Below are 51,985 nucleotides of genomic sequence, written 5' to 3'. Positions count from 1 at the left end.
GCTAGCGATCCCGGGACTGGAATCACAGGCGGTAGTGACTTGACGCTTACGTCTAAAAACTAGTATTAAGACTATCACTTATTTAAGTGATATTGGTTGTCTGGAGATTCAGGGGGCCAGTCTATCCAGTATGCTATAAGCTCGAGTTAAGTTTTCTAAATCCTAACTTACTTGAATCATTGGCATTTTAGCGTTCAGAACCGAAGCTCAAGAAAACGGACGTGTTATCTGGCTTATGTCGTCTACTGGAGAAATGAGATTTTCATATAAACATAGAAAATATAACTCGTTATGGTGGGAAGGCTTCGGGCGGCGTTAGTTTGCGAGGAAAGCGGCAAGGGTAAATTTGCGCTAAGGCGATTGGTGTGTTCTAAAACATCTTAGTCCGGAGGCCCATCTTTCAGGGCCTCGTAGCGGAAAACTTAGTGCCTCGCTCTCAGGTTCTCCACTACATCCGTTAAATTCAGCCCCTGATCCTGCAGCAGCACCAGCAGGTGGTACATCAGGTCCGACGCCTCATTCTTCAGCTCGAAGCGGTCGTTCACGGTGGCGGCCAGCGCGGTCTCCACGCCTTCTTCCCCCACTTTCTGCGCAATACGCTTGGTGCCGCTGGCATACAGCTTCGCCGTGTAGGAGCTCTCCGGGTCGGCGTGTTTACGCTCGGCCAGCAGCTGCTCCAGCTGATAGAGGAACAGCCACTGGTGGCCGGTTTCGCCGAAGCAGCTTGTGGTGCCTTTGTGGCAGGTCGGTCCGATCGGGTTTACCAGCACCAGCAGCGTATCGTTGTCACAGTCCGGCGTGATGCTCACTACATTGAGGACATGGCCCGAGGTTTCACCCTTGGTCCACAGCCGCTGCTTGGTGCGCGAGTAAAAGGTGACCTTGCCGGTGGCTTCGGTTTTCTCCAGCGCCTCCTTGTTCATGTAGCCGTGCATCAGCACTTCGCCGGATACGGCGTGCTGCACGATGGCCGGCATCATGCCGTCCGTTTTTTCCCAGTCCAGCTGTTCAGTCAACATACCCTTATCTCCACGCCCTGTGCCGCCAGGTACGCTTTCAGTTCGCCAATATTAATAATCTGTTTGTGGAATACCGAAGCCGCCAGCGCGCCGTCAACGTCGGCGTCGCGGAAGGCTTCGAGGAAGTGTTCCATAGTGCCCGCGCCGCCGGAGGCGATCAGCGGGACGTGGCACACCGCGCGAACCTTCGCCAGCTGCTGCAGGTCGTAACCGTTGCGCACCCCGTCCTGGTTCATCATGTTAAGGACGATCTCGCCTGCGCCGCGCTTCTGCACTTCCTCCACCCAGTCGAGGGTTTCCCACTGCGTCACCCGGGTGCGGCTCTCGTCGCCGGTATACTGGTTGACGTGATACTTGCCGGTCTCTGCATCAAACCAGGTATCAATCCCCACCACGATACACTGCACGCCAAAGCGGTCGGCAAGGCGGGTGATCAGCGTCGGGTCGGCGAGAGCAGGGGAGTTAATCGAGATCTTATCGGCGCCGAAGGAGAGGATCTGCGCCGCGTCTTCCAGCGACTTGATCCCGCCCGCCACGCAGAAAGGAATATCAATCACTTCCGCTACCCGCGACACCCAGCTCTTGTCGACCACCCGACCGTCGCTGGAGGCGGTGATATCATAGAACACCAGTTCGTCGGCCCCTTCGTCGGCATAGCGCTTGGCCAGCGGGACGATGTCGCCAATGATCTCGTGATTACGGAACTGCACGCCTTTCACTACCTGGCCGTCGCGGACGTCGAGGCAGGGGATTATCCGTTTTGCCAGCATTGAATGGCCTCCGTTACGTTGAATTTACCTTCCAGCAGCGCGCGGCCGACAATCACGCCGCGCACCCCGGTGCCGCGCAGCGCGGCAATATCATTGAGATCGCCGATGCCGCCGGATGACTGAAACGCCACCTGGGGGTAGCGGGCGCAGACTTCCTCGTACAGCGAGACGTTAGAGCCTGCCAGCGTGCCGTCGCGGGAGATATCGGTGCACAGCACGTGCTGCAGGCCGACCGGCAGATAACTTTCCACCAGCTCCTCCAGCGTCACGCCGGAGTTTTCCTGCCAGCCGCTGACCGCCACCTGCTTATTGCCGTCGGCGTCGATACGCACGTCGAGGGCGAGCACCAGCCGTTCTGGGCCAAAGCGTTTGAACCAGCCTTTCACTTCCTCCGGGGATTTCACCGCGGTGGAGCCGACCACCACGCGGGCGACGCCGGCCTCAAGCAGGGCCGCGACATCCGCTTCGGTCCGCACGCCGCCGCCGACCTGCACCGGGACGTCAACCCCGGCGACCAGCGATTTCAGCAGCGGGATCTGGCGCTTCGCCGGATCCTTCGCCCCGGTCAGGTCGACCAGGTGCAGGACTTTTGCCCCCTGAGCGGCATAGGCCTGCAGGCGCGGCAGCGGATCGCTGCCATAGTCGCGCTGCTGGCCGTAATCGCCCTGATGGAGACGAACGACGGTGCCGTCGATTAAATCTAAAGCAGGAATAATCATCACATCTCCAGGAAGTTTTTCAGCAGCTGCGCCCCGGCGCTCCCGGAGCGCTCCGGGTGGAACTGCACGCCAAAGAAGTTATCTTTCTGCACCGCGGCGGTGAACGCCTCGCCGTAATTGCACTGGGCGATGGTGTACGGGTTGACCGGCATGGCGTAGCTGTGCACGAAGTAGAAATACGCGCCTTCTTCAATGCCGCGGAACAGCCGATCGCCAGCTTTGGCATACACCCGGTTCCAGCCCATATGCGGCAGCGGCAGACCGTGGTCGGTCATCTTCGGCACCTCTTCTTCGATAATGCCCAGCAGATCGACGCCGTTGTTCTCCTCGCTGCGCTTGCCGAGCAGCTGCATGCCCAGGCAAATCCCCAGCACCGGCTGGGTACAGGCTTTGATCAGGTCGATCAGATCCCGGTCGCGCAGCTGATCCATCGCCGCCTGGGCGGTGCCGACGCCGGGAAGAAACAGTTTATCGGCACGCAATACCACTTCCGGATCGCGGCTGACCACCGGCTCATAGCCGTGGCGGCCAATCGCCGATTTCACCGAATTGAGGTTTGCGCAGCCGGTATCAAGGATCACCACATTCATTACAGCACCCCTTTGGAAGACGGCAGGGCATCGCCCTGGACGCGGATCGCCTGGCGCAGCGTACGGCCAAAGGCTTTGAACAGGCTCTCCACGCGGTGGTGATCGTTCTTACCCTTGGTTTTCAGGTGCAGGGTCACCGCCATGGTGTAGGAGAGCGAGCGGAAGAAGTGTTCCACCATCTCGGTGCTCAGATCGCCGACGCGCTGATAGGTGAAGTCCGCCTTATACTCCAGGTGCGGACGGCCGGAGATATCCAGCGCGCAGCGGGCGAGACACTCGTCCATCGGCAGCACGAAGCCGAAGCGGTTGATGCCGCGCTTGTCGCCAAGGGCCAGCTTCAGGGCTTCGCCGAGGGCCAGGCCGGTATCTTCCACCGTGTGGTGATCGTCGATGTACAGATCGCCGCCGACGTTAACCTCCATGCGGAAGCCGCCGTGGGTGGCGATTTGGTCGAGCATATGGTCAAAAAAGCCGACGCCGGTATGGATCTTGCTGCCGCCTTCGCGGTCCAGCCACACTTTCACATCCACCTGGGTCTCTTTGGTGACGCGCTCGACGTGGGCATAGCGGTCGCGGCGGGTCAGCTGCTCGCAGATGGTCGGCCAGTCCAGGGTCTCGCGGTCATAGCGCAGACCGGTAATTCCCATGTTATCCGCCAGCTCAAGGTCGGTGGCCCGGTCGCCAATCACATAGCTGTGGGCTTTATCCAGCACGCCCTCTTCCAGCCACGGCAGCACCAGCTGCGTTTTTGGCTTGCGGCAGGCGCAGTTGTCGCCCGGGAAGTGCGGACAAATCAGCACCTCTTCAAAGTTAACGCCCTGCGAGGCGAAGATCTGCATCATCAGATTGTGCGGGCCATCAAACGCTTCCTGCGGCAGACTGTCGGTTCCCAGGCCATCCTGATTGGTGATCATCACCAGCTTATAGCCTTCCTGCTGCAGCTTCAGCAGCGCCGGGATCACCTGCGGCTCAAACGCCAGCTTGTCGAACCGGTCCACCTGGAAATCCTCCGGCGGTTCGGAAATCAGTGTGCCGTCACGGTCAATAAAGAGATACTTCTGGGTCATACATTCTCCGCAGTCAAGGCGTCAATCACGCGCTGGCTCTCGGCACGGGTACCGATAGTGATACGCAAACAGCCGCTTAATGAAGGTTGTTTATTCTGGTCACGTAAGATAATGCCCTGATCCCACAAAGATTTAAACACTGCGCTGGAGGCGGTTATCCGCGCCAGCACATAGTTGGTCTCGGAATCGAAGACCTGCTCCACGCAGGCGATGCCGCGCAGCTGTTCCACCAGGTAGCGGCGCTCGTCAAGGATCTGCGCCACGCGCTGGCGCATCGCGGCGATCCCCTCCGGGCTCAGGGCCTGGGCGGCGATATCGGCCACCGGCGTGGAGAGCGGGTACGGGGCGATCACTTTCAGCAGCACGTTGATCACCTCGGCGTTGGCGAGGGTGAAGCCGCAGCGCAGGCCGGCGAGGGCGAAGGCTTTGGACAGCGTGCGCAGCACCACCAGGTGTGGATAGTCGCTGAGCCAGCCGGCGAGCGTCGCCTGCGGGCAGAATTCAATATAGGCTTCGTCGGCCACCACGATGGCTTTGTTGCGGGTCATCTCCAGCAGGTCGCGCATCGACTGCGGGTCGATAATCTGCCCGGTCGGGTTGTTCGGGCTGCAGACGAAGACCACCTTCACGCCGTCCAGCCGCGCCTCGATGCCCGGCAGGTCGAGCTGCCAGTCGGCCAGCGTCGGCACGGTGCGGCACTCGACGCCGATGGTTTCGGCGCTGACGCTGTACATGCCATAGGTCGGCGGGCAGTAGAGCACCGCGTCTTCGCCGGGCTCACAGAAGGCGCGGATCAGCAGCTCGATGCCTTCGTCGGCGCCGCGGCTGACCAGCACCTGCTCCGGTTTGACCTCGGCGTAGCGGGCGTAGCTCTCAATCACGGCCTTCGGCTGCGGCTCCGGATAGCGGTTCAGCGTCTGTTCGGTAAGCTGGAAGGCTACGGCGGTAGGGAATTCGTTGGCGTTGAGCCAGACGTCGCCTTTGCCGCCCAGCCGGCGAGCGGATTGATACGGGGTCAGCGCGCGGACGTTGGCGCGGGCTAAATCTTCAATGCTCATGCTTGCTCCTTCAGGGCGGCAACGCGCAGCGTTACGGCGTTTTTGTGGGCGTCAAGGCGCTCGGCGGCGGCCAGGATCTCAATCGTTGAGGCGAGGGCGGCAAAGCCGTCGCGCGACAGCTCCTGCACGGTCATCCGCTTCTGGAAGTCGGCCAGGCCGAGGCTTGAGCAGGTGGCGGTGTAACCATAGGTCGGCAGGACGTGGTTGGTGCCCGAGGCGTAGTCGCCCGCGGATTCCGGTGACCAGTCGCCAAGGAAAACGGAACCGGCGCTGGTGATGCTATCCACCAGCTCGCGGGCCTGACGGGTCTGAATGATCAGGTGCTCCGGGCCGTACAGGTTGGAAATAGCCACGCACTGCGCCAGATCGCGGGCCACGATGATCCGGCTGGCTGAGAGCGCCACGCGGGCGGTTTCCGCGCGCGGCAGGGCGGCCAGCTGGCGCTCCACGGCTTCGGCGACGCGGCTGCCCATGTCGGCGTCCGGGGTCAGGAGGATCACCTGCGAGTCCGGGCCGTGTTCCGCCTGCGACAGCAGGTCGGAAGCGACAAAGTCCGGGTTGGCGCCGCTGTCGGCGATCACCAGCACTTCCGACGGGCCGGCCGGCATGTCGATCGCCGCGCCGTCCAGACGCTGGCTGACCTGGCGTTTGGCTTCCGTGACGTAAGCGTTGCCCGGGCCAAAGATTTTATCTACCTTCGGCACCGACTCGGTACCGAGGGCGAGGGCGGCGATGGCCTGGGCGCCGCCGACGTTAAAGATGGTTTTTACGCCGCACAGCTGCGCGGCATAGAGGATCTCATCGGCAATCGGCGGCGGCGAGCAGAGCACCACCTGCTGACAGCCGGCGATGCGCGCCGGCGTCGCCAGCATCAGCACCGTGGAGAACAGCGGCGCCGAGCCACCCGGGATGTACAGCCCGACGGAGGCGATAGGGCGGGTGACCTGCTGGCAGCGCACCCCCGGCAGCGTTTCGACATCCACCGCCTGCAGCTGCTGCGCGTTGTGGAAGGTCTCGATGTTTTTCACCGCCACCGCCATCGCCTGCTTCAGCTCGTCGCTGAGGCGTTCACCGGCGGCGGCGATCTCGGCCTCGCTCACCTGCAGCGCGGCGACGGTGGTTTTATCAAACTTCGCGCTGTATTCGCGCAGCGCCGCGTCGCCGTTGGCTTTGACGTTATCGAGGATCTCCGTCACCGTTTTACTGATGCTGTCGGAGGCGGAAATTGCCGGGCGCGTTAAGAGTTGCTGTTGTTGGTCTGCGCTACAGCCGTTCCAGTCGATGATTGTGTTGAAGCTCATGATTGTATTCCCCTGTGTGTCCTGTGACCGGCTGGCCGATTACTCCATCATTTTCTCAATCGGCAGCACCAGAATGGAGCTGGCGCCCAGCGCCTTCAGTTTTTCCATGGTCTCCCAGAACAGGGTTTCGCTGCTGACCATGTGCATAGCCACGCGCTGCTTGTCGCCTGCCAGCGGCAGAATAGTCGGCCGCTCGGCGCCCGGCAGCAGGGCAACCACTTCTTCCAGGCGTTCGGTCGGGGCGTGCATCATGATGTATTTCGACTCGCGGGCCTGAATCACGCCCTGAATACGGGTCAGCAGGCGGTCAATCAACTGCTGTTTGGCGTCGGCCATTTCGCCGTCGCGCTGGATCAGACAGGCTTTGGAGCGGTAGATCACTTCCACTTCGCGCAGGCCGTTGGCTTCCAGGGTGGCGCCGGTGGAGACGAGGTCGCAGATAGCGTCGGCGAGGCCGGCGCGCGGCGCCACTTCCACGGAGCCGTTCAGCAGACAGGATTTAAAGGAGATACCTTTTTGATCGAGGTAGCGCTTCAGCAGGTGCGGGTAAGAGGTGGCGATACGTTTGCCGTCCAGCGCCGCCGGGCCGTTCCAGGCTTCATCCACCGGAGTCGCCAGCGACAGGCGGCAGCCGCCGAAGTCGAGACGGCGCAGGGTGAAGTAGCGCGGGTCTTCGCCCTGGGCGCGGCGGCTGAGCAGCTCTTCTTCCAGCACGTTTTCGCCGATAATGCCGAGGTCGACAACACCGTCCATCACCAGGCCCGGGATATCGTCATCACGCACGCGCAGAATATCGATTGGCATATTTTCCGCCAGCGCAATCAGACGCTGGGTGTGCAAATTGACTTTAATGCCGCAGCGGCTGAGTAATTCGCGTGAATCTTCGCTTAAACGGCCTGATTTCTGAATAGCTATGCGTAAACGGGTGTTGTCTAACATTGTTCTTTTCCTCTGAATACCTGTCTGAATCTGTCCGAATTTGGTCCAAAAAAAAGCCCCCGGAAGTGAATCTTCCGGGGGCTCTCTGCGCGTTCATGCACCACTGGAAGATCCAAACGTCTTCCAGCACACATCGCCTGAAAGACTAGTCAGGATGATGGTGATGATGGTGGTGTTTAAATTGAACGCGGTTCATAAAAATTCTCTGTGAATGACTATGCATTTGATGTCCTTTAACCTAAACCACTTCCGCCGCAGAAAGCAAGGGCTTTTTTCTATCATTAATTCATTTCATATTGAGCGAAGAAATTGTCAGTTGCCGCTGGCTGGCGTAGCCTGTAATCAGCACAGCGAAAGAGTCAGGAGCCTGGGATGAAAAAGGTCGCGATAGTCGGTTTGGGATGGCTGGGGATGCCGCTGGCGCTGTCGTTGACGGCGCGAGGCTGGCAGGTCACCGGCAGTAAAACTACGCAGGATGGCGTGGAGGCGGCGCGGATGTGCGGGATCGACAGCTATCCGCTGCGCCTGGAGCCGCAGCTGGTCTGTGATACCGAGGACCTCGACGCGCTGATGAACGTCGATGCGCTGGTGATCACCCTGCCGGCCCGGCGTACCGGGGCAGGGGAAGGGTTTTATCTACAGGCGGTGCAGGAGATCGTCGATACCGCGCTGGCGTACCATATTCCGCGGATCGTCTTCACCAGCTCCACCTCGGTGTATGGCAACGTCAACGGTACGGTGAAGGAGAATTCCCCGCGTCTGCCGCAAACCGCCAGCGGACAGGTGCTCAAGGAGCTGGAGGACTGGCTGCACAACCTGCCGGGGACATCGGTGGATATTCTGCGCCTGGCCGGGCTGGTAGGGCCTTCCCGCCATCCGGGACGTTTTTTTGCCGGCAAGTCGGCGCCGGATGGCCAGCACGTGGTCAATCTGGTGCATTTGCAGGATGTGGTGGCCGCTATCGAACTGCTGCTGCAGGCCCCGAAGGACGGGCACATCTATAATCTATGTGCGCCCCGCCACCCTGCGCGCGGCCTCTTTTATCCGCAGATGGCCCGCGAGCTCGGTCTGCCGCCGCCGGTGTTCAGCGACAGCCCGGACGGCGGCCAGGGCAAGATTGTGGATGGCAATCGTATCTGCAATGAGCTGGGGTTTGAGTACCAGTACCCCGATCCGCTGGTGATGCCGATGGAGTGATCCGCCAGCGGTGATTCGCATACCGTAAGGGGGTAGCGATGAAACCACTGCTGGATGTCCTCGTGATCCTGGATGCCCTGGAAAAAGAGGGGAGCTTTGCCGCGGCGTCGGCAAAGCTCTTTAAAACACCCTCGGCGCTGAGCTACACCATTCACCGCCTGGAAAGCGATCTCAATATTCAGCTGCTCGACCGCAGCGGCCATCGCGCGCGCTTTACCCCCAGCGGACAGATGCTGCTGGAGAAAGGGCGGGAGGTGCTGCATATCGCCCGCGAACTGGAGATCCGGGCGGTTAAGCTGCAGCAGGGGTGGGAGAATAGCCTTCGTCTGGCGGTGGACAGCACCTTTCCCGTGGCGCTGCTCTCGCCGCCAATCGCGGCATTTTATCAACAACAGCCGCTGACCCGGCTGCACTTTACGCTGAACCCCTCCCTGCTGGACTGGCGGCCGCTGACTGACGGGCAGGCCGATCTGCTGCTGGGGGCGCTCGGCGAACCGCCGCCGCTGAGCGGTTATGACTATCTCCCCCTCGGCGAGCTGGAGCTGCTGCTGGTCGTTGCCCCACAGCATCCGCTGGCGCGACACCGCGCACCGCTAAGCTGGCGAACCCTGCGCCGTTACCGGGCGGTGGCCACCGGCGAGGGCGGGGCGCTACTCAGCGATCAGGAGACCCTGACGGTGTGTGACGCCGCGGGGCAGCTGGCGCTGCTGCGCCTGGGGCTGGGCTGGGGGTGCCTGCCGCGCTATCAGGTGCAGGGTCTGCTGGACAGCGGCGAGCTGGTCTGCATGACCGTGCGCGGGCTATCTCCTCGTCAACGCGCATGGATTGCCTGGAATGACGCCACCTGCGGTTTGGCTGGCAAATGGTGGCGGGAAACGCTATTAGCAAATAGTGCTATTTTTACAATTTATCATACGGAAACCGTATAGATATTAGCACGTTAAAAATTATGCTTACGCAATGAACTTCATAACATCTTGTCAACGCCATTGAATTTGTTGCAAAATATGCGGCCTGAAAACCAGAGACTAGCCGACGCTTTTTTTTAAAGTGTCGGTTATTTTTTTGGTCGAAAGACACATCATTCAATACCAAGAGGCCGGGCTTCGTACCGGATAGATATTTACTAAAAACCGACAGTCGTTGTCGCTGAGGAATAGAAAGAAATGGGGCAATTTTTTGCTTACGCGCTGGCGTTCACCGTAAAAGGGGATAACTATGTCGCATAACGCTACTCCAAATACCTCTCGCGTGGAATTACGTAAAACGCTTACGTTAGTTCCGGTTGTAATGATGGGCCTGGCCTATATGCAGCCGATGACGCTGTTCGATACGTTTGGTATCGTCTCTGGTATGACCGACGGTCACGTGCCGACGGCCTACGCCTTTGCGTTAATCGCTATCCTGTTTACTGCCCTGAGCTATGGCAAGCTGGTACGTCGTTACCCTTCTGCCGGCTCGGCGTATACCTATGCGCAGAAATCCATCAGCCCGACCGTTGGCTTTATGGTGGGTTGGTCCTCGCTGCTCGACTACCTGTTCGCGCCGATGATCAACATTCTGCTGGCGAAAATCTATTTTGAAGCGCTGGTGCCTTCGATTCCGTCGTGGGTGTTTGTTATCGCGCTGGTCGCCTTTATGACCGCCTTTAACCTGCGCAGCATTAAATCCGTGGCCAACTTCAACACCGTGATCGTGGTGCTGCAGGTGGTGCTGATCGCCGTTATCCTCGGCATGGTGATTTATGGCGTGTTTGAAGGCGAGGGCGCCGGTACGCTGGCCAGCAGCCGTCCGTTCTGGTCCGGTGACGCGCACGTGATCCCGATGATTACCGGGGCGACGATCCTGTGCTTCTCGTTTACCGGTTTCGACGGCATCAGCAACCTGTCTGAAGAGACCAAAGATGCAGAGCGCGTCATTCCGCGCGCGATCTTCCTGACCGCGCTGATCGGCGGCCTGATCTTCATCTTTGCCACCTACTTCCTGCAGCTGTACTTCCCGGATATCTCGCGCTTTAAAGATCCGGATGCGTCACAGCCGGAAATTATGCTCTACGTGGCAGGTAAAGCCTTCCAGGTTGGCGCGCTGATCTTCTCCACCATCACCGTACTGGCGTCCGGTATGGCGGCGCACGCTGGCGTGGCGCGTCTGATGTACGTGATGGGCCGCGACGGCGTGTTCCCGAAAAGCTTCTTCGGCTACGTGCACCCGACCTGGCGCACTCCGGCGATGAACATCATCCTGGTCGGCGCGATTGCGCTGCTGGCGATTAACTTCGACCTGGTGATGGCGACGGCGCTGATTAACTTTGGTGCGCTGGTGGCGTTTACCTTCGTTAACCTGTCGGTGATTTCCCAGTTCTGGATCCGTGAGAAACGCAACAAGACGCTGAAAGATCACTTCCAGTATCTGTTCCTGCCGATGTGTGGCGCCCTGACCGTTGGCGCGCTGTGGGTCAACCTGGAAGAGAGCTCAATGATTCTGGGCCTGATCTGGGCCGGTATCGGTCTGGTCTACCTGGCCTGCGTGACCAAAAGCTTCCGCAACCCGGTGCCGCAGTACGAAGATGTGGCCTAAGGCATAGCGTAGTGTGAATGAGAAAAGCCGGAGGGAAACCTCCGGCTTTTTTTTCGCTTGGCTCGGTGCGATATCTTTTGCCCGGCGGCGCTGCGCTTGCGCGGGCCTACGGTGATGGTTAACCTTCTGAAATTTAATGGTTATGTAGGCCGGGTAAGCGAAGCGCCACCCGGCAGAAGAGCTTATCCTGCCTGCACCATAACTTTCAGCAGCGTATCCAGCAGGCCGGGAAAACGGGCGTCCAGATCTTCCCGGCGCAGCGAAATCATGTTCTCCCGTCCCTGAGGCCGTTGCCAGATCACACCGCTGTCGCGCAGGACGCGCCAGTGGTGGGTCATGGTGGACTTGGCCACCTCCTCCTGGCGCAGGGCGTTGCAGCTCAGCTCGCTGCCGTCGGCCAGCGTACGAATGATCTCCAGTCGCAGTGGGTTACCGAGCGCGGAAAGGACATTTTCCAGGCGAATTTGTTCTCGTTCGGGGTGATTGGCGATCATAATAATCCTGTGTCGGCGGTGGCGCGGCGCATGGCAGCCGCAGCCCATATCGGCGGCTGGCGGCTACTATACCCAAACTCCGGTTCAGATACCACGCGCGCCGCCGCAACCTGCCCAATCGTAATGATAGCAAAAATAGTTCGAATATACTCGTACAGTTGTACTAAGATAGACGCAGTTAAATGAACTGCGGATCATTCCGACCGCAGACTGACCGTCAAAACGACTAAGGACGCATCATGCCCCGACCCATCCCTCTCGAACGTTATCGCAACATCGGTATCTCCGCGCATATCGATGCCGGTAAAACCACCACCACCGAGCGCATCCTGTTTTACACCGGGATGAGCCATAAGCTGGGTGAAGTACACGATGGCGCGGCAACCACCGACTGGATGGCCCAGGAGCAAGAGCGCGGGATCACCATTACCTCGGCGGCGGTAAGCTGCTTCTGGCCGGGGATGGACCGCAGCTTCGAGCCGCACCGGATCAATATCATCGACACCCCGGGGCACGTGGATTTCACCATTGAGGTGGAGCGTTCCATGCGCGTGCTCGACGGCGCGGTGATGGTGTATGACTCCGTCGGCGGAGTGCAGCCCCAGTCGGAGACCGTCTGGCGCCAGGCGAATAAATACCACGTTCCGCGGCTGGCCTTCGTCAACAAGATGGACCGCCCCGGCGCGGACTTCTTCCGCGTGGTGCAGATGATGATCGACCGTCTGAAGGCTAACCCGGTGCCGATTGTGATACCTATTGGCGCCGAAGAGCATTTCACCGGCGTCGTCGACCTGGTGAAAATGCGCGCCATCCTGTGGGATGACGCCACCCAGGGCATGACCTTTAGCTATGGGCCAGTCCCTGACGATCTGTTGGCGACGGCGCAGCAGTGGCGGGAGAAAATGGTATCGGCGGCGGCGGAAGCCAGCGATGAGCTGATGGATAAATACCTGGAAACCGGTGAGCTGGACGAGGCGGAGATCGTCGCCGGTCTGCGCCAGCGCACGGTGAAGGGGGAGATCCAGGCGGTGCTCTGCGGGAGCGCCTTTAAAAACAAAGGCGTGCAGCGCATGCTCGATGCGGTGGTGGAGCTGATGCCGTCGCCGCTGGATATTCCGGCGATACAGGGCGTTGATGAGCAAGGCCAGCCGGCGGAACGCCATCCGAGCGACGATGAGCCGCTGTCGGCGCTGGCGTTCAAACTGATGACCGACCCCTACGTCGGCCAGCTGACCTTTATCCGCGTCTACTCCGGGACGCTGAAGAAAGGCGATGCGGTGTGGAACCCGGTGAAGGGTAAGAAAGAGCGCATCGGGCGTATCGTGCTGATGCAGGCCAACGACCGTCACGAAGTTGACGAACTGCACGCCGGGGATATCGCGGCCTGCGTCGGTCTGAAGGATGTGACCACCGGCGATACGTTATGCGATCCGGATGCGGTGATTACCCTCGAACGGATGGAGTTTCCGGAGCCGGTGATTTCGCTGGCGATTGAGCCGAAGACCAAAGCGGACCAGGAGAAAATGGGCATCGCGCTGCAGCGGCTGGCGGCGGAAGATCCGTCGTTCCGTCTGCATACCGATGAAGAGTCCGGCCAGACGATTATCTCCGGCATGGGTGAGCTGCATCTGGAGATCATTGTCGACCGGATGAAGCGCGAGTTTGGCGTCGAGGCCAACATTGGCCGTCCGCAGGTCACCTACCGCGAAACCCTGCGCAAGAAAGTGACGGACGTGGAAGGCAAATTTGTGCGCCAGTCCGGCGGCAAAGGGCAGTATGGCCACGTCGTGCTGACCCTGGAGCCCCTGGAGCCGGGCAGCGGTTTCGTCTTCGAGGACGCCACCAAAGGCGGCGTGGTGCCGCGCGAGTACATCCCTTCCGTGGAGAAAGGGCTGCGCGAAGCGATGGGCACCGGCGTGCTGGCGGGTTATCCGGTGGTTGACGTGAAAGCGACCCTGACCTTCGGGTCGTACCACGACGTGGACTCCTCGGAGATGGCGTTCCGCATGGCGGCGATCTTCGGCTTCCGGGAGGGCGCGCGCAAAGCGGACCCGGTGATCCTTGAGCCGGTGATGCACGTCGAGGTGGAGACGCCGGAAGTGTACGCCGGGAATATTATGGGCGATCTCTCTTCCCGTCGCGGGATGGTGCAGGGGATGGAAGAGCGCTTCGGCAGCCAGATCATCCGCGCCGACGTGCCGCTGGCGGAGATGTTTGGTTATTCCACCACGCTGCGCTCGATGTCGCAGGGACGGGCAACCTACAGCATGGAGTTCCACCATTACGCGGAAGCGCCGCGTAATGTGGCGGATGAAATCATCGCCAGCCGCGCGAAAAGCTAAGCAACGTTCCCGGGTGCGACGCGAGGCGTCTTACCCGGGCTACTCTGGTACCAGCGCCCAGGCCCGGTAAGGCGAAGCCGCCACCGGGCAAAAAGGTAAGCGTGAACTGGGGACGCAATGCCCGGCGGCGCTGCTGGACTGCCCCCCAAAAGTTGGATACCCAACTGAGTTTGTAGCCCGGGTAAGGCGTTAGCCGCAACCCGGGAATTTCAGCCAATCAGACAATATCCTGTGCGTACTGCCACAGCGCCTTCAGCTGCGCCAGCTTCTCTTTATCATCCGCATACTGTTGATACAGCATCTGCAGCTCATCGGCATAGGCTTGCAAAAACTCTGGCGTAAACACCTGACGACGGTGCTCTAACCAGCGCTGCTGCTCATGTTCATCGAGCGTGCCGGGGAAGTTGCGCGCCCGGTAGTTAAACAGCAGGCGTTCGATACGCTTATCGGCGAAGGTAATATCCAGCGCCGGCAGATTGCGCGGTTCGGTTTCCAGCACGATTTTCATCGCCGCGCGGTCGGCATCGCTAAAGAACCCATTGTACAGCTGGGCGTCGACGTTTTCGGACGGCACGAACGGCTCGGCTTCGGCATAGACCGCCACCACTTTCTCCCGCACCTGCGGATTCGCCCGCAGCAGCTGGGCGTTCTCCAGACAGCGCTGAATGGAGATCCCCAGCCGGTCGGCATCCTGCGGGCGCAGGGTATTGGCCTGGGCCAGCACCGGACATTTATTTAAATGCACCAGCTTGATCGGCGCCGCCGGCAGATCGCCAAGCTCGGCGCGCGGGGTGTAAAGCCGCTCGCGCAGGGCATCGGCATCCAGTTCCAGCAGCGGCGCCATATCGCCCGCCAGATCGACCATAATCACCGCATTGCGGTTTTCCGGATGCCAGGCCAGAGGCGCCACCAGGCTGGTGTTGCCGCGCGCGGCGCCAAACATGCCGGAGACATGCACCAGGGGCTTCATCTGCGGCACGTCGATAAGCGTCGCCAGCTTGCGCTTATTGCGGTGGCTGTAGAGATAATCAAACAGCCGCGGCTGCCGGGTTTTCACCAGTTTCGCCATGGCGATGGTGGCGTATACGTCGGCCATCGCGTCATGGGCGTTCTGGTGTTCAATACCGTTGGCGACGGTCAGATGTTCAAGCCGGAAGCTCGGCAACCCTTCGTCATTCTCTGGCCAGGCGATCCCTTCCGGGCGCAGGGCATAGCAGGCGCGCATCACGTCGAGCAGATCCCAGCGCGAGTTATCGTGCTGCCAGCTCCAGGCATAAGGGTCATAGAAGTTGCGATAGAAGATATTCCGCGTCACTTCGTCATCAAAGCGCACGTTGTTATAGCCGACGATACAGGTTTGCGGCACCGTGAACAGATCGTGGATGCGGCGGGCAAATGTGGCCTCATTATCCCCTTTGGCCAGCGCTTCCTGCGGCGTGATCCCGGTGATCATCACCGCCTGCGGCTGCGGCAGGTAATCGTCAGCGGGTTTGCAGTAAAACACTTCGGGCTCGCCGAGCACATTCAGCTCCGCGTCGGTGCGGATGGCGGCGAACTGCGCCGGCCGGTCGAGGGAAGGGCTGGTGCCGAAGGTTTCATAATCGTGGAATAAAAATCCGGGCTGGTTGACGCTATCTTGCATAGTCTGTTCATTATCCGTGGTGGCGTGCGACCGGTATGGTAAACGATTTGCCCGGTCATCAGAAGGGTCGCGGCAAGCAACTTCCTCTGCTGTGTCATATTTTCTTGCAATTAAACCCTGATATGAAACGCGAAGTTCCGTAAAAAGGACGGCGGATCTGTAAATCTAGAGGATATGCCGTTGAAAGGCCGTTTGTTTATTGCTGTATCTTTGCTCGCTTCGAGCGTTTCCTGCGCATTTGCCGTCGACTTACCTGCTACGGTCGCGCCGCCTTCCATTCAGGCTGGCTCCTGGGTGCTGATGGATTACACCACCGGTCAGGTCCTGACCGCGGGTAACGAACATCAGCAGCGCAATCCTGCCAGTCTGACCAAACTGATGACCGGCTACGTGGTCGATCGCGCCATCGACAGCCATCGTATCACCTTTGACGATATCGTCACCGTGGGTAAAGACGCCTGGGCGAAGGGCAACCCGGTGTTCGACGGGTCATCGCTGATGTTCTTAAAGCCAGGGGATCGCGTCAGCGTCCGCGACCTCAGCCGCGGGCTGATTGTCGACTCCGGTAACGACGCCTGCGTCGCGCTGGCCGACTATGTCGCCGGCGGCCAGCCGCAGTTTGTCGCCCTGATGAATCAGTATGTCGAAAAACTGCACCTGCGGGACACCCATTTCGAAACCGTCCACGGCCTCGACGCTCCGGGCCAGCACAGTTCGGCCTATGACCTCGCGGTGCTCTCGCGGGCGATTATTCATGGCGAACCAGACGTCTACCACATGTACAGCCAGAAAAGCCTGACGTGGAACGGGATCACCCAGCAAAACCGTAACGGTCTGCTGTGGGATAAAACCATGAACGTCGATGGCCTGAAAACCGGCCACACCTCGGGGGCCGGGTTCAACCTGATCGCCTCGGCGGTGGATGGCCAGCGCCGGCTGATCGCCGTGGTGATGGGGGCGGACAGTCCGAAAGGCCGCGAGCAGCAGGCCGCTAAACTGCTGCACTGGGGGCAGCAGAACTTCGACACCGTGCAGGTGCTGCAGAAGGGGCAGAAGGTCGGCACCGAGCGTATCTGGTACGGCGATAAAGAGCAGATTAAGCTCGGCACCGATCAGGATTTCTGGTTAGCCCTGCCGAAGGCGGAAGTGTCGCGCATTAAAGCGAAATATGTGCTGGATAAGAAGGATCTTGAGGCGCCGATCGCCGCCAATCAGCGGGTTGGCGAGATTTCACTGTATGACGGCGACAAGGTGGTGGGGCACTATCCGCTGGTCACCCTCGAAAGCATCAATAAAGGCGGAGTGTTCTCGCGAATGAGCGATTACCTGCATCACGAGCTGTAACCACGCCAACCGCCTCTTTGCAGGCGGTTTTTTTTCGCCTGTCGCTCGTGCTGGCGGGGCGCCTGTTTTTACAGCGGTGTGGTGGCGACTCTGTGAATTCGCGCACATACTGAAGGGGGATCTCCTGTTAAATTAACTGTATATTCATACAGTTATTTATCTCCAAAGAAGGCAAGATGAACTACAGCATCACCACCCTCGGCAAGAAAACCATCGCCGGTTTCCATCTGGTCGGGCCCTGGGATCACACGGTCAAGCAGGGGTTTGAGCAACTGATGATGTGGGTTGAGAACCACCAGGTGCCCGCCCGCGAATGGGTGGCCGTCTACTACGATAACCCGGAGGAAGTGCCGGCGGAAAAACTGCGCTGCGCGACAGCGGTCACCGTGGATGAGGATTATGTCATTCCCGCCAACAGCGAAGGGGTGATCCTGGCGGCGATTGCCGGCGGGGATTACGCCTGCGCCCGCGCGCGGGTGGTGGATTACGACTTCGCCACCCCGTGGATGCAGTTTTTTGACAGCCTGCAGCAGAGCACGGCGTATCGCATCGCCCCCCAGCCCTGCTTTGAGGTCTATCTTAACGACGGCAACCACGACGGCTACTGGGATATCGACATGTATGTTCCCGTTGAGCGCGTCGCGTCGTAGCGGTTTACCCCTGTTCCGGACAAGGTTTTTTACATTCCCGGCATGCTCCGGGCGAAAAAGCAGTTACAATTGGCCTTTTCGTTTTGCCGGAGAGGGTTGTGCGCGCTGATAAATCACTCAAGCCATTTGAGATCCGCTTGTATCGCCATTATCGGGTGGTGCATGGTGTGGGGATTGCGCTGGCCTTTGTGCTCACTTTTTTGCTGGTGCGGCTGCTGAACGTGCCTGAGGGAACCTGGCCTCTCATCACTCTGGTGGTGGTGATGGGGCCGATCTCCTTCTGGGGTAACGTCGTGCCGCGGGCGTTTCAGCGTATCGGCGGCACGATCCTCGGTTCGGCGCTGGGGCTGGTGGCGCTGAAGCTTGAGCTCATCTCTCTGCCGCTGATGGTCCTCTGGTGCGCGGCGGCGATGTTCCTCTGCGGCTGGCTGGCGCTGGGCAAGAAACCCTATCAGGCGCTGCTGATCGGCATCACTCTATCGGTGGTGGTCGGGGCGCCGCCCGGCGATATGCATACCGCGCTGTGGCGAAGCGGCGACGTGATCTTCGGCTCGCTGCTGGCGATGCTGTTTACCGGCATCTGGCCGCAGCGGGCGTTCATCCACTGGCGCATCCAGATGGCCAGCTATGTCACCAACTTTAACCGCCTCTACCAGGCCGGCTTCTCGCCAAATCTGGTGGATCGACCGCGGCTGGAAAAGCATCTCCAGCAGGCGCTGAACGACGTGGTTAAAATGCGCGGGCTGATCACCCCCGCCAGCAAAGAGACGCACATCCAGAAGGCGATCTTCGAGGCTATCCAGACCGTCAGCCGCAACCTCGTCTGCATGCTGGAGCTGCAGATCAACGCCTGGTGGGCAACGCGTCCGGGTCACTTCGTGATGCTCAATGCGCACACCCTGCGGGAGACGCAGCAGATGACCCAGCAGACGCTGTTGTCCATCGCCCACGCGCTGTACGAAGGGAACCCTCAGCCTGTGCGCGCCAACAATGAAAAGCTGACTGAGATCGTCCTCGAACTGCGCCAGCTGCTGAAAGAGCAGGGTGATGACGGCCTGGCGGAAACCCCGGTCCATGGCTATGTTTGGCTCTCAATCGAACTGGCGCGCCAGCTGGAGCTGCTCTCGCATCTGATCTGCCGCGCGTTGCGCAAATAAACATCAGATGCACCGGGTAACCACATGGGTTGTTTCGATTCAGCAGCGTTTAGGGTTATGATAAACGCAAAGGAAAAAACATTGTCATCAGCGGCTGCTAGCAGTTATGTTAGCCCTATAACGCAGTCGCTTTACGAATCCGAATCTCAATTATTAGGGGTGTAAAAATGGAAACAACTAAGCCTTCTTTCCAGGACGTACTGGAGTTTGTTCGTCTGTACCGTCGTAAGAACAAACTGCAGCGTGAAATTCAGGACGTTGAGAAAAAGATCCGTGATAACCAGAAGCGCGTTCTGCTGCTGGACAACCTCAGCGACTACATCAAACCGGGCATGAGCGTGGAAGCCATCCAGGGCATCATCGCCAGCATGAAGAGCGATTACGAAGATCGCGTTGATGATTACATCATCAAAAATGCCGAGCTGTCTAAAGAGCGCCGCGACATCTCGAAAAAACTGAAAGTGATGGGCGAAGCCAAAGTCGAAGGCTAAACCCTGCCGGTCCGGCGGCGTTAAGCGTCGCCGGGCTGTTCCGCGTTTCCCTCTTTTCCCTGCTTTTTTCTGCGAAAACTTTGTTCCGGCAACTGCCTCTCCTCACCGACACTTTGCTATACTGGCCCGCGAAAAACGTATTGATATCGGAAAGGTTTCTCTCATCCTGGCCGGGCATCTGACGCAGCGGCGTCAGGGCGATATCTCAACACCTCTCACCTCTCCGACGATCGATTCGCCAGAAGACAAACTCAGGTGCTGACCGGGCGCGACAGAACTCTTCCGCTGCTTTCGCCGACAGGAGTCAACCTCACGTGATTAAGTCATTCTTTGCTGCACTCTCGTTTATCAGCCGCCTGCCGGTCCCGGCGCGGTTATCTCAGGGCCTGGAGATCGAACAGTACCAGCGCAGTATCGTCACCTTTCCGCTGGTCGGTTTACTGCTTGGCGCCATCGCCGGCGCGGTGGCGCTCCTCCTGCAGCCGTGGTGCGGCGTCCCGCTGGCGGCGCTGTTCGGCGTGCTGGCGCTGGCGCTGCTCACCGGCGGATTCCACCTTGACGGGCTGGCTGATACCTGCGACGGCATTTTCTCCGCCCGCACCCGCGATCGGATGCTGGAGATCATGCGCGACAGCCGGCTGGGCACCCACGGCGGGCTGGCGCTGATCTTCGTGCTGGTGGCGAAAGTGCTGGTGGTTGGCGAGCTGCTGCTGCGTGATATCCACCCCATCGCAGCCCTGGCGGCGGCCTGCGCCGTCGGTCGCGGGATGGCGGTGCTGCTGATGTATCGTCATCGCTATGCGCGGGAAAAGGGGCTGGGCAATCTGTTTATCGGCAAAATTAGCCTGCAGCAGACGCTGGTGACGATGGCGATGGCGATCGCGCTGGCCACCGCCCTGCTGGGGCTGCAGGGGCTGCGCGCCGCGCTGATCACCCTGGTGCTGATCTGGGGTCTGGGATGGGCGCTGAAGCGAACCCTCGGCGGGCAGACCGGAGATACCCTCGGGGCGGCGATTGAGCTGGGCGAATTACTCTTTTTACTGGCGCTGCTGTAAGGCTTGACGCCAACGGTGAGGAACTGAATGGAAACACTTTCGGCGTTACTGGCTGCCATTCCGCAGCCCGATGTGGCGGCCATGGCGCGCGCTCAGCAGCATATTGATGGCCTGTTAAAGCCGCCCGGCAGCCTTGGCCGTCTGGAGACGCTGGCGGTGCAGCTGGCCGGTCTGCCTGGCTTGCAGGGGCAGCTGGCGCTGGCGGAGAAAGCGATTGTGGTCATGTGCGCCGACCATGGCGTCTGGCATGAAGGCGTGACCCCTTCGCCGCAGGTGGTGACGGCCATTCATGCCGGCAATATGGTGCGGGGCAACACAGGCGTCTACGTGCTGGCGGCGCAGGCCGGGGCCAGGGTGCAGGTGGTGGATGTCGGCATCGATGCCGACCCGCTGCCGGGCCTGATTAACCTCAAGGTGGCCCGCGGTAGCGGGAATATCGCCCGGACGGCGGCCATGAGCCGCCAGCAGGCGGAGACGGTGCTGCTGGCCAGCATGCAGCTCACCCGCCAGCTCGCTGCCGACGGGGTGAAAGCCTTCGGCGTCGGCGAATTGGGAATGGCCAATACCACCCCGGCCGCAGCGACGATCAGTGTCCTGACGGGCAGCGACCCTGACGCGGTGGTGGGCTGTGGGGCTAATCTGCCGCTGGCGCAGCGGGGCCATAAGGTGGCGGTGGTGCGCCAGGCGATAGCCCATAATCAGCCGAACCCGGCCGACGGGCTGGATGTCCTGGCGAAGGTGGGGGGTTACGATCTGGTGGGCATGACCGGGGTGATCCTCGGGGCGGCCTCCTGTGGCCTGCCGGTGGTGCTGGATGGCTTCCTCTCCTATGCCTCTGCCCTGGCCGCCTGCCGCATGGCCCCGTCGGCGCACCCTTATCTTATTCCTTCACACCTGTCGGCGGAGAAAGGAGCGCAGATCGCCCTCGACGCGCTGGGTCTGCGGCCGTATCTCGATATGGACATGCGCCTGGGAGAGGGCAGCGGCGCCGCGCTGGCGATGCACCTGTTGGATGCCGCCAGCGTGATGTACAACCAGATGGGAACGCTGGCGCAGAGCAATATTGTGTTGCCCGATAGCGCGCCGTCATCCTGATGGTAAAGCGCATCGTCCCGCGATGGGGGCGATGCGCCGGGTTTACAGGGCCTGCTGCCAGACCGTCTGGGGCAGGAGATAAACCTTCGCCGGGGCGCGCATGCCCTCGGTGACAATATGGCGGATGCCGCTGGTCATCACCGCGAGGGTGACGTCAAAGGCGTTCAGGCTATCGCCGAAGCCAGCGGTCAGATTGAGCATTGAACCATTGGCCAGCAGATAGACGGTTTTGTCGGCCATGCGGTAGGCGTTGATATACGGCATCACCTCTTCCTGGGGGTACTGGCGCAGGTACTCGCCGTCGATCTCTTCCGCCACGTGGCCGACGTTAAGGATAAATACTCCCGCTTTCGCCCGGTCCAGCGCCTGGCGATTAACCACGTTTTTACCGCCTGTCGCTGTGGCCACCACGTCCGCCGAGGCGATTGCCTCCTGGAGGTCCACCACGTGCCAGCCGTCGTAGGCCGCCTGCAGACGGCGGGCAGGATCGATCTCCGCCACCATCACCTGACCGCCAAAAGCTTTTGCCGCCGCCGCGACGCCCTGGCCGACCAGGCCGTAGCCGATCACCAGCACTTTTTTCTCATGCAGGGTGAGGTGAGTGGTCTGGAAGAAGGTGTGCCAGGCGGTGAGACCGACCATATGGCGGTTGTGCAGCCCCTCTTTGACCGGCAGATCGTCCCAGTTAAAGATCGGATAGCCTGGCTGAATATCCCCCAGCCGATTGACGCCCGAGCCGGTGGCTTCCAGACCCGCCACGATGTTCCCAAACTCGCCGCGCTGGTGGAGCAGGGTGGTGATATCGGCGCCCATCTCGCACAGGTGAGTGGGCTGCCAGGCAATCGCTTTTTCCCATGACTGTTGCCAGTCGGCATCGCTCATATTGCGCCACGCGCAGGCCTCGGCGCCGCGCTCCACCAGCCAGGCCACCACGTCGTCCTGCACGGTGGTGGGGTTACAGGTGGTTAAAAAGACCTGAGCGCCCTTGTCGAGGATCCCCTGTACCAGCGGGATCATTTTCATGTCGAGGTGCATACAGCAGGCCAGACGCACGCCGCTGAGGTCGGGCAGCGCGGCGACCTGACGCAGGGTACGCGGCATATTCTGGCTGGCCCATGCCACTTCTTTCGCTAAAGAGATTTTATTATTCACTGGGTTATGACCTTCAATTCGCAAAAGGGGTATCCCCCTGACCGAAAAGGGATTCTATCAGCCCCCGCGAGAATTCACAGCACAATGCCGTCGGACATCGCCGCGCGCGCTATCCCCTGCGAAAGACAGGGTTGTTAATTTAAGGTTAAAAAAAGAAAATAAAATATAAGTAATTCCTATGATTTGAGCGATGAAGCGATGTTGAGTGTTATTCCTGCGGGGATATTTTCACGGCTGCGGATTTTCCTTGGCCGCCTGAAGCCGCACGCGCTGCCGGTGGCCCGCCGGCATATCGTGCTGGGATCCATTGGCGCTGGCACCGGACTGGCGGTGACCAGCATGTTCAGCCACTGGCTGCTCGGCGAAGTCAATCTGTGGTTTATTGCCCCGATGGGGGCCTCGGCGGTACTCCTGTTTGGCGTACCGAGCAGCCCGCTGGCGCAGCCGTGGTCGATTGTCGGCGGCAACGTGCTGTCGGCGCTGATCGGTGTCACGGTGGGTATGCTGGTCCCCGATGCGGCGCTGGCCTGCGGTCTGGCGGCGGCTCTGGCCATCGCCGGGATGTATTTTCTGCGCTGTCTGCATCCCCCCGGCGGCGCGGTGGCCCTGACGGCGATCCTCGGCGGCGCCGGGGTGCACAGCGAAGGCTATCACTTTGTGCTGACCCCGGTGCTCCTCAACTCGCTGATGCTGGCGCTGCTAGCTATTGTGTTTAATAACCTGGTTGGCCGCCGTTATCCGCATCCGCTGGCGGCGGAGGAGGTCAAATCCAGGGCGGTGCCGCTGGGTATTTCGGTCACCCGGGAAGATATTCACGCCGCGCTGCTGGAAGGCCAGTTCCTCGACATTGATGAAGACGATGTCCAGGAGTTGCTGGAGAATATCGAGCAGCAGGCGCGGCAGCGTATCGCGACGGCAGCCCGCCGCTAAGGGCGTACTGCGGGCTGCGGGTTACAGATCGCCGGTAAGATACTGCGCGACCCCGCGGCCAAAGCTCCAGTCGCCTTTCTGGTTACTGATAATCGACACCATCAGATCATCGCCGCTCAGGCCGCAGTGTTCCGCCAGCTCCTCCTGCAAAATGGCGAAGAAGCGCTGCTTCTGCGCCTCGCTGCGCGGGCTGGTATAGACCCGCACCACCACCAGATCCCGCGTGCGGGTCAATCCGAGGCCGGTATCTTCAATCACCATATGATGGGCTTTGTTTTCATGAACAATCTGGTAACGGTCGCGTTCTGGTACCTCGAAGGCGCGCAGCACGGCGCGATGGGCGGCATCCAGCAGGGTTTTGACCTCCTGTTCCGTACGGCCTTCAATCAGGTCAAATGTCAGTAATGGCATGCAGGTGCTCCTTATCGTTAGGGAATAATGATGGGCTCAACAAGATGCTAGCCGATGCCGCCGCCGGCAAAAACCGCTATAGTTGAATACATTGTTTTTACTGGTGAACAATCACATGAGCGAGAGTCGTCCGGAGAGTTACTGGCTCCATCTGTACTGGCTGACGGTGCTGGAAGAACAAAAAAGCTATACCCGGGCCGCGGAAAAGCTGGGGATCAGCAAGTCGGCTATCAGCCAGAAAATCAGCGAGCTGGAGCGGGTGACCGGTAAAACCCTCGTCCATCGCACCACCCGCAGCGTGAGCCTCAGCGACGACGGACTGCGGCTGGTGGCGGAGCTCAACGAGCCGTTTGGTCAGCTGCGGGATATTTTCACCGGCGCCTGCGATGAGGGCGGGCCGCTGCGGGGAACGCTGCGCCTGACCGCGCCGGTGGCCTTTTCCCGCCAGCAGCTGGTCCCGGCAATCGCGCCTTTTTTGCATCAGCATCCCCAGCTGCATCTGCAGCTTGAGGTCACCGACCGGCTGGTCTCTCTGGCCAGCGAAGGGTTCGATCTCGCCATCCGCCACTGTCGGCGCGAGGCGCTCCCGGATACCCATGTCGCCTGGCCGCTGTGTCACACCGCGACGCTTACCGTCGCGTCCGCCGACTATATTCGCCGCCATGGCCGCCCGGAAACCCCCGAAGATCTGCGCCACCACCAGTGCCTGACCTATCCCCGTGGGCCACAGCGCCCGCAGTGGACGTTCGCCTCCCGTCACTCGCCCGATGCTCGGGTGACCATCAACGTGCAGGGGCCATTCGCCACCAATAACAGCGAGTCGCTACGTGATGCGGTGCTGGCGGGGCTTGGGGTGGCGCTGTTGCCGGATTTCAGCGCCCGGGAGGCCATTGGCCGCGGGCTGGTGCAGGAGCTGCTGCCGGCGTGGCAGCCGGTGGAGGTGTTTGCCGACCGGCTGTACGTCATCCGGCCCTATACTCCGCGCGTGTCGCGCGCGGTGGAAACCTTCAGCCGCTACCTGAAAGCGACCTTCAGCGAGACGCGTCCAGCTCCTGCGCCAGCGCCTCGCTAAAGCGGGGCAGCAGATGGCGCTCGCCGGGAAGCAGCTGCGCGAGAGTAACGGTCTTGTCAGCGCAATAGACCCGCTCGCTGCCGAGCTGCGCTTCGAAGGCGTTCGCCGCCTGATGCGCCGCGCTCAGATCGGCGTCAATAAGGATCACCGCATGGGCCAGCACCACGTGGCCGCCGCCCGCCGCCAGCGGCCGCCAGTACTGGGCGGTACCGACAATCTTGCGCGCCTCCGCGCCTTCTCCGCAGGCAAGATTATACCGTCCATCGCAAAAGGAACCGTTTACCGCCCGGGGGTGGCTGGCAACGCCGAAGCGCGCGAGGGTACGCTGCAGCACCGCGCACAGCGAATGATAGATCGGTTCGGCGGCTTCGCCGAGCGGCTGCTGCACCGGCCAGGCGAGGCTAAGGTTGATAATGCCCGGCCCCTGGGGCACCAGACCGCCGCCGGAGCGGCGAAGCCATACCGGCCAGCCGCGCGCGGCAAAATGCGCGCTGACCGCCGGCAGATCCGTAAACTGACGATAGCTCCCCGGCACCACCAATCCCTGCGGCGCCTGCCAGAGCTGGGCGACGGCCTCGCCGGCGCTGGCTTTAGCAAACAGCGGCTGTTCGGCCTGGGTGGGATCCTCGCAAAACTGCAGCGCCAGCGAGGAGGGGGAAAAACGGCGAGGCCAGCAGTCGGCCAGGGTTAACTGAGACATGCATTCTCCTTACCGGAGGGCGCGGGTTACGCCCTCCGCTGGTGGGTCAGTCGACGGGGTGCTTTTTCATCAGCAGCGCGGTGAGCGCTGACAGCAGGCATCCTGCGGTCAGATAGAGGGCCACGCTGTGCCACGATCCGCCGGAGAAGGTGACCAGCGCCGCGGCAATAAACGGGGTAAAGCCGCCGCCGACCACGCTCGCCACCTGGTAGCCGACGCCGGCGCCGCTATAGCGATAGCTGGCGCCGAACAGCTCGGTAAACATCGGCTGCTGGACGCAGACCACCATATCATGGGCGATATTGGCCAGCATCAGGGCGAAGAACAGGATCCAGAAAACGGACTGACTCTCCAGCGCCATAAAGAACGGGAAACCGCTCAAAGTGCCGATCAGCGCCCCGGTGATATAGATCCGCCGACGGCCAAAGCGGTCTGCCAGCCAGGCGAAACAGGGGATAGTCAGGCAGCTAAGACCGCCCACCAGCAGGCCAATGTTGAGAAACAGCTCGCGCGGCAGGCCGAGGTTTTGCGTGGAGTAGTTGAGGGCGAAGGCGGTGACGATATACATCGTCAGCAGTTCACACAGCCGCAGGGCGATAATCAGTAAAAACGCTCCCGGATGGCGAAGCAGCGCTTCCACTACCGGTAGCCGCTTTTTCATCTGCGGCGCGTTGTCCTGGCTCTGCTGCGCTTCAAACTCCTGCGATTCCGCCATGCCGTTACGGATCCACAGCGCAATAAGGACCAGCACCACGCTGAACAGGAACGGTAAGCGCCAGCCCCAGCTGAGGAACTGCTGGTCGCTGGTCAGGCTGCTAATCAGCGATACCAGCCCGGTAGAGAGCAGGAGGCCGACGCCGTAGCCCACCTGCACCCCGCTGCTGTAAAAGGCTTTTTTCCCCTGTGGGGCATTCTCCACCGAGAGCAGCGCCGCGCCGCCCCATTCGCCGCCGACGGCGAATCCCTGAACCGCTCGCAGGAACACCAGCAGCACCGGCGCCCACCAGCCGATCTGGTTGAACGAGGGGAGCAGGCCGATGCAGGCAGTGGCGATACCCATCATCCAGACGGTCATCATCAGCATCCGTTTCCGCCCGAGGCGATCGCCGAAGTGGCCAAAAATAATTCCGCCGAGCGGGCGAAAAAGAAACCCAACGCCGAAGGTGGCAAAGGCGGCAAGCGTTCCCATCGCCGGGCCGATTTGCGGGAAAAATTCGCGGTTGAACACCAGCGCGGCGGTAATGCCATAGAGAAGAAAATCGTACCAGTCGACCACCGCGCCGGCAAAACTACCCCAGGCCGCCCGCCGGGCCCGATGTAGTGAATCTGGCGCCTCGCCGGGCTGCACGCTTATTGTTGAATCCATACCCTGTCCTGTCAGTCACGTACTTCGTTGTTATTGGAATGAGACGCTTTTACCGTTGCGTCTGCTCTGAGACTACCGCGCAGCGGCCGTGGAGGAAAGTAGTTTGCCTGCTAAGCGGGGGAGATGGCGCAAAAAAGAATCGATGGGAAAGGCGGTCGAAATCACACCCTGGACTTAACATTCTGGCAATTTGCCATCCAGCTTATACTTTTAATTAAATCAACGGATAACAAAGATGGACACCTTTTAAGAATCGACGTAAATGGTTTACACTTAACGTGTCTCCCTCTCTGGAATGGTGAGTAAAATGCGTCTACTTCTTGCAGTTTTATTTTGTTCTGTCATGTTGCCTTCTGCTTATGCTGAAAAACTGCCTGCGCCGACAGGAAAACCTGTACTGACCATTTCCGGAAAAATCGGAAATATGAATGTCGGCGACAAGGCCGTTTTTGATCTCGCAATGCTGGAAAAACTGGGGATGAAGACGATAGAAACCACCACCCCCTGGTACACCGGCAAGGTTCGTTTTGACGGTATTCCCCTTAATAAACTCATGGATTTAGTCGGCGCGAAAGGCACATCGGCCCGCGTGCTGGCGCTGAACGACTACACCACCATTATCCCGATTGATGATTTTTATAAATTCCCGGTCATTATGGCGTTAAAAATGAACGGTCAATATATGCGCATTCGTGATAAAGGCCCGTTATTTATTGTCTACCCTTACGACAGCAGTGCTGAATTACAGAACCAGATCTATTATTCCCGATCGGCCTGGCAAGTTTCAAAGATGATTATAGAATAAGGGTTGGATCTTGAATCGAATACTCACGGCTATTATTTTGTCGTTATTTGTTGTCACCGGATATATTACTTATCTGGTGCATGAGCGACAAAGTGAGTTGCAAAAATTTACCCGCTATACGGACTCGTGGTCAATGTCGCAGATGGTGTCGGAATATATGCGGCTGGAGTCTCGTCTGGCGGGAATGGCGATTGGGGCCGAAGGGGCGGACCACGATGAGGTGCGCCTGCGTCTTGAGATCATGATGAGCCAGATCGAGCTTCTGCAGGAGGGCGATCTGGGTAAATTTATCAATAAAAGCGAGCAGCGGAAGACGGTGGTTGCGACGCTGATTCGTAATCTTCATCTGCTCGATAAACAAGTTGATACCATGACGCCGGAGCAGGTCAGACAGATCCTGCCGGTGTTAAGCGAGCTTGATGGTCCGCTGACCTCAATGGCCGCCGCCACCCTGACGCAAGATATCAATATCGTTAATATCACCCATGATAAAATCCAGCATCTCTATTATATCTACTCGGTGATCTCCATTCTGCTGATCGCCATGTGTATAACTCTCGGTCTGCTGATGCTCCGACAGAATAATAATCTGCGTCGCGCCCATGTTCGTATGAAAACGCTGGCCAACGATCTGCAGGCCTCGAAAGAGAAGCTGCAGGTGCAGAACCGCCGGCTGCAGTACGACGCCTACCATGATTCGCTGACCGGTATGCCCAACCGTCTCTCTTTCTGGCAGCGGCTGCAGGAGATCGTCAACCAGGTGCGTCCCTATAAGGGATGCGCCGTGGTGATGCTTTTCGACCTCGACAGCTTTAAGGATGTGAACGATACCCTTGGCCATGATGCTGGCGATAAGCTGCTGCAGGATCTGGCCAGTCGCCTCTCTTTTTTCCGCAAAACCTCCGAGACGCTGTATCGCCTTGGCGGTGATGAGTTTGCGATGCTCTCCTACGATCTCACTGAAGAAATGGCCCTTGAGCGGGCCAATGTTATCCGGGAGAAGATCAGCCAGCCCTATCAGATCTACGATGCGCAGATTAATATCGACGCCTGCATTGGGATCGTGATCTCTGACGGTGAAAGTCGTACCGATTATCTGTACAAGTGCGCCGACCTCGCGCTGTATGAGGCGAAAAAAGAGGGTAGCGGCCATGTGCAAATCTTCCGGCCGGGGATGCTGCAGCGCCTGCAGGAGAACAAATCGTTTGAAGACGATCTGCTGCAGGCCCTGGCCCATGACGAGTTCAAAGTCTACTATCAGCCGATCGCCGATACCGTCACGCGCGAAATCTACGGCTATGAAGCGCTGGTTCGCTGGTTCCATCCGGTGCGCGGCGCCGTGCCGCCGACGGTGTTTATTCCGGTGGCAGAGAAAATCGGTCTTATTAATGCCCTTGGCGAATGGGTGCTGAAAACCGCCTGTGCCGAAGCGGCCAGCTGGGCGACGCCGCTGAAGGTCTCGGTCAACGTTTCACCAATTCAGTTGATGAATACATCGCTGACCGACACCATTATCGAGGTGCTGCATCAGACCGGCCTCGATCCGCGACGTCTTGATCTGGAGATCACCGAGTCGGACGTATTCAATGAGAACACCCGTTCGCTGGAAATTCTCAGCCAGCTGCGCGAGCAGGGCATTCAGATCTCCATCGATGACTTTGGTACCGGCTATTCTTCCCTGTCCCGTTTAAGCTACTTCCCGTTCGATAAAATTAAAATCGACCGCTCGTTTGTCATCAATATTCCGGAACAAAAAGACGATCTGGATATCGTCCGCCTGATTATCAGCATGGGAAAGAGCCTGCATATGCGCATTGTGGCGGAAGGTGTAGAGACCGAAGAGCAGTTGGCTTCGCTGCAGGCGCTGGGCTGTGACCTGGTTCAGGGATATTTAATCGGCAAACCGAGTCCGCTGCGCTAACAAATTTTTAACGTGTCTACTTTTATTCTCCCGGGCGATTTCAGGATCCTGAAATCGCCTTTTTTATTTTCTCTTAGCGCTAATCCCTGCGAGGTATAAAAAGGAGTAGGCGTAAAATTCCACAACAAAATAATATCCTTAACGTTTAAAAGGGGTATATGATATGCATCATATAGGCTATTTCTGAACGTCGCGTTTGAGACGGTAAAGTGAGGCACAATTATGCAGCGAATCATTATTCCCACCCATTACGTTCACACCCGCAGCACGCCGCTGTGGACCAAAGAGACCGCCCCGGCCTCTATCTGGCGCCGCCATCTGGATGCCGGCACCCGGCAGGGCGTCTACCCTCGTCTCTCGGTGATGCAGGGGGCGATCCGCTATCTCGGCTATGCCGATGAAACCAGCCCCGAGCCCGTTGAAACCCTGACTATTGAAGCCGGCCAGTTTGGCGTCTTTCCGCCGGAGAAGTGGCACTGTATTGAGGCCCTCTCAGAGGACACGGTTTTTAATGTCGACTTTTATGTTGATCCAAAAATTCTCATCGAGGGATAACAAGAGATGACCAGTGAAAATAAAGGTTATACCTTAGCGCTAGAGAATGGCCGACTTCACCAGAAGCAGGAAAAAATATTTCTCAAACCAATGGTGTTGTATATTCCACAGCAGGCGGTGGAGGCCGTTAATGACCTGCTGAGCAAGTTGCCGGACGACAGGGAAGAGGGGGAGTTTCTGTTGACGGTCACCAATAACAATAACGGCGTCTCGGTTGATAAAACCTTTTCCTCGCTGGCGGCGCTGCGCGACCCGCTCACCGCCGCTGATACGGTGAAGGATCTGATCAATATCGTTCGCGGCTACGAGTCCGATGAAGAGACCAACGTTTGCGGCTGGTAAGCCCGCTACTCTTCCGCCGGATGGCGACCGTCACCTAATGCCATCTGGCCGACCAGCCACTCCCGCAGATTGATAATATCCGCCCGCTGCGCCGCAGCCTCGGTGGTGACCAGGTAGTAGCGGGCGCCAGGCAATGCGTTGCTGAACGGCGCGGATAATACGCCGCGCTGCAGCAGATCCCGCGCCAGCAGTTCGCTGGCGATCACCACTCCCTGACCGGCCACCGCCGCCTGCAGGGCATGGGTCTCATCGCTAAAGGTTAACCCCGCATCAATATTCAGCGTCGGCGGTCCATAGCGCCGACGCCAGTTCTCCCAGCTCGGCGAATCAGCTGGCACGCGCCGGTTGGCAACGTGAAACAGCGTCACCCGCTGCAGATCTTCAGGCCGGCTGAGGCCCAGAGTCGGGCTGGCGACCACGATAAAGCGATCCTCATACAGCAGCGTGCAGTACAGGTCCGGCTCCGGCGTTTCACGATAGCGAATCGCGGCGTCTACCGTGCCCAGATGCAGATCCACTCGTTCGACGCTGGTGTGTAGCCGCAGGTCGATAGCCGGAAAGCGGGCGGTGAAATCCGCCAGCCGCGGCACCAGCCAGTGGGTGAGAAAATTGGAGGTGGTGGTGACGGTTAAGGATGGCGGCTGACGGGCATGAGCGATCTGGACGACGGCCTGTTCCAGGGCGCTAAAGGCGCGTTGGGTGGCGGCGTAAAGGATCTCGCCATCAGCGGTCAGACTGACGCCCTGCGCGCTGCGTTCGCAGACCCGGCACTCCAGCACCGACTCCAGCAGTTTAATCTGATGGCTGACCGCCGTCGCGCTGACGCCGAGCGCCTCGGCGGCCTGTTTAAAACTGCGGTGGCGGGCGACGGCATGAAAAGCGCGTAGCGCCCCCAGCGGCGGCAGACGGGGCGGTCTCATGGCTGAGTTTTTCTCATCTATGGCTGAAAACTATGCGTTTGTGTAAAGCGATATTGTGGCGATAGGCTACGGGCATGTAAAGACAATGACATGAATTAAATTCATGCAGCTTCGCCTGTCAGGAGTCAACTATGCACGTTGTAAGCCGCTACACCGCCGCGGAAGCCGCGGCAACGATCGACCCCCGCGGCCGCGCTATCGCCCTTAGCGTGGTCATCGCCGCCGGGGCCTTGCTGTTAATCATGCCCCCGGTTATCGGGGTGACCGGCACGCTGAGTCTGCTGACGGCGCTGATTGCGGCCTTTGGCGTCGGGTGGGGATTCACTCGCGGACAATCCTGGCTTTATCGCTCACCCCTGGCGGCGACGCGCTGGGCCTTTCTGCTGTCAGCGGCCGGCTGGCTGCTGGCGCTGGTGGCCTGGTATGGCGGGCAGGACTGGCCGGCACTGCTGCCGGGCGTGGCGTGCGGTGGGGCGGGAGCGGCTGTCGCCTGGCGCATTGCGGCGGGTAGGACGGCGCTGCCGGGGATGCGGGTCAGCGGCGCCACGGTGCTGAGCGTAGCTATTGCCATCGCGGCGACGCTGCTGACCTGGCATACTGCGGGAGGAGGACGCCATGGCGTCTGCTTTGCCTTCGCCGTGCTGCTTGACTGGGCGCTGCTCGGCGCGCTGATGGTGCGGATCCGCCAGCAGGAGAGTGCGGCCTGATACCAGACGCGGTCTGGTCCAGGATCGGCGAATCAAGCGAGACAGGGTAAGTTGTCCCGCCCGGCGTTAAATATCTTCTACACTGTTACAGGCATCACATTCCTGTGCGGTCGGCACTCCTGCCGGCCGCCGTCGGCGTTCAGCCCAGGCACGGGCCTGCAGGCTGGTTATCCTGAAAGAGGAGTCTGTAATATGGCATTTGTCACCACCCAAGACGGCGTCAACATTTACTTTAAAGACTGGGGACCAAAGGAAGCTCAACCGATTGTCTTTCATCACGGCTGGCCGTTAAGCGCTGACGACTGGGATAACCAGATGTTATTTTTCCTTGCCGAAGGGTTCCGGGTCATCGCTATCGATCGTCGGGGTCATGGCCGCTCCGATCAGGTTAGCGAGGGGCACGATATGGACCATTACGCGGCGGACGTTTCGGCGGTGGTGGAGCATCTGGATCTGCACAATGCGGTCCACGTCGGGCACTCCACCGGCGGCGGCCAGGTCGCCCGCTACGTCGCCCGCTACGGTCAGCCGCAGGGGCGGGTGGCGAAGGCGGTGTTAATTAGCGCCGTCCCGCCGCTAATGGTGAAAACCGAGCAGAATCCGGGCGGGACGCCGATCGAGGTGTTTGACGGTTTCCGCAAAGCGCTGGCGGCGAACCGCGCCCAGTTCTATCTCGACGTCGCCTCTGGCCCGTTCTATGGCTTCAATCGTGATGGAGCAGAGATATCCCAGGGGACGATCCAGAACTGGTGGCGACAGGGGATGATCGGCAGCGCCAAAGCCCATTATGAAGGCATTAAGGCGTTTTCAGAGACCGACCAGACGGAAGACCTTAAGTCGATCACCTTGCCGGTGCTGGTGATGCAGGGAGATGACGACCAGGTGGTCCCCTATAAAAATGCGGCCATCCTGCAGGACAAGCTGCTGCCGAACAGCCAGCTGAAAATTTATCCTGGCTTCCCGCACGGGATGCACACCTCCCACGCCGATACCATCAACGCCGATCTGCTGGCGTTTATCCGCGCCTGATCTGCCCTCTTTGCCGGGCAGAGTGCCGTTAATGGCATTCCGCCAGCACCCTGGGCGCCAGTCGCCTGGGGCGCGCCGGTTGACGTGCAGAGGAAATCTGCTTAACTCATGGGGTACCTGACGACTATTTTCCCCTCGCAGGATAAAACGCCGGGTTTCTCTGCGGAAACCCGGCGGAATTCTGCGCAAGAGACAAGTGAGAGACAATGAAATTAGCCGGACTTCATCCCGACGAGCAGCGTCGCCTGCAATCGCTACGCTCTTCCGGGCTGTTGAATAGCGGAAAAGAAGAACGCTTCGATCGCCTGACCAGGCTTGCCCGTTCGCTGTATAACCTGCCGGTGGCGTCCATCAGTCTGGTGGGGGAAGATCTCCTGCATATCAAGTCCTGTGCCGGTCTCGATGTGGACACGGTGCCGAGAGATATTTCATTTTGCGCCCATACCATTCTGCAAACCGACCCGCTTATCGTCAACGACATGCAGCAGGACGAGCGCTTTCACGATAACCCGCTGGTCATTGAGGCGCCGTTTATCCGCTTTTACGCCGGGTATCCGGTGCAACTGCCGGATGGCGCGACCGTCGGGTCGTTCTGCCTGATGGATCACCAGCCGCGATCGTTTTCCGCCCATGAAATGCAGATCTTAAGCGATCTGGCGGCGATCGTGGAGGATGAGTTCAAGGTGCTGGATGCGGCAACCTCGGATGAGCTGACGGGACTGTTTAATCGCCGGGGGTTCCTCACCCTGGCAGAGTATGCCCTGCTGACGGCCCAGCGCCGCCATGAGCCGGTGAGCCTGGCGTTTGTCGACCTCGATCGCTTCAAGCACATCAATGATACCTGGGGGCATGAAGAGGGCGATCGCGCGCTGATCGCCATCGCCGACTTGATGAAAGCGGCCTTCCGCGAGTCCGATATCCTCGCGAGGCAGGGGGGGGACGAATTTATCATTCTGTTCGCCAATACCAGCCGCCACGATGCCGCGACGGCGATGGAGACGCTCAGCCACAACGTGGCGCGTTTCAACCAGCAGGCGGCCAATCCCTGGCAGCTGGCGTTCTCCTGGGGCTGCGTCGAATACGATCCCGCCAGCCATCCCAGTCTCAACGCGCTGGTGGCCACCGCTGACCGCCTGATGTACCAGGCGAAGCAGAAGCAGGGACGCGAGCGCCGTTAATCCTTTGCGGCGGTGGCCTTCAACAGGTACTGCTGCGCCTGCTGCCGCTTCTGCGCATAGCTGCTGAGCAGCGCCTGCTGCGATTTCCCTTCGTTATCGTAAAACAGGCCGCCTTCGTCGGCGATAAAGCAATAATGCTGTTCCAGCTGGTTTATCACCCAGTCAATGCGTTGCAGGGTGAGTAAGGTACAGGACTGACCATGCAGGTCGTCTTCAATATCCAGCACATGTGAGCGAAAGGCCTCTACGGCAAACAGCCGGCTCAGCGCGGCAGGGTCCGCCAGCGCCGACTCCCAGCGCGCCGTCAACTGCTGAAAGTGAGCCTGCACCAGCGGGTCAGCGCGCCGGGCGCGAAGCCAGACGAGCTTCCGGCGGTAGCTTTCGACCGCCAGCCGCTTCATCTCGCGATATTGCGCCAGCTGCTGTTCGGCGTCAGGGAGCCGGGTCATCAGCCAGCTAAAAAAGAAGCGAGTCTCAAAACGTTCGACAAAGTGGAACAGCGGGTCGGCCAGACCATTGCTGTTGAATTCTCTCAGCGGGTCGAAGGGATACATATAGCCAAAATCGAACAGCCATAGCTGCTCCTGCCGGTCCACCAGCAGATTCCCGCTACAGAGATCCCACTCCATCAGCCCCTGTTCTTCGCAGGCTTCCAGAGTAGTAAATAGCTGGGCGATCAGCGGCGGGGTCAACTGGTGTATCGGCTCGCCATCGATCCAGGGGGAGAGCAGGATGCCGAGGCGATAATCGGCATACAGCGTTGGGACGATGTGGGTGAAGCGCGGCGCGGTGACCGGGTCATCCTTCAGCTGTTGTAATGCCTGCCGACGCTGTACCTCATTTAAAAACGACAGCTGGCCGTTGAGGTTGGCAACGCCGGCGACGGCGCGACGTTTCTTTAAATTGTACTCCTTGCCGGCGATGCGCAGACGATAAACCTCGCCGGTCAGGCCTGAGCCGTATACCTGCACCACATAGGGGGAATCGGGGCCCAGTGCGGCGAGGGTCTCCGGCGGCAGCGGGCAGTGGCTGACGTTGCCGACGATAAGAGGTTCCCCGCTGCGATCGAACGCCTGCTGTTGCTGTTGTCTGAGGTTCATGGTGCCTCCGGGTATAACGTTAGACAGAGTGGATAATCCACGCTATCTCACCCGCAAACGGTAGTGAATTCATCCTACTGGCAGGCGCTTTTTCAGGCTGAGCTGGGGTGCGTTCACGGAGGACACGCGGGGCGTAGGGAGGCGGTAGGGAAAGGCAAGCGTCTGGAACGCATACCTGACGTCGTTGTCAACGAGGTGCTTGCCAGGCTGGATGCGATGCTGAGTTAACGTCAGCGACGCAAAAAAGCAAAAAGCCTGCTCGAAAGCAGGCTTCTTAAATTTGGCTCCTCTGACTGGACTCGAACCAGTGACATACGGATTAACAGTCCGCCGTTCTACCGACTGAACTACAGAGGAATCGTGTGGAGTCGTATCTTAGCGGCGAAAAAACTTTTGTCAAACATCAATTCGCCTGTTCAGGTGCAACTGCCGCTTACATCGACAATTTGTTGTCATTTCCGACAATTATTACGGAAAATACTTTGCAGGATATCCATTTCTCAATCATCATTTGAAATGTTGTTTCAACATTTCTCACTAAGGTCTCTCTTGAACGTCACCTCCGCCGTACGCCAGGCCGTCGAACGGACATCCTGGTTTAAAAAACGTCAGCGTTATCGTGTGCTGTACTGGCGCGAAATCAGCCCTCTCGCTGTGCCCATTCTGCTGGAAAATGCCTGTGTGCTGCTGATGGGGGTGTTGAGCACCTTCCTTGTCAGCTGGCTGGGAAAAGAGGCCATGGCCGGGGTGGGGCTGGCCGATAGCTTTAACATGGTCATCATGTCCTTCTTTGCCGCCATCGATCTGGGTACCACGGTGGTGGTGGCCTTTAGCCTCGGCAAGCGCGATCGGCGGCGGGCGAGGGCGGCCGCGCGCCAGTCGCTGGCCATTATGACGCTGTTTTCCATTTTGCTGGCGGGGGTGATCCATGCCTTTGGCCAGGAGATTATTGATTTTGTCGCCGGCGATGCCACCGCCCAGGTCAAGGACCTGGCGCTGACCTATCTGGAACTGACGGCGCTGAGCTACCCGGCGGCGGCGATTGCGCTGATCGGCAGCGGGGCGCTGCGCGGCGCCGGCACCACCAAAATCCCGCTGCTGATCAACGGCGGGATGAATATCCTCAATATCTTAATCAGCAGCGTGCTCATCTACGGCATCTTCTCCTGGCCGGGGCTGGGGTTTGTCGGCGCCGGGCTTGGGCTGACCATTGCCCGCTATATTGGCGCGATAGCCACGATCTGGGTGCTGATGGTGGGCCTCAATCCGGCGCTGCGGCTGTCGCTGAAGGGTTACTTCAAACCCTTTAACTTCGCCATTATCTGGGAGGTGATGGGGATCGGCATCCCGGCCAGTATCGAATCTGTCCTCTTCAATGGCGGCAAGCTGCTGACCCAGATGTTTGTCGCCGGGATGGGCACCAACGTTATCGCCGGCAACTTTATCGCCTTTTCGGTGGCCTCGCTAATTAACCTGCCGGGCAACGCCCTCGGCTCCGCCTCGACGATCATTACCGGCAAGCGGCTGGGAAAAGGGCAGATTGGTCAGGCTGAATTCCAGGCCTGGCACGTATTTTGGCTGTCGACGATTATTCTGACGCTGATCGCCTGGGGCAGCGCCCCCTTCGCCGGCTTTATCGCCTCGTTCTACACCCATGAAGAAGATGTAAAAGAAGTGGTTAAACAGCTGCTGTGGCTCAACGCCCTGTTTATGCCGATCTGGTCGCTGTCGTGGACTTTACCCTGCGCTTTTAAAGGCGCCCGTGACGTACGCTACACCATGTGGGTGTCGATGCTCGGCATGTGGGGCTGCCGGGTGGTGGCGGGCTATACCCTGGGCATCGTGCTGGGGATGGGGGTGATTGGCGTCTGGTTAGGGATGGTGCTCGACTGGGCGGTGCGCGGCGTGCTGTTTTATTTCCGCATGGTGAGCGGCCGCTGGCTGTGGAAATATCCGCGCGTGAAGGCTTCATCGGAGGAAAGCTGAGCCGTTTGCGAGGCTAAACGCCATTTTTTGCGCAAAGTGAAGAATAATTCGGCAAACGATTCATTTTATTGAAAACAGGCTTTGACAGCGCCGGGCGTCATCGATAATATGCGCCCCGTTCACACGATTCCTCTGTAGTTCAGTCGGTAGAACGGCGGACTGTTAATCCGTATGTCACTGGTTCGAGTCCAGTCAGAGGAGCCAAATTTAAGAAGCCTGCTTTCGAGCAGGCTTTTTGCTTTTCTGTCTACCGCCTTTCTTCCGTGGACAAACACCGCCGGGTCGTTTGTTTCGCTTCTCCGGACGCTGACGCTCCCTGGCGGGTAACGTCAGCGTTTATCTCACGATTCCCACGTCATCGACGATTAACGGAACGGCGGCTCGTTGAAGGTGCGCAGCTTACGCGAGTGCATGTGATCTCCCTCGGCGCGCAGCAGGTCAATCGCCCGGATGCCTATCTGCAGATGCTCGGAGATAGCGCCCTCGTAAAAGCGGTTAGCCTGGCCGGGGAGCTTTATTTCACCGTGCAGCGGCTTGTCCGAGACGCAGAGCAGCGTGCCGTAGGGGACGCGGAAGCGATAGCCCTGGGCGGCGATGGTCGCACTCTCCATATCGATAGCTACCGCGCGGCTGAGATTAAAGCGCAGCGCCGAAGCGGAATAGCGCAGCTCCCAGTTACGGTCGTCGGTGGTGACCACCGTCCCGGTACGCAGCCGCTGCTTAACCTCTTCGCCGGGCATCCCGCTCACCTGCTTGGTGGCGTCGTAGAGGGCGCGCTGCACTTCGGCAATGCTGGGGATCGGAATATCTGGCGGCAGCACCGCATCCAGTACATGATCGTCACGCAGATAGGCGTGGGCCAGCACATAGTCGCCGATGGCCTGGCTTTCGCGCAGGCCGCCGCAGTGGCCGATCATTAACCAGACGTCCGGCCGCAGTACCGCGAGATGATCGCAGATGGTTTTGGCGTTAGCCGGGCCGACGCCAATGTTAATCAGGGTGATCCCTTTGCCGTCGTGGGTGATCAGATGCCAGGCCGGCATCTGGTGCTTCTTCCACGCCAGATCGGAAATGGCCTGTTCCGGCGCTTCGGTCTCGGCGGTGATCCAGATCCCGCCGGCGCAGGAGAGAGCGATATAGGGGCTGTCGGGATCAAGGATCTGGCTGCAGCCCCAGCTGACGAACTCATCCACGTAGCGGGTATAGTTGGTGAACAGCACGTAGGGCTGGAAGTGTTCTGCCGGCGTGCCGGTGTAGTGACGCAGACGCGCCAGCGAAAAATCGACGCGGCGGGCGTCAAAGTGCGACAGCGGATAGAACTCGGTGGGATGGAACAGGCCATCCGCGGTCTCATCGCCAATTTGTGACAGCTCGGTGGTAGGGAAATAGCGCGTCAGACCGGCGCTCATCGAGCGGTCGAGTGTCAGGGTGGAACCATCTATCACGTAAGGATAGGGGATCTCATGCTGCGACAGCTCGACGCTGATATGCGCGCCATAGTCCTGGTACAGCAGGGTCAGCTGTTCCAGCAAATAGTTGCGGAACAGTTTCGGATTCGTAATGGTGGTGGTATAGCAACCGGCATGGGTGAAACGTCCCCAGGCGCGCGTTTTGAGGGCTTTATGATCGGCGCCGTCCCAGGAGACCGACAGCTGCGGATAGACAAAAAGACCTTCCGCGCGGGCTTCGGTATCGGGGAGCGTATTATGGTCGATATAGTCGCCGATGGCTTTGCGTAACGCCGTGACCGAGGCTTCATAGCGTGCTTCCAGCTCGGCAAGCGCTTGTTCCGGGGTCAGACTGGCGGCCTTGATATTCATGATTCGCTCCTTGTTTCAGGTCTGCTGACATTCCCGATAGTATGTCACAGCGGGAAAAGGGCGAAGGAGAATTTATCTGTCAAATGCGACGATACTCAGACCATAACCAGTAAAGGGAGCGGGCTCGTGTTATTTGCCGGCGTTTGTCCAACGCTCGCTGCTATAATGAGTGGCGTTGCGGATCTTCAAAGTTTGCGTCGGATTATTATTCAGACAATAGCGCGCATCGGCCAGCGGAGTGAGTTTATCCCCTTCCCGCAGGCGGAGGCGACAGGCTTCAATCTCTGCGATCATCTCCAGCGCACCGCTCTGAAGCACGACGCGGCAGAGGCTGGCCGAAGCGTTGTCCTGTACTTTTTTTACCCACCACTCCATCTGTTTTTTATCCTCTCATAGCGACATGTGCGTCGATAATTCATGTTTCTTAAAAATCTGACAATAAGATTATCCCCTTGGTTTATGCAGTGTTTAAAAATACGCAACCGATTCTTGATCTGTGCGCTAGGTTTTTTTATGCCGGGGGGCAATGATCTGCCGGGTTTAATTTGCAGGAAGCGATGACTATGCTGAAAAGCAGTCCGTGAGAATAGCCTGTCAGGAAGAGGGCTGGTAAGTCCGGCTACGCAATAAATATAAGAGAGAGCGTCATGAAGCATCTATTTCGACACTGGCGAACGTCGGGCGCCGTTATCGGCTCACTGCTGAAAAAAGGGAGCATTGCGGTACTGGCGCTGCTGGTGGTCTTTCTCGCCGGGCGGATCTATGAGTCCCAGCGCGGCCCGGCCCTGCATCGCTGGCATACCTGGAGTGGCAACGAGATGTCGGCCGAAGAGATCGACCAGGCGACCTTTGCCCAGTATCTGGCGCGGGAGAAGACGATTTTCGCCGATCTCCAGCGTGAGGTGACAGAGGCTTTGCCGGAGGAAGATAAAACCCCGGTCAACCGCTTTTATCGTCACAGCCGGGTCTGGCCGGGGCAGTTTAAGCAGGACTGGAACCGTTCTTTTGTGCTGCTGCCGCTGGGCAAGCCGCGCGGCGGCGTGGTGCTCCTCCATGGCCTGACCGATTCGCCCTACAGCGTGCGCTATCTGGCGCAACTCTGGCAGCAGCGGGGTTATGTGGCGGTGGTGCCGCGTTTGCCGGGACACGGCACCGCGCCGGGGGCGTTAACGGCGGTTGACTGGGAGACCTGGCTGGCGGCGACGCGTCTGGCGGTACGCGAAGCGACCCGCCTTGCCGGGGCGGACGTGCCGCTGCATCTGGTCGGCTACTCTAACGGCGGCGCGCTGGCGCTCAAGTATGCCCTCGATAGCCTGGAGGATAGCCACCTGCGTCAGCCGCAGCAGATCATTCTGCTGTCGCCGATGATCGGCGTGACCGCGTTTGCCCGTTTCGCCGGCCTCGCCGGGCTACCGTCCGTCTTCCCGGCGTTCGCCCGCGCGGCCTGGCTGAACGTGGCGCCTGAGTTTAATCCGTTCAAGTACAACTCCTTTCCGGTCAAGGCGGCGAGACAATCGTGGTTATTGAGCCAGGCGCTGCAGCAGCAGATTATCCGCGCGGCCCGGCAGGGCGAGCTGAAAGCGCTGCCGCCGATCCTCACCTTTCAGTCGGTGATGGATTCCACGGTCAGCACCCGCGCGGTGGTGGAGTCCCTGTATCGTTATCTGCCGGATAACGGCAGCGAGCTGGTGGTGTTCGATATTAACCAGGCGGCGGATCTCCGGGTCCTGTTTCGCCCTGCGCTCTATGCGGCGGTGAATACGCTGCTGCCCCCGGCGCCGCGGGCCTATACCACCACGGTGGTGACCAACGCGACGGCACACACGCTGCAGACCGTCGCCCGGACCACGCTGGCCCAGGAACGGGAAGAGCATCGTTATCCTTTACACCTGGCCTGGCCGGCGGATATGTACTCTTTGTCGCATGTGGCGGTGCCGTTTCCCCTGAGCGACTCGCTGTATGGTCGCGAGCCGGACGAGAAGAACCGCTACGGCATTAGCCTGGGCACCATTTCACTGCGCGGAGAGACCGGGACGCTGAGCGTGGGGCTGGAGACGTTAATGCGCGTCACCTCCAATCCATTCTTTCCATGGATGATGACGCGCGTCGATGAGCGCATCGCCTGCGGCGAACAGGCGGCGGTGGCGGCCTGCCTGAAAGCGCAGACCAGAGCAGAGGCATTAAAACAGGATCAGGTGCAGAACGGTACGCAGCAGGATACCGACGATCGCCGCGGGAGCCACGAAGCGGAACAGGCGGACAAACCGTGAGCTGATGCCAAGAAAAATGCCGATACCGGGAAGATCAAAGGTCTGGATCAGTAGACCTGCCGAGGCGTTGACCTGGTCCACGGTGACTTTGCCCTGCTGGATCAGCTCGGAAATGACGCCAAAGTAGGCGGTGCCCCCGGCAACGCACTTCACCAGCGCCGGTAGCACAAAGTTCTGCGGGATATGCAGCCAGCTGAGAAGCGGCTTCAGCAGCTGCTGCAGCAGGTCGATAGCCCCGGCGCCCTGCAGCAGCCCGACGATGGTTAACGACAGGATCAGCATTGGCACCGCGCCGAGCGCCAGGCGGATGGCGTCGGAGCCGGCGCTGTTAATCACGGCCAGAATTCCCTGGCTGTTCTGCTCGGCGTTCGGCAGCGCTTCCGCGCGGGGGCTCTCGGCGACCGATAAGCGCCGTCCGGTGACGTGCCAGGCGACGGCGGCCGCGCACAGGCCGCCGACCACCGAGATAACGATCGAGGCCAGCCAGTGCAGACCAAAAGGGGTAAGAGGATAGAAGACGTTGCCTTGCCCCATGGCGAACACCATGGCCAGCGTGGCGGCCATTTGTCGGTCCGAGACGCCGCGTTTATCCATAATCGACAGCGTGGCGAGCGGGGCGGCAAAGCTGACAAAGTTAATCTGGATCAGGGCGAAGGCGCTCATCCCGGTTAAGCCGAAGGGCTTCAGCAGCGGGGCCACCCAGCGAACAATCACATCGAGGATACCGCGGACCTCAAGGTATTTCATGATGATCAGCATGATCACCATGATCGGCAACAGCGTATACAGCGCGACGTCAACGGACGACTTGCCCGCCGCCATAATGATGCTTATGACATCCATTTACTTTTTTACCACTCGCAGAGCTATTCGTTCGCGTCATCATAATCCCGTGGGGAAGGAAATGATATGCCTTGATCCCTCTCGGGATCCGGCGCCGCACGGGCGCCGGGAGAAGAGGATTACTGACCGATATTGACCAGCGTCCGACCATGAATATTATTGCTGAGGAAATCTACGGCATACGCTGGCGCCTGCTCCAGCGTGATTTCAGTGGCCGCCTGCTGGTAGTAGCTCTCCGGCAGAAGCTGGGCCAGACGCTGCCAGACGGCGTCGCGTTCAGCGGTCGGCACCATCACCGAATCCACCCCCTGCAGACGCACATTGCGCAGAATAAACGGCATCACGGTGGTCGGCAGATCGAAGCCCCCGGCCAGACCGCAGGCGGCGACGCAGCCGCGATATTGCGTTTGCGCCAGCACTTTGGCCAACACCGGGCCGCCAACGGTATCCACCGCGCCCGCCCACAGCTGTTTCTCCAGCGGACGGGTCTCCGCGAAGTCGCTGCGCGGCAGGATCGTATCGGCGCCCAGCTGGCGAAGGTAATCGTGTGTCGATTCCCGGCCCGATACGGCCGTCACCCGGTAGCCAAGGGCTTTCAGCAACACCACGGCGGTGCTGCCGACCCCGCCGCTGGCGCCGGTGACCAGGATATCCCCGCTATCAGGGGTGACACCCGCACTAACGAGAGCATCAACGCATAGCATCGCGGTAAAGCCGGCGGTGCCGATGATCATTGCCTGGCGCGCGCTGAGCGTCTCCGGCAGAGCAACCAGCCAGTCGCCTTTAACGCAGGCTTCGGTGGCCAGGCCACCCCAGTGGTTTTCGCCCACCCCCCAGCCGGTGAGGATCACGGCCTGGCCGGGAACAAAGCGCGGATCGCGGCTTTCTTTCACCTGACCGGCAAAATCAATGCCCGGCACCATCGGAAACTGACGGATAATTTTGCCTTTGCCGGTGATCGCCAGAGCGTCTTTATAATTGAGACTCGACCAGTCGATGGCGACCCGGATGTCGCCTTCGGCAAGAGCGGGCAGGTCGATATCTTTGACGGTGGCGACGGTGCGGTTGTCGATCTGGTCCAGAACTAATGCTTTCATGACAGAGTATTCCTCGTCGGAAGGGGGTTATCGGCGCTAGCGCCGTCCTGTGCAGGTGTTTTTGTTGTCATACTGTGCGCAAAAAAATCCCAGTACTGGTTAAGCGGTGCGGCAGACTGGACCAGCCTGGCGCGCATCACCGCGCCTTCCCAGCCGATCCAGAACACCTGGGCCAGCGCCTGCGGTGAGGCGTCGCTGGCGATGGCCCCGGCTGCCTGCGCTTCGCGCAGGCAGCGCGCCACGCGCGACTCCCATGCCGCCAGGATAGCCATCAACCGTTGGGGAAACGTCTCGGGTAACAACGGGGCTTCCTGCAGCAGGTTGCCCACCAGGCAGCCGCGGCGAAACTGGAATTTCTCCATTCCCTGACCGGCATGACGCACAAAGGCCGCCATTCGTTCCAGCGGCGGCACGGCGTCGTCCAGCAGGAATTTATCTAATTTATGCGCAAAGAAGTCGCCATAGGCGGCAAGCACGGCGAGGCCAAAAGCCTCTTTGCTTTTAAAGCAATGATAAAACGACCCCTTTGGCACGGCGATATTCTTGATCACCGCATCAATACCCGCCGCGAGATAGCCCGTTTCGGTCAGCACTTCAAGGCCTGAGCGAATCAGCGCCTGACGCGTATCGTCAAACTGGCGATCGACCTTGGGTGGACGGCCGCGGCGGGGCTTCAGGACGGTGGAGGTATTGGGATTCATGATTTAGACCGTGTGGTTTAATTGTTTGTCAGGGTACGCCCAATTCAGGGGGAGGGCAAGCATTGCGCGTAGCGTAAGGCTGGCTGTCCAATCATCCTGAAATGGGGGGGCGTTAAGAATTATTTATCGCAAATACGTGGTTCGCACTGCCGGCGGGGGCACGAAATATAACTCTGCCGGGTATATTAGACTGGTCATTAATATCCATATTCACAATGCATAATACGAATTAATAATATTGGGAATATATAAACAGCGGAGGGCTGGAGCGGTTGAGTGGTTTTGTCCATGTGAAGAGGCTAATTTGCGAAGTCCCCGGTCGACAGTCCTGTGAGGACTTCTCCCCGGAATGCCGGCCGGCGATGATTTGCAGACGATAGCGGATTGACAAACGCGGCTTGATAAAAGACATTGTCACCCCTGATCCGGCACCGGTTGCCACCTCAGTTTAAATATTATCGCCGGCAGACAATGACGTCTGTCTTAAATTATCGGTGACTGGGTAAATAATCTGTTACCGAAACAACACCTGCGAAAAAGGATTAACAGCCTGATGTACAGAATGAATATTGCCGTCAGAGGAGGGGATGAATGTCGCTAATTGCTATCGTGCTGGTCTTTATCATGGCCATCGTGGTGACCGTGTTCCTGTCCCATCTTCTGCCCGTTAAAGTGCCGCTACCGCTTATCCAAATCGCCGCGGGCGCCGCGCTGGCCGCCAGTGGCTTTCAGGTCGATTTTGACCCGCATATTTTTTTACTGCTGTTTATCCCGCCGCTGCTGTTCCTCGATGGCTGGCGCATCCCCAAAGACGCTTTTTTCCGCGATATGAAGCCGATTTTATCGCTGGCGATAGGCCTTGTGATGGTGACTATTCTCGGTATTGGCCTGTTTATTCACTGGCTGATCCCGGCTATCACCGTGGCGGCAGGGTTCGCCCTCGCGGCTATTCTGTCGCCTACCGATCCGGTGGCGGTATCGGCAATGACCGCCAGCTCGCCGCTTCCCTCAAGGATGGCGCATATTCTCGAAGGGGAGTCGTTGTTAAACGATGCTTCAGGCCTCGTCGCCTTTAACTTCGCCATCGCCGCGGTGCTGACCGGCAGCTTCTCCCCGGGAGACGCGGTGGTGAAATTTTTCCTGATGGCCTTCGGGGGCATCCTCAGTGGCCTCGTGGTGGTGTGGGTCACCGGCAAATGTAATAACTTTCTGGTTCGGCGCACCCGCGAGGAGCCAGCCATCCAGATCCTGATTAGCCTGCTTATCCCTTTCGCCGCCTATTTGCTGGCCGAGGCGTTCCATGTCTCGGGCATTCTTGCCGCCGTCGCCGCCGGCATTGCGATGCATTATGAGCAGCTGTCGGGGCCCCGGCTTCCGGCGACGCGCATGAAAAGCAGCGCGGTATGGTCCATGCTGCAGACCACCCTCAACGGGATGATCTTTCTGATGCTGGGCGAGCAGCTGCCGCGCATGCTCAGGACGCTGCCGGCGGTAGCCAGCCAGGCCGGCGTCTCTTCGCCCTGGTATCTGCTGCTGTACGCCGTGGCCATCACCCTGGCGCTTGGTCTGATGCGCTTCGCCTGGGTATGGCTGTCGATGAAGCTGACAATTTTTCGCCGCAAACGTCGAGGCAAGGCCATCACCGTCCGTCCACGCTTCAGTATCCTCGCCGTCATGGCGCTGGCGGGAGTGAAGGGCTCTGTGACCCTCGCCGGTATTCTGACGCTGCCGGTGGTGCTGGCAGATGGTTCGCCGTTCCCGGGCCGTGAACTACTGATCTTTCTTTCGATGGCGGTGATCCTGATGTCGCTGGTGGTGGCGGCTATCGGTCTGCCGTTTATGACCCGTTATCTTGCCGATGATCTACCGCATGACACCGGTAAGGACGACATTGGCGCCGTGATGACCGAGGTGGCCATTAACCGTCTTAACGCGCTACTGGACGAGCCGGTGGAGGATCCCAGTGAGCAGGCCCTGCGGGCCGATGCCGGCAATATGCTGCTCGAAACCTATCAGCGGCGGCTTCACTATAACGACAATGACGAGGGGCAGGATGTCGGGCTGGAGCTGGCTAAGCGCGCCAGGCTGGAGAAATATATGCAACGAGAGGTCATTATCGCCCAGCGTCAGGAGCTGTTCCGGCTGCGCCGCGCCCATAACATCAGCGATATCACTTTTTATGAGGTGCTGCGGGAGATAGATCTGAAGGAAGAGAGTTTACGCTAAAGCCGCAATCGCCGGAGGGTGGCCATTCGCCTTCCGGCAGAAGTACCGGCGCTGAAAAGCAAAAAGCCTGCTAGAAAGCAGGCTTTTTTAAATTTGGCTCCTCTGACTGGACTCGAACCAGTGACATACGGATTAACAGTCCGCCGTTCTACCGACTGAACTACAGAGGAATCGTGTGAACGGGGCGCATATTAACGATGCCATCCGGCCTTGTCAAAGCCTGATTCAAAGAATTGCGTTCGACTGCTGACAATTTCAGCAATCGTCACCCATGCGCTGTTTTTTTCACCATGTTGCACCGTTGTAGTGCGAATGTACCCCTAATGGGGCATACCACAATCTGCTTACCGGGCAAATAAAAACCGAATTGCTATCACTATCCCTTATAACACTGCCTGCGGCGGGCGACAGCCGAGGAAATGCAAAGCTGGCAAGCAAATTGCAAAAGCCAGTGCATCATACTCCCAGCGTTGACGCTGGCGTTCCTTACAGGAGGCAAAATGAACTTAAGACGACTGAAATATTTTGTGAAAATCGTCGATATCGGCAGTCTGACCCAGGCCGCTGAAGTCTTGCATATCGCCCAACCGGCCCTCAGCCAACAGGTCGCGACCCTGGAAGGTGAAATGGACCAGCAGTTGCTGATACGCACCAAGCGAGGGGTCACGCCAACGGAAGCCGGTAAAATTCTCTACACCCATGCGCGCACTATCCTGCGCCAGTGCGAGCAGGCGCAGCTGGCGGTCAATAACGTCGGCCAGACGCTGCGTGGTCAGGTGTCGATCGGCCTGGCGCCGGGCACCGCGGCCTCCGCCATTACCATGCCGTTGCTGCAAACGGTGCGCAATGAGTTGCCCGAGGTGATGGTCTATCTGCAGGAGAGCAGCGGCACAGCGCTGAATGACAAGCTGCTGGCGGGCCAGCTGGATATGGCGGTGCTCTATGAGCGTTCGCCGGTGGCAGGCATCGTCAGCCAGCCGCTGCTGAAAGAAGACCTTTACCTGGTCGGCACCCGCGACTGCCCGGGGCAGAGCGTGGATCTCACGGCGGTGGCGGAGATGAACCTGTTCCTGCCGCGCGATTACAGCGCAGTGCGGGCGCGGGTCACCGAGGCATTCACCCTGCGTCGTCTGTCGGCGAAAATTATCGGCGAGATCGAATCCATCACCACCCTGACCGCGGCCATCGCCAGCGGCATGGGGGCGACGGTGTTACCGGAATCCGCTGCTCGTTCCCTGTGCGGGGCGGCGAACGGCTGGATGGCGCGGATCAGCACGCCTTCAATGAGCCTGTCGCTGTCGCTGAACATGTCGGCTCGCGGCAGTCTGTCGCCGCAGGCGCAGGCGGTGAAAGAGATCCTGCTGTCTCTGGTGAGCCGCCCATCGCTGGAAAACCGTGAACTGCAGCTGGTCAGTTAGGGTATATTCTCTTAAGGAATAAGTTGCTGGTTTTTATTATTTGTTACCTGGGACAACAGACTTTAACAATAGCAGATACGTTAAGTCCATTGGCCCGGAGGAAAGGGTGAACTTCCAGCAGCTGAAAATTATCCGTGAGGCGGCCCGTCAGGATTACAACCTGACGGAAGTCGCGAATATGCTCTATACCTCGCAGTCAGGCGTCAGTCGCCATATCCGGGAACTGGAAGAGGAGCTGGGGATTGAGATCTTTATCCGCCGCGGCAAACGCCTGTTAGGCATGACCGAGCCGGGTAAAGCGCTGTTATCGATTGCCGAGCGGATCCTCAATGAAGCCAGTAACGTTCGGCGGCTGGCGGATCTCTTCACTAACGATGCGTCAGGCGTCTTAACTATCGCCACCACCCATACTCAGGCGCGCTACAGCCTGCCGCCGGTCATTAAAGCTTTCCGCGAGCTGTTCTCAGATGTTCGCGTCGAGCTGGTGCAGGGTACCCCGCAGGAAATCGAAGCGCTGCTGCATAACGGCGGAGCGGATATCGGCATCGCCAGCGAGCGCCTGAGCAACGACCCGACGCTGGCGGCTTTCCCCTGGTTCCGCTGGCATCACAGCCTGCTGGTGCCGAAGGATCATCCTTTGACGCAGGTTTCCCCCCTGACGCTGGAGGCGATCGCCCGCTGGCCGTTAATCACCTACCGCCAGGGGATCACTGGCCGTTCGCGCATTGATGAGGCGTTCAACCGCAAGGGGTTGATGCCGGATATCGTGCTGAGCGCGCAGGATTCCGATGTGATCAAGACCTATGTGGAGCTGGGGCTGGGCGTCGGGCTGGTCGCCGAGCAGTCCGGTGATGCCCGGGAAGCGGACACCTTTACGCGTCTTGATACCCGCCATCTGTTCGATGCCAATACCGTGTGGTTGGGACTGAAGCGGGGCCAGCTGCAGCGGAATTACGTTTGGCGCTTTATCGAATTGTGCAATGCCGGACTGTCGCTGGATGAGATTAAGCGTCAGGCGATGGAGCCGGAAGAGGTCGCAATCGACTATCAGATTTAAGGAAATGCTGGCCAGCGGGGCGGGGAGTGGAAATAACGCTATAATTCACACACGTGAGTCGCGACTGAGGAAGGGAAAATGACGATGCGGCGTGTGAAATTACTCTGTACGGCGCTGATGCTGCTTGCCAGCCACGGCGCGCTGGCCGTCAGCTATCCGCTGCCGCCGGAGGGGAGCCGTTTGGTGGGCAGCGCATTTACCATTGCCGTTCCGGAGAATAACACCCAGCCGCTGGAAAGTTTTGCCGCCCAGTACGGCCAGGGGTTAAGCAATATGCTGGAAGCCAACCCCGGGGTCGATGTCTATTTGCCACGCTCCGGTTCGACGCTGACTATTCCGCAACAGCTGATCCTGCCCGACACCGTGCGCGAAGGGATCGTGATCAACGTTGCCGAAATGCGTCTCTATTATTACCCGCCGCTGGGCAATAGCGTCGAAGTCCTGCCAATCGGCATTGGTCAGGCGGGACGCGAAACGCCGCGTAACTGGGTGACGGCAGTAGAGCGTAAGCAGGAAGGCCCCACCTGGGTGCCAACCGCCAATACCCGCCGCGAGTATGCGAAAGAGGGCAAAACGCTGCCGGCGATGGTGCCCCCCGGGCCCGATAATCCGATGGGGCTGTATGCGATCTACATCGGCAGGCTCTACGCCATCCACGGCACCAATGCCAACTTTGGTATCGGGCTGCGCGTCAGCCAGGGATGCATCCGCCTGCGCAATGACGATATTAAATTCCTGTTTGATAACGTGTCGGTTGGGACGCGGGTTCAGCTGATCGATCAGCCGGTGAAGTACAGCGTGGAGCCGGACGGCAGTCACTGGCTGGAGGTGCACGAGCCGCTGTCGCGCAACCGCGCGGAGTTTGAATCCGACAGAAAAGTCCCCTTGCCGATGACCTCGGCGCTGCGCGACTTTACCCAGGGGCCGGGAGTGAGCCCTGCCCAGGTCGAGCAGACCCTGCAGCGCCGCTCCGGCATGCCGGTGAATATCAGCGCCACAGCGGCGCAGGGAAGTTTGTAGCGGGTCGTTTAGTCTGATTAACGGCTATTGTAAGAAGGCTCTTTTGCTGACGATGCATTCAACGTTGTTGGGAATAAGGATCGGGAAACCGATCCTTAACTTATCAATAGTGGCTGTGATGGCGTTTTAATGAGGGCGCCAGGAGATGCTCAGGAGGGGATGATAAAGTCTGCAAATATATCTATTGACTTAATATTGTTACTGAGGATCTTTTTTTTGGCTGCCATTGTCCATGAAAGCGAAGATACCGCTTATGATAGCCAATATCCAGAATATAATACTAATGAATTTTGCAGAATCCATATTATCAAAACACTCCTGACCACAGCCACTACCGCTGACCCCCATCCCGACGATCATGAAGCTCATCATGCCGCTCAACAATGCCAGAATCACGAAGACTACAGTGATGAAAATTTTTATACCTTTTGTCATAAATTAATATCCTTATTTTATTAAATGCAATTTCCTATCATTATAATGAATGATACGGGAATGACGATATTAAAGATAAAGTGTACCTCATCGGTAATCCCATGAATACTGTAATTAGGTAAACAGGCTAGTGTTAGGGAAATATTTACAGCGAATCCCGAATAGGACGGCAATTCCGCATTATAGTTCTTGGATTCGTTATAAATATTTAAATTGGGAAAACGATTTCTATTATTCACTTTCGTTCAAAACAACGGGAATGACCCCCATCGCCGCTGATAAGCGAATCAGGGGATGGCGTCACTGATTGTTGGCAATGGGGACATGCTGCTCCATCAATTCAACGATCCAGTCAATAAAAACGCGCAGCTTGGCGTTGACATGGCGGTTCGGTGGAAACGCCAGGTACAGAGGCATTGGGCTAATCCGCCATTGTGTAAATAATGGAATCAAAGCGCCAACGGCCTGATGCGCTGCCGCCATATAGTTGGGCAGCGCAATCACGCCTAAGCCAACTAACCCAGCTTCGAGGTAAGCATTGCCATCATCCACGGCAAGTACCTAGTTGCCCGTGATTTCAATACGTTCATTCTCACTGCACAGTACCAAAGGATCAATCTTACTGGTGCGTGAGGACAAGAATCCCACTATGCAATGGTCAGTATTTTGCAGCTCGCGCGGGTGTGCGGGAGCGCCAAGGCGTTCCACATAGCTGGGGGCGACGTAGACGCCGATTTGCAAATCGCCGACATGGCGTGCGATTAGGTACTGGTCGGTGATTTGACCTCCGCGCAGAACGCAATCCACGTTGTCGCCGATCAGATCCACTACCCGGTCGCTCACACCCATGTCGATCTGGATATCAGGGTAGCGGGCGTGGAAAGCCGGAAGCGCCGGCACCAGAATAAGGCGGGCCAGCGGACTCGGTACATCCACCCGTAGCCGTCCCCTGGGCGTCATCGCCGCACTGGACAGGCTGTTTTCAGCATCCTCCATGTCTGCTACGCAGCGGCAGACCCAGCGGTTACCGCCGGATCGAAAGTCTGTAGCCATAAGGTTGGGAGCAGCATCGCTGCTTTTCACCTGCGGGGATCACATACGGAACCTTGGACGGTACCTACGGTACGATGCTGCTTATACCCGCTGGCGGAGAGATGTCAGAAGCGGCGGTGTTGCCGTTCTTTTTTGGAACCGCGCATTATTGCCTTACACCCAGGTATGGTCCGGCACGGTTTATTTAAGCCTTTGCGGGAGCGTGGGGCTCACGGCCGTTCAGCTTGCCTGATAGCAAGAAAATAGCACCTACACCAGGATAAGATTGCATGCTTGGGGAGCGGAGAGGATCACGGAAAGCAAAAATCCCGCTCAGGTTTCCCTGAGCGGGATTTTTAAATTTGGCTCCTCTGACTGGACTCGA

At 59.0% G+C, this 51,985-nt stretch carries 51 protein-coding genes, 3 tRNA genes, 3 pseudogenes and 1 other annotated feature; of the genes and pseudogenes, 29 read left to right on the top strand and 28 right to left on the bottom strand.

Going from position 1 to position 51,985, the window contains the following annotated elements; all coding sequences use genetic code 11:
* Nucleotides 1-422: 422 nt before the first annotated feature.
* The 9 genes from hisIE to hisL all read right to left on the bottom strand — a co-directional run bounded on the left by hisIE (nt 423) and on the right by hisL (nt 7,659).
* A complete protein-coding gene (gene hisIE, locus HMPREF3140_RS06230; RefSeq protein WP_023159144.1) occupies nt 423-1,019 on the bottom strand; it encodes a bifunctional phosphoribosyl-AMP cyclohydrolase/phosphoribosyl-ATP diphosphatase HisIE in 597 nt (198 codons plus the stop codon).
* Entirely contained in the window at nt 1,013-1,789 is a 777-nt protein-coding gene (hisF, locus tag HMPREF3140_RS06225; protein WP_004180497.1) for an imidazole glycerol phosphate synthase subunit HisF, read from the bottom strand. Before hisF ends, hisIE begins: the two co-directional genes overlap by 7 nt.
* Nucleotides 1,771-2,508, bottom strand: coding sequence for a 1-(5-phosphoribosyl)-5-[(5-phosphoribosylamino)methylideneamino]imidazole-4-carboxamide isomerase (gene hisA / locus HMPREF3140_RS06220; RefSeq protein WP_019705192.1), 738 nt, complete (start codon nt 2,506-2,508; stop codon nt 1,771-1,773). The genes hisF and hisA overlap by 19 nt, the downstream gene beginning before the upstream one ends.
* Nucleotides 2,508-3,098, bottom strand: a complete 591-nt coding sequence (gene hisH / locus HMPREF3140_RS06215; RefSeq protein WP_008804113.1) for an imidazole glycerol phosphate synthase subunit HisH — start codon at nt 3,096-3,098, stop codon at nt 2,508-2,510. The genes hisA and hisH overlap by 1 nt, the downstream gene beginning before the upstream one ends.
* The gene (gene hisB / locus HMPREF3140_RS06210; protein WP_004184786.1) at nt 3,098-4,165 is read right to left on the bottom strand and encodes a bifunctional histidinol-phosphatase/imidazoleglycerol-phosphate dehydratase HisB; all 1,068 of its coding nucleotides are present in this window, start codon (nt 4,163-4,165) and stop codon (nt 3,098-3,100) included. The genes hisH and hisB overlap by 1 nt, the downstream gene beginning before the upstream one ends.
* Nucleotides 4,162-5,223 carry a histidinol-phosphate transaminase gene (gene hisC, locus HMPREF3140_RS06205; RefSeq protein ID WP_032411919.1) on the bottom strand — a complete coding sequence of 354 codons (1,062 nt, stop codon included), beginning with the start codon at nt 5,221-5,223 and terminating at the stop codon, nt 4,162-4,164. The genes hisB and hisC overlap by 4 nt, the downstream gene beginning before the upstream one ends.
* Nucleotides 5,220-6,524 (bottom strand): histidinol dehydrogenase, encoded by a 1,305-nt coding sequence (hisD, locus tag HMPREF3140_RS06200; protein WP_023287820.1) that lies wholly within the window; start codon nt 6,522-6,524, stop codon nt 5,220-5,222. The genes hisC and hisD overlap by 4 nt, the downstream gene beginning before the upstream one ends.
* A gap of 39 nt (nt 6,525-6,563) precedes the next feature.
* Entirely contained in the window at nt 6,564-7,463 is a 900-nt protein-coding gene (gene hisG, locus HMPREF3140_RS06195) for an ATP phosphoribosyltransferase (RefSeq protein ID WP_002912152.1), read from the bottom strand.
* Between the two features lie 47 nt (nt 7,464-7,510).
* Nucleotides 7,511-7,633 (bottom strand) — a sequence feature (His leader region).
* Complete coding sequence (gene hisL / locus HMPREF3140_RS28190) at nt 7,609-7,659, bottom strand: his operon leader peptide (RefSeq protein WP_004899375.1); 51 nt, start codon at nt 7,657-7,659, stop codon at nt 7,609-7,611. It overlaps the preceding feature by 25 nt.
* A gap of 176 nt (nt 7,660-7,835) precedes the next feature.
* Between hisL and HMPREF3140_RS06190 the strand changes: the two genes are divergently transcribed.
* The 4 genes from HMPREF3140_RS06190 to plaP all read left to right on the top strand — a co-directional run bounded on the left by HMPREF3140_RS06190 (nt 7,836) and on the right by plaP (nt 11,237).
* Nucleotides 7,836-8,660, top strand: a complete 825-nt coding sequence (locus HMPREF3140_RS06190; RefSeq protein WP_070552883.1) for an SDR family oxidoreductase — start codon at nt 7,836-7,838, stop codon at nt 8,658-8,660.
* A 38-nt stretch (nt 8,661-8,698) separates the two neighbouring features.
* A complete protein-coding gene (locus HMPREF3140_RS06185) occupies nt 8,699-9,589 on the top strand; it encodes a LysR family transcriptional regulator (protein WP_004175276.1) in 891 nt (296 codons plus the stop codon).
* Between the two features lie 237 nt (nt 9,590-9,826).
* On the top strand, nt 9,827-9,889 hold the full coding sequence (gene yoeI / locus HMPREF3140_RS29615) for a membrane protein YoeI (RefSeq protein ID WP_096335043.1): 63 nt from the start codon (nt 9,827-9,829) through the stop codon (nt 9,887-9,889).
* Nucleotides 9,879-11,237, top strand: a complete 1,359-nt coding sequence (gene plaP / locus HMPREF3140_RS06180; RefSeq protein ID WP_004148994.1) for a putrescine/proton symporter PlaP — start codon at nt 9,879-9,881, stop codon at nt 11,235-11,237. Before yoeI ends, plaP begins: the two co-directional genes overlap by 11 nt.
* Nucleotides 11,238-11,419: 182 nt before the next feature.
* Here plaP and HMPREF3140_RS06175 read toward each other — a convergent pair whose 3' ends face one another.
* On the bottom strand, nt 11,420-11,731 hold the full coding sequence (locus HMPREF3140_RS06175) for an ArsR/SmtB family transcription factor (protein WP_002912109.1): 312 nt from the start codon (nt 11,729-11,731) through the stop codon (nt 11,420-11,422).
* Between the two features lie 239 nt (nt 11,732-11,970).
* Between HMPREF3140_RS06175 and fusA the strand changes: the two genes are divergently transcribed.
* A complete protein-coding gene (gene fusA, locus HMPREF3140_RS06170) occupies nt 11,971-14,073 on the top strand; it encodes an elongation factor G (RefSeq protein ID WP_032411917.1) in 2,103 nt (700 codons plus the stop codon).
* A 217-nt stretch (nt 14,074-14,290) separates the two neighbouring features.
* Here fusA and sbcB read toward each other — a convergent pair whose 3' ends face one another.
* Nucleotides 14,291-15,715, bottom strand: coding sequence for an exodeoxyribonuclease I (gene sbcB / locus HMPREF3140_RS06165; protein ID WP_004175279.1), 1,425 nt, complete (start codon nt 15,713-15,715; stop codon nt 14,291-14,293).
* Nucleotides 15,716-15,895: 180 nt separating this feature from the next.
* On the opposite strand from sbcB, the gene dacD reads away from it, so the two are divergent.
* The 6 genes from dacD (at nt 15,896) to cobT (ending at nt 21,507) form a co-directional block, all read left to right on the top strand.
* Nucleotides 15,896-17,059 (top strand): serine-type D-Ala-D-Ala carboxypeptidase DacD, encoded by a 1,164-nt coding sequence (dacD, locus tag HMPREF3140_RS06160; RefSeq protein WP_004153104.1) that lies wholly within the window; start codon nt 15,896-15,898, stop codon nt 17,057-17,059.
* A gap of 176 nt (nt 17,060-17,235) precedes the next feature.
* Nucleotides 17,236-17,709, top strand: a complete 474-nt coding sequence (gene sbmC / locus HMPREF3140_RS06155) for a DNA gyrase inhibitor SbmC (RefSeq protein ID WP_002911889.1) — start codon at nt 17,236-17,238, stop codon at nt 17,707-17,709.
* A 98-nt stretch (nt 17,710-17,807) separates the two neighbouring features.
* Nucleotides 17,808-18,866 carry an FUSC family protein gene (locus HMPREF3140_RS06150; RefSeq protein ID WP_070552882.1) on the top strand — a complete coding sequence of 353 codons (1,059 nt, stop codon included), beginning with the start codon at nt 17,808-17,810 and terminating at the stop codon, nt 18,864-18,866.
* Nucleotides 18,867-19,033: 167 nt separating this feature from the next.
* Nucleotides 19,034-19,357, top strand: a complete 324-nt coding sequence (locus HMPREF3140_RS06145; protein ID WP_002911883.1) for a DUF496 family protein — start codon at nt 19,034-19,036, stop codon at nt 19,355-19,357.
* 314 nt (nt 19,358-19,671) lie between these two features.
* Nucleotides 19,672-20,412, top strand: coding sequence for an adenosylcobinamide-GDP ribazoletransferase (gene cobS, locus HMPREF3140_RS06140; protein ID WP_004180482.1), 741 nt, complete (start codon nt 19,672-19,674; stop codon nt 20,410-20,412).
* Nucleotides 20,413-20,439: 27 nt separating this feature from the next.
* A complete protein-coding gene (cobT, locus tag HMPREF3140_RS06135; RefSeq protein WP_060614407.1) occupies nt 20,440-21,507 on the top strand; it encodes a nicotinate-nucleotide--dimethylbenzimidazole phosphoribosyltransferase in 1,068 nt (355 codons plus the stop codon).
* Between the two features lie 42 nt (nt 21,508-21,549).
* On the opposite strand, the gene HMPREF3140_RS06130 is transcribed toward cobT, so the two are convergent.
* Complete coding sequence (locus HMPREF3140_RS06130) at nt 21,550-22,659, bottom strand: adenosylhomocysteinase (RefSeq protein ID WP_032411913.1); 1,110 nt, start codon at nt 22,657-22,659, stop codon at nt 21,550-21,552.
* Between the two features lie 198 nt (nt 22,660-22,857).
* Here HMPREF3140_RS06130 and HMPREF3140_RS06125 point away from each other — a divergent pair, with 198 nt between their 5' ends.
* Nucleotides 22,858-23,589, top strand: coding sequence for an HPP family protein (locus HMPREF3140_RS06125; RefSeq protein WP_002911879.1), 732 nt, complete (start codon nt 22,858-22,860; stop codon nt 23,587-23,589).
* A 21-nt stretch (nt 23,590-23,610) separates the two neighbouring features.
* Here HMPREF3140_RS06125 and HMPREF3140_RS06120 read toward each other — a convergent pair whose 3' ends face one another.
* Entirely contained in the window at nt 23,611-24,000 is a 390-nt protein-coding gene (locus tag HMPREF3140_RS06120; RefSeq protein ID WP_004175282.1) for a tautomerase family protein, read from the bottom strand.
* A 115-nt stretch (nt 24,001-24,115) separates the two neighbouring features.
* On the opposite strand from HMPREF3140_RS06120, the gene HMPREF3140_RS06115 reads away from it, so the two are divergent.
* Nucleotides 24,116-25,072, top strand: a complete 957-nt coding sequence (locus HMPREF3140_RS06115) for a LysR family transcriptional regulator (RefSeq protein ID WP_070552881.1) — start codon at nt 24,116-24,118, stop codon at nt 25,070-25,072.
* Here HMPREF3140_RS06115 and HMPREF3140_RS06110 read toward each other — a convergent pair.
* Nucleotides 25,032-25,772, bottom strand: a complete 741-nt coding sequence (locus tag HMPREF3140_RS06110; RefSeq protein WP_032411911.1) for a lipoate--protein ligase family protein — start codon at nt 25,770-25,772, stop codon at nt 25,032-25,034. The two genes, HMPREF3140_RS06115 and HMPREF3140_RS06110, sit on opposite strands and share 41 nt — an antisense overlap.
* A gap of 46 nt (nt 25,773-25,818) precedes the next feature.
* Nucleotides 25,819-27,138, bottom strand: coding sequence for a shikimate transporter (shiA, locus tag HMPREF3140_RS06105; RefSeq protein ID WP_004158843.1), 1,320 nt, complete (start codon nt 27,136-27,138; stop codon nt 25,819-25,821).
* Between the two features lie 307 nt (nt 27,139-27,445).
* Here shiA and HMPREF3140_RS06095 point away from each other — a divergent pair, with 307 nt between their 5' ends.
* Complete coding sequence (locus HMPREF3140_RS06095) at nt 27,446-27,943, top strand: putative pterin-binding protein (RefSeq protein WP_016831857.1); 498 nt, start codon at nt 27,446-27,448, stop codon at nt 27,941-27,943.
* 10 nt (nt 27,944-27,953) lie between these two features.
* Nucleotides 27,954-29,864: a putative bifunctional diguanylate cyclase/phosphodiesterase gene (locus HMPREF3140_RS06090; RefSeq protein WP_004196289.1), complete on the top strand. Its 1,911-nt coding sequence runs from the start codon at nt 27,954-27,956 to the stop codon at nt 29,862-29,864.
* Here HMPREF3140_RS06090 and HMPREF3140_RS28645 read toward each other — a convergent pair.
* Nucleotides 29,861-29,989 carry a hypothetical protein gene (locus HMPREF3140_RS28645; RefSeq protein WP_014343288.1) on the bottom strand — a complete coding sequence of 43 codons (129 nt, stop codon included), beginning with the start codon at nt 29,987-29,989 and terminating at the stop codon, nt 29,861-29,863. The genes HMPREF3140_RS06090 and HMPREF3140_RS28645 overlap by 4 nt on opposite strands.
* A 97-nt stretch (nt 29,990-30,086) precedes the next feature.
* On the opposite strand from HMPREF3140_RS28645, the gene HMPREF3140_RS06080 reads away from it, so the two are divergent.
* Nucleotides 30,087-30,419 carry a TehB family protein gene (locus HMPREF3140_RS06080; protein WP_002911866.1) on the top strand — a complete coding sequence of 111 codons (333 nt, stop codon included), beginning with the start codon at nt 30,087-30,089 and terminating at the stop codon, nt 30,417-30,419.
* Nucleotides 30,420-30,425: 6 nt separating this feature from the next.
* Entirely contained in the window at nt 30,426-30,761 is a 336-nt protein-coding gene (locus tag HMPREF3140_RS06075) for a DUF1869 domain-containing protein (protein ID WP_004148980.1), read from the top strand.
* Between the two features lie 5 nt (nt 30,762-30,766).
* Here HMPREF3140_RS06075 and HMPREF3140_RS06070 read toward each other — a convergent pair whose 3' ends face one another.
* Complete coding sequence (locus HMPREF3140_RS06070) at nt 30,767-31,681, bottom strand: LysR substrate-binding domain-containing protein (RefSeq protein WP_004184768.1); 915 nt, start codon at nt 31,679-31,681, stop codon at nt 30,767-30,769.
* A 131-nt stretch (nt 31,682-31,812) separates the two neighbouring features.
* On the opposite strand from HMPREF3140_RS06070, the gene HMPREF3140_RS06065 reads away from it, so the two are divergent.
* The 3 genes from HMPREF3140_RS06065 (at nt 31,813) to HMPREF3140_RS06055 (ending at nt 34,595) form a co-directional block, all read left to right on the top strand.
* Complete coding sequence (locus tag HMPREF3140_RS06065) at nt 31,813-32,388, top strand: hypothetical protein (protein ID WP_004175291.1); 576 nt, start codon at nt 31,813-31,815, stop codon at nt 32,386-32,388.
* A gap of 192 nt (nt 32,389-32,580) precedes the next feature.
* Nucleotides 32,581-33,417: an alpha/beta fold hydrolase gene (locus HMPREF3140_RS06060; RefSeq protein WP_004180471.1), complete on the top strand. Its 837-nt coding sequence runs from the start codon at nt 32,581-32,583 to the stop codon at nt 33,415-33,417.
* 206 nt (nt 33,418-33,623) lie between these two features.
* Nucleotides 33,624-34,595 (top strand): sensor domain-containing diguanylate cyclase, encoded by a 972-nt coding sequence (locus tag HMPREF3140_RS06055; protein WP_002911798.1) that lies wholly within the window; start codon nt 33,624-33,626, stop codon nt 34,593-34,595.
* Here the strand turns inward: HMPREF3140_RS06055 and HMPREF3140_RS06050 are convergent.
* The gene (locus tag HMPREF3140_RS06050; RefSeq protein WP_032411907.1) at nt 34,592-35,695 is read right to left on the bottom strand and encodes an AarF/UbiB family protein; all 1,104 of its coding nucleotides are present in this window, start codon (nt 35,693-35,695) and stop codon (nt 34,592-34,594) included. The genes HMPREF3140_RS06055 and HMPREF3140_RS06050 overlap by 4 nt on opposite strands.
* A gap of 141 nt (nt 35,696-35,836) precedes the next feature.
* On the opposite strand from HMPREF3140_RS06050, the pseudogene HMPREF3140_RS29215 reads away from it, so the two are divergent.
* Nucleotides 35,837-35,923 (top strand): annotated as a pseudogene (locus HMPREF3140_RS29215) (type II toxin-antitoxin system PemK/MazF family toxin); the annotation flags it as partial.
* A gap of 53 nt (nt 35,924-35,976) precedes the next feature.
* On the opposite strand, the gene HMPREF3140_RS06045 reads toward HMPREF3140_RS29215, so the two are convergent.
* A tRNA-Asn gene (locus HMPREF3140_RS06045) sits at nt 35,977-36,052 on the bottom strand.
* Nucleotides 36,053-36,057: 5 nt separating this feature from the next.
* Here HMPREF3140_RS06045 and HMPREF3140_RS29610 point away from each other — a divergent pair.
* The 3 genes from HMPREF3140_RS29610 (at nt 36,058) to HMPREF3140_RS06030 (ending at nt 37,885) form a co-directional block, all read left to right on the top strand.
* Nucleotides 36,058-36,210, top strand: coding sequence for a DUF5951 family protein (locus tag HMPREF3140_RS29610; RefSeq protein ID WP_004217523.1), 153 nt, complete (start codon nt 36,058-36,060; stop codon nt 36,208-36,210).
* Between the two features lie 34 nt (nt 36,211-36,244).
* Nucleotides 36,245-37,681 (top strand): EmmdR/YeeO family multidrug/toxin efflux MATE transporter, encoded by a 1,437-nt coding sequence (locus HMPREF3140_RS06035; protein WP_004151469.1) that lies wholly within the window; start codon nt 36,245-36,247, stop codon nt 37,679-37,681.
* Between the two features lie 128 nt (nt 37,682-37,809).
* Nucleotides 37,810-37,885 (top strand) — tRNA-Asn (locus HMPREF3140_RS06030).
* A 161-nt stretch (nt 37,886-38,046) separates the two neighbouring features.
* Here HMPREF3140_RS06030 and HMPREF3140_RS06025 read toward each other — a convergent pair.
* Complete coding sequence (locus tag HMPREF3140_RS06025) at nt 38,047-39,501, bottom strand: AMP nucleosidase (RefSeq protein ID WP_004148975.1); 1,455 nt, start codon at nt 39,499-39,501, stop codon at nt 38,047-38,049.
* 129 nt (nt 39,502-39,630) lie between these two features.
* Nucleotides 39,631-39,876, bottom strand: a complete 246-nt coding sequence (gene pmrD / locus HMPREF3140_RS06020; RefSeq protein ID WP_004141189.1) for a signal transduction protein PmrD — start codon at nt 39,874-39,876, stop codon at nt 39,631-39,633.
* A gap of 272 nt (nt 39,877-40,148) precedes the next feature.
* On the opposite strand from pmrD, the gene HMPREF3140_RS06015 reads away from it, so the two are divergent.
* Entirely contained in the window at nt 40,149-41,771 is a 1,623-nt protein-coding gene (locus tag HMPREF3140_RS06015; RefSeq protein ID WP_032411905.1) for an alpha/beta hydrolase, read from the top strand.
* Here the strand turns inward: HMPREF3140_RS06015 and HMPREF3140_RS06010 are convergent.
* The 3 genes and pseudogenes from HMPREF3140_RS06010 to HMPREF3140_RS06000 form a co-directional block, all read right to left on the bottom strand.
* A complete protein-coding gene (locus tag HMPREF3140_RS06010; protein WP_004180464.1) occupies nt 41,682-42,614 on the bottom strand; it encodes a nucleoside recognition domain-containing protein in 933 nt (310 codons plus the stop codon). The genes HMPREF3140_RS06015 and HMPREF3140_RS06010 overlap by 90 nt on opposite strands.
* A 119-nt stretch (nt 42,615-42,733) precedes the next feature.
* Complete coding sequence (locus tag HMPREF3140_RS06005) at nt 42,734-43,654, bottom strand: MDR family oxidoreductase (protein WP_230652462.1); 921 nt, start codon at nt 43,652-43,654, stop codon at nt 42,734-42,736.
* Nucleotides 43,587-44,412: pseudogene (locus HMPREF3140_RS06000) on the bottom strand (TetR/AcrR family transcriptional regulator). Before HMPREF3140_RS06000 ends, HMPREF3140_RS06005 begins: the two are co-directional and overlap by 68 nt.
* A 591-nt stretch (nt 44,413-45,003) precedes the next feature.
* Between HMPREF3140_RS06000 and HMPREF3140_RS05995 the strand changes: the two are divergent.
* A complete protein-coding gene (locus HMPREF3140_RS05995; protein ID WP_004148971.1) occupies nt 45,004-46,638 on the top strand; it encodes a Na+/H+ antiporter in 1,635 nt (544 codons plus the stop codon).
* 94 nt (nt 46,639-46,732) lie between these two features.
* Here HMPREF3140_RS05995 and HMPREF3140_RS05990 read toward each other — a convergent pair.
* Nucleotides 46,733-46,808 (bottom strand) — tRNA-Asn (locus tag HMPREF3140_RS05990).
* Nucleotides 46,809-47,138: 330 nt separating this feature from the next.
* Between HMPREF3140_RS05990 and nac the strand changes: the two genes are divergently transcribed.
* The 3 genes from nac to ldtA all read left to right on the top strand — a co-directional run bounded on the left by nac (nt 47,139) and on the right by ldtA (nt 50,133).
* The gene (gene nac, locus HMPREF3140_RS05985; RefSeq protein WP_002911729.1) at nt 47,139-48,056 is read left to right on the top strand and encodes a nitrogen assimilation transcriptional regulator NAC; all 918 of its coding nucleotides are present in this window, start codon (nt 47,139-47,141) and stop codon (nt 48,054-48,056) included.
* 106 nt (nt 48,057-48,162) lie between these two features.
* Complete coding sequence (gene cbl, locus HMPREF3140_RS05980; RefSeq protein WP_004175385.1) at nt 48,163-49,113, top strand: HTH-type transcriptional regulator Cbl; 951 nt, start codon at nt 48,163-48,165, stop codon at nt 49,111-49,113.
* Between the two features lie 78 nt (nt 49,114-49,191).
* Nucleotides 49,192-50,133, top strand: a complete 942-nt coding sequence (ldtA, locus tag HMPREF3140_RS05975; protein WP_032411899.1) for a L,D-transpeptidase — start codon at nt 49,192-49,194, stop codon at nt 50,131-50,133.
* 198 nt (nt 50,134-50,331) lie between these two features.
* On the opposite strand, the gene HMPREF3140_RS05970 is transcribed toward ldtA, so the two are convergent.
* The 3 genes and pseudogenes from HMPREF3140_RS05970 to HMPREF3140_RS29085 form a co-directional block, all read right to left on the bottom strand.
* Nucleotides 50,332-50,568, bottom strand: coding sequence for a hypothetical protein (locus HMPREF3140_RS05970; protein ID WP_004212965.1), 237 nt, complete (start codon nt 50,566-50,568; stop codon nt 50,332-50,334).
* A gap of 300 nt (nt 50,569-50,868) precedes the next feature.
* Nucleotides 50,869-51,621 (bottom strand): annotated as a pseudogene (locus tag HMPREF3140_RS05965) (LysR substrate-binding domain-containing protein).
* Between the two features lie 184 nt (nt 51,622-51,805).
* The coding region (locus HMPREF3140_RS29085; RefSeq protein WP_206731111.1) for a hypothetical protein at nt 51,806-51,985 on the bottom strand (180 nt) is incomplete at its 5' end.

Source organism: Klebsiella sp. HMSC16A12, from assembly GCF_001808265.1.
Classification (GTDB): Bacteria; Pseudomonadota; Gammaproteobacteria; order Enterobacterales; family Enterobacteriaceae; genus Klebsiella; species Klebsiella pneumoniae.
Note: the sequence above shows the minus strand (reverse complement) of the source record. Positions and strands in the feature narration are given on the sequence as shown.

Excerpts from the sequence above, each read along its gene's own strand:
- hisIE (WP_023159144.1), bottom strand. The coding sequence starts at position 1,019 with ATGTTGACTGAACAGCTGGACTGGGAAAAAACGGACGGCATGATGCCG.
- hisF (WP_004180497.1), bottom strand. The coding sequence starts at position 1,789 with ATGCTGGCAAAACGGATAATCCCCTGCCTCGACGTCCGCGACGGCCAG.
- hisA (WP_019705192.1), bottom strand. The coding sequence starts at position 2,508 with ATGATTATTCCTGCTTTAGATTTAATCGACGGCACCGTCGTTCGTCTC.
- hisH (WP_008804113.1), bottom strand. The coding sequence starts at position 3,098 with ATGAATGTGGTGATCCTTGATACCGGCTGCGCAAACCTCAATTCGGTG.
- hisB (WP_004184786.1), bottom strand. The coding sequence starts at position 4,165 with ATGACCCAGAAGTATCTCTTTATTGACCGTGACGGCACACTGATTTCC.
- hisC (WP_032411919.1), bottom strand. The coding sequence starts at position 5,223 with ATGAGCATTGAAGATTTAGCCCGCGCCAACGTCCGCGCGCTGACCCCG.
- hisD (WP_023287820.1), bottom strand. The coding sequence starts at position 6,524 with ATGAGCTTCAACACAATCATCGACTGGAACGGCTGTAGCGCAGACCAA.
- hisG (WP_002912152.1), bottom strand. The coding sequence starts at position 7,463 with ATGTTAGACAACACCCGTTTACGCATAGCTATTCAGAAATCAGGCCGT.
- HMPREF3140_RS06190 (WP_070552883.1), top strand. The coding sequence starts at position 7,836 with ATGAAAAAGGTCGCGATAGTCGGTTTGGGATGGCTGGGGATGCCGCTG.
- HMPREF3140_RS06185 (WP_004175276.1), top strand. The coding sequence starts at position 8,699 with ATGAAACCACTGCTGGATGTCCTCGTGATCCTGGATGCCCTGGAAAAA.
- plaP (WP_004148994.1), top strand. The coding sequence starts at position 9,879 with ATGTCGCATAACGCTACTCCAAATACCTCTCGCGTGGAATTACGTAAA.
- HMPREF3140_RS06175 (WP_002912109.1), bottom strand. The coding sequence starts at position 11,731 with ATGATCGCCAATCACCCCGAACGAGAACAAATTCGCCTGGAAAATGTC.
- fusA (WP_032411917.1), top strand. The coding sequence starts at position 11,971 with ATGCCCCGACCCATCCCTCTCGAACGTTATCGCAACATCGGTATCTCC.
- sbcB (WP_004175279.1), bottom strand. The coding sequence starts at position 15,715 with ATGCAAGATAGCGTCAACCAGCCCGGATTTTTATTCCACGATTATGAA.
- sbmC (WP_002911889.1), top strand. The coding sequence starts at position 17,236 with ATGAACTACAGCATCACCACCCTCGGCAAGAAAACCATCGCCGGTTTC.
- HMPREF3140_RS06145 (WP_002911883.1), top strand. The coding sequence starts at position 19,034 with ATGGAAACAACTAAGCCTTCTTTCCAGGACGTACTGGAGTTTGTTCGT.
- cobT (WP_060614407.1), top strand. The coding sequence starts at position 20,440 with ATGGAAACACTTTCGGCGTTACTGGCTGCCATTCCGCAGCCCGATGTG.
- HMPREF3140_RS06125 (WP_002911879.1), top strand. The coding sequence starts at position 22,858 with ATGTTGAGTGTTATTCCTGCGGGGATATTTTCACGGCTGCGGATTTTC.
- HMPREF3140_RS06120 (WP_004175282.1), bottom strand. The coding sequence starts at position 24,000 with ATGCCATTACTGACATTTGACCTGATTGAAGGCCGTACGGAACAGGAG.
- HMPREF3140_RS06115 (WP_070552881.1), top strand. The coding sequence starts at position 24,116 with ATGAGCGAGAGTCGTCCGGAGAGTTACTGGCTCCATCTGTACTGGCTG.
- HMPREF3140_RS06110 (WP_032411911.1), bottom strand. The coding sequence starts at position 25,772 with ATGTCTCAGTTAACCCTGGCCGACTGCTGGCCTCGCCGTTTTTCCCCC.
- shiA (WP_004158843.1), bottom strand. The coding sequence starts at position 27,138 with ATGGATTCAACAATAAGCGTGCAGCCCGGCGAGGCGCCAGATTCACTA.
- HMPREF3140_RS06095 (WP_016831857.1), top strand. The coding sequence starts at position 27,446 with ATGCGTCTACTTCTTGCAGTTTTATTTTGTTCTGTCATGTTGCCTTCT.
- HMPREF3140_RS06080 (WP_002911866.1), top strand. The coding sequence starts at position 30,087 with ATGCAGCGAATCATTATTCCCACCCATTACGTTCACACCCGCAGCACG.
- HMPREF3140_RS06075 (WP_004148980.1), top strand. The coding sequence starts at position 30,426 with ATGACCAGTGAAAATAAAGGTTATACCTTAGCGCTAGAGAATGGCCGA.
- HMPREF3140_RS06070 (WP_004184768.1), bottom strand. The coding sequence starts at position 31,681 with ATGAGACCGCCCCGTCTGCCGCCGCTGGGGGCGCTACGCGCTTTTCAT.
- HMPREF3140_RS06065 (WP_004175291.1), top strand. The coding sequence starts at position 31,813 with ATGCACGTTGTAAGCCGCTACACCGCCGCGGAAGCCGCGGCAACGATC.
- HMPREF3140_RS06060 (WP_004180471.1), top strand. The coding sequence starts at position 32,581 with ATGGCATTTGTCACCACCCAAGACGGCGTCAACATTTACTTTAAAGAC.
- HMPREF3140_RS06055 (WP_002911798.1), top strand. The coding sequence starts at position 33,624 with ATGAAATTAGCCGGACTTCATCCCGACGAGCAGCGTCGCCTGCAATCG.
- HMPREF3140_RS06050 (WP_032411907.1), bottom strand. The coding sequence starts at position 35,695 with ATGAACCTCAGACAACAGCAACAGCAGGCGTTCGATCGCAGCGGGGAA.
- HMPREF3140_RS06025 (WP_004148975.1), bottom strand. The coding sequence starts at position 39,501 with ATGAATATCAAGGCCGCCAGTCTGACCCCGGAACAAGCGCTTGCCGAG.
- pmrD (WP_004141189.1), bottom strand. The coding sequence starts at position 39,876 with ATGGAGTGGTGGGTAAAAAAAGTACAGGACAACGCTTCGGCCAGCCTC.
- HMPREF3140_RS06015 (WP_032411905.1), top strand. The coding sequence starts at position 40,149 with ATGAAGCATCTATTTCGACACTGGCGAACGTCGGGCGCCGTTATCGGC.
- HMPREF3140_RS06010 (WP_004180464.1), bottom strand. The coding sequence starts at position 42,614 with ATGGATGTCATAAGCATCATTATGGCGGCGGGCAAGTCGTCCGTTGAC.
- HMPREF3140_RS05995 (WP_004148971.1), top strand. The coding sequence starts at position 45,004 with ATGTCGCTAATTGCTATCGTGCTGGTCTTTATCATGGCCATCGTGGTG.
- nac (WP_002911729.1), top strand. The coding sequence starts at position 47,139 with ATGAACTTAAGACGACTGAAATATTTTGTGAAAATCGTCGATATCGGC.
- ldtA (WP_032411899.1), top strand. The coding sequence starts at position 49,192 with ATGACGATGCGGCGTGTGAAATTACTCTGTACGGCGCTGATGCTGCTT.
- HMPREF3140_RS05970 (WP_004212965.1), bottom strand. The coding sequence starts at position 50,568 with ATGACAAAAGGTATAAAAATTTTCATCACTGTAGTCTTCGTGATTCTG.